The sequence below is a fragment of the Monashia sp. NPDC004114 genome (genome assembly GCF_053603855.1).
On the sequence record NZ_JBSGGK010000003.1, the window covers coordinates 154,012 to 209,950 of the forward strand.

Genomic DNA, 55,939 nt, shown 5'->3' on the forward strand with positions numbered 1-55,939 from the left:
CAGCGTGTTCAGCTCGCTGAAGCGGGCGTCGAGGCTCTTCTGCAGCGCGGGGTCACGCTCGGTGACGACCGGGCGGAGCGTGTCGAGCGCCGACTGCGAGCCCTGGAGGTTGCCGAAGAAGTCCCAGAGGTCGGTGTGCGAGTACCGCTCCTCCTCGCCCGTGATCTTGCCCGTGGCGACCTCGTCGAGCAGCGCCTTGGCGCCGTTGGCGATGGTCAGCGCGGTCGGCTCGACGGTCGTGCTCTTGGCGACGATCTCGTTGACGTCCGCGAGCAGCTGGTCGGCGATCGCGCCCGAGTCCTTCTGCAGGCCAGAGGCCCACAGGTCCTTCTCGAGGCGGTGGTAGCCGGTGAACTTCATGCCGTCGTCGACGACGTCCTCGCGGCCGTCGATCCGCGGGTCGAGGTCACCGAAGCTCTCGGCGACCGGCTCGATCGTCTCCCAGGGCAGCCGGGCGGTCGGGTAGAGCTCCTTGGCCTTGGCGACGTCGCCGGCCTTGACCGCCGCGACGAACGCCTCCGTGCCCTCCTTGAGCTCCTCGCCCTGCGCCGCCACGAACGTCTTGTAGTCGGCGATGGCCTTGGCGACCTTCTGGTCGGCGCTGCCGGCGACCGCCGTGCCGGTGACCGTGAAGGTGCCGCGGATGCCGTCGCCGACCATCCCCGGCTTGCACGCGGTCGTGAACGTGCCCGGCTCGGTGATCTCGACCTTGAGCTCTCGGCTCAGGCCCGGCGTGATGTTCTCCACCTCGCCGACGATGCGGTCGCCCGCGGCATACACGTAGAACTCGTTGACCTTGGACCCGGTGTTCTGGATCTGGAAGGTGACCGTGCCGGCCTTGGCCGAGGTCGCCGAGAGCTGGCAGGCGGTGTCGGTCGCGGTGACCGCGATCGGGCCACCGGCCGTGCCGGTCGAGCCGGCGCTCGGGTCGGCCTTGTCGGTGCAGGCGGCAAGGCCCAGACCGGCCGTCAGGACGAGGCCGGCGGTGAACGCGAGCGGCGCAGCTGCGCGCCGGGCGGGGCGGGACATGGTGCTCCTACGGAGGTGTTCGGCGATGGGATCAGGGGTGTTCAGGGGTTTCGGGCGCCGGAGATATGCCGGACGTATGCCGGCCGGCGCCCTCGCGCGGCTTGCTCGGCTCGCGCGCTCGTGCCTCAGGCGGCCACCCGGTGCTGCCCGCCCTCGGCGGGCGCGACCGACCGGGGTGTCGGCGGCGTCTTGACGGGCCTGAGGAACAGGGTCAGCACGACGGCGACGTACAGCACCCAGGCGATCGCCTGCAGGAGGGTCGTCGCGGGTGTGAAGTTGAAGATGCCCTTGAGGAGGGTCGCATACCAGCTGCCCGGGTCGACCGTGCTGCTCACGTCGAACGCGAGGGTGTTGAGGCCGGGGAGGAACTGGGCCTCCTGCAGGTCGTGGAGGCCGTACGCGAGGATGCCCGCCGCGACGAGGATGAGCAGGATGCCGGTGTAGCGGAAGAACTTGCCGAGGTTGATCTTCACGGCGCCGCGGTAGATGAGCCAGCCGAGCAGCACGGCCGCGCCGAGGCCGATCACCCAGCCGACGAGGGGCTGGTTGTTGCCCTGGCCGGCCGCCTCGGTGGTGGCGTAGAAGAAGATCGCCGTCTCGAGGCCTTCGCGACCCACGCCGAGGAACGCGACGATCGCCACCGCGAGCGGGCCCAGGTCGAGCGCCTTGTCGAGCCGGCCTTTGAGCTCGCCCGAGATGGTGCGTGAGGCCGTGCGCATCCAGAAGACCATGAAGGTGACGAAGACGACGGCCACGATCGAGGCGAGACCGCCGATGAGCTCCTGGGCCTCGAACGTCAGCTGCTTCGTGCCGTAGGTGAGCATCGCGCCGATCGCGACGGACAGCGCCACGGCGACTCCGACGCCGGTCCACACCCAGCGCAGCGCCCAGCGGCGGTCCGTCTTGACCAGGAATGCGACGAGGATGACCACGACGAGCGCGGCCTCGAGCCCTTCTCGCAGTCCGATGAGCGCGTTGCTCGCGATCACGGGGGCCTTCTTTCAGGATGTCCACAGGAATTACGCCATGCTGGCGTGACGGAATTCAGGAAAGCACAGGTAAGCCTTGCCTAACAAGCCGGGTCCAGTGCGAGAGTCCCCACATGAGCACACCCCCCGGCTTCTCCGGCTTCCCACCTGCCGCACTCACGTTCTACTCGGGCCTCGAGGCGGACAACTCCAAGGACTACTGGACCGCGCACAAGGCCGACTACGAGCGCCACGTCCGCGAGCCGATGCTCGCCCTGCTCGACGCCCTCGAGGACGAGTTCGGCGAAGCCACGATGTTCCGGCCCAACCGGGACATCCGGTTCAGCGCGGACAAGTCGCCCTACAAGACCCACCTCGGCGCATTCGCTGCAGCCAGCCCTGGCACGGGCTACTACGTCGAGATCAGCGCGGCCGGGCTCAAGGCCGGTGGCGGCTTCCACGCCCACACACCCGCGCAGACGACGCGGCTGCGGCAGGCCGTCGACGCCGAGTCCACCGGCGCGGAGGTCGAGCGGCTGCTGGATGACTTGCGCCGCAATCATTTCGACGTCCACGGGGAGAAGGTCAAGACCACGCCGAAGGGGTATGCCGCGGACCACCCGCGCATCGAGACGCTGCGCTACAAGGAGCTGATGATCATCCGCGACTTCGGAGACCCGAAGTGGGTCGGCACCAAGCGCGCTCTGACCGAGGTCCGCGACGCGTGGCGCGCGATCAGGCCCCTCACGGAGTGGGTCACCGAGCACGTCGGACCGGCCGAGCCCGGCGAGTCCCGGGCGCGGGGCCGCTGAGAGGCGTCATGGTTGTGGAGGGTCGTCGCCGCCCCAGCGACCTCGAACCTCCACACTTCAGACAGGAGGCGCCATGCACGTGATCCGTGCAGCGCAGGTGTTCGACGGGGAACGGTTCATCGGGGCGGCCGACGTCGTGCTCGGGGCCGGGCGGGTCGTCGACGTCGTGCCGCCGCGCGAGCACGCGTCCGACGTGGCCGTCGAGGACCTCGGTGAGGTGACGGTCCTGCCCGGGCTCGTCGACGCCCATCAGCACCTCAGCTGGGACTGCTCACCCGACCCGGCCGGGTGGCACCGCGACAACGACGACGACGTCCTGCTCGACCGGGCCCGTGCGAACGCGCGACGGGCACTCGCAGCGGGAGTCACGACCGTTCGCGACCTCGGGGGTCGCAGCGCGGTCACGCTCGCCCTCCGTGACGAGCTCGCGCGGCGCGGGTCTGCGGGTCCCGCACTGCTCGTGGCCGGTCCGGCGCTGACGACCCCCGGCGGTCACTGCTGGTTCCTCGGCGGCGAGTGCGCGGATGCCGACGCCCTGAGCCTCAAGGTGGCCGAGCTCGCCGGCTCCGGCGTCGACGTCGTCAAGGTCATGGCGACGGGAGGCAACGTCACCGCCGGTTCCATGCCGCACGAGTCGCAGTTCGGGCTCGCCGAGCTGCGGGTCGTCGTCGAGGCGGCCCACGACGCAGGCCTGCCCGTCGCCGCACACGCGCACGGCACCAGCGGTGTGGCGGACGCGGTGGGGGCAGGCGTCGACACCATCGAGCACTGCAGCTTCATGACCGCAGAGGGCATCGCCGAGGACCCTGCCCTCGTCGACCGCCTCGCGAGCTCGGGCATCCCGGTGTCGCTCACGGGCGGCAGCTCCCCGGGCGGCATCCTGCCGCCGGCCATCGCGGTGCGGATGCCGGCCCTCATGGAGCACATCAGGAGGCTGCTCGACGCGGGCGTCACCTGCATCCTGTCGACCGATGCCGGGATCGGCCCCGCCAAGCCCCACGACATCCTCGTCCACGCGATCATCCAGTCAGGACAGCTCGTCGGCATCCCGATCGAGCAGGCCCTCGTCATGACGACCTCACGCGCGGCGGACACGCTCGCCCTCGGCGACCGGGCCGGGCGGCTCCGCGGCGGACAGCCGGCCGACGTCCTCGTCGTCGCGGGGCGGCTCGACGAGGACCCGGAGGCGCTCCTGCGGCCGGTGCGCGTGCTTCGGGGAGGCGTCGCCGCCGGGTAACAGCCGGGTCCTCGTGACCCTGCCACGCGTCCAGCACTAGATTCCGTCGTGTGACCAGCCCCAACGCGCCCGTCGACGCCTATCTCATCGGCGGCGGCCCCGCCGGCCTCGCCACGGCAGCAGCGATGAAGCGCCGCGGCCTCCGCGGTGTGGTGCTCGACAAGGGCACCACGATCGGCAGCTCGTGGACCGGCCACTACGACCGCCTCCACCTGCACACGCCCCGCGAGCTCTCCGGGCTGCCGGGCCTGCCCATCCCGAAGGAGATGGGCCGCTGGGTCGCCCGAGACGACGTCGTGCGCTACCTCGAGCTGTATGCCGCCCACCACGACCTCGACGTCCGGCTCGGGTCCGAGGTGCGCCGGGTCGACTCCGGGCCGGGCGGGCGAGGATGGACCCTCACGCTCGCCGACGGCAGCAGGGTCGAGGCGCCGTACACCGTCGTCGCCACCGGCTTCAACCACACTCCGCGCGAGCCGGAAGTGCCTGGCCTGCAAAGCTATTCACGCGACGTGATCCTTGCGCGGCACTACCGCAACGGCGCGTCCCTCGCGGGCAAGGACGTCCTCGTCGTCGGCACCGGCAACACCGGCACCGAGCTCGCCGTCGACCTCGTCGAGCACGGCGCGTCGCGGGTTCGCCTCGCCGTCCGGACCGTCCCGCACATCCTGAGACGCTCAGCCGGGCCGTATGCAGCCCAGTACACCGGGATCGCGGTCCGCCGCCTGCCGGTGCCGCTCGTCGACCGCGCGGCAGCGCTCATGGAGCGGGCCACGATGCCCGACCTGACGGCATACGGGATGCCCCGCCCGGACACCGGGCTGCTCTCGCGTGTCGTCAACGACAACGCCATCCCGGTGCAGGACGTCGGGATCGTCGCGGCGATCCGGTCCGGCACGGTCGAGCCGGTGGCGGCCCTCGAGGCGTTCGACGGCGACGAGGTGCTCCTCGCGGACGGCACCCGGATCTCGCCTGACGCCGTGGTCCTGGCGACGGGCTACAGCCAGGGGCTCGGGCCGCTCGTCGGGCACCTGGGGGTCCTCGACCCGTTGGGGCGGCCCGTGGTCACCGGTGGCCGCACGGCGCGAGGGGCGGAGGGTCTCTGGTACACCGGCTTCACCAACCCGATCTCCGGCATGCTTCGCGAGATCGCCATCGACGCGAAGAAGATCGCCCTGTCCATGGCGCTGGCCAAGCGCGCCGCCCTGCGGTAGGCCGCACGGTCAGCTTTCAGGGCGCCAGCACGCGGCCGCCGAGGTTGAGGAAGGCGGATGCGACCGGGTCGGTGTCGGCGATCGCCGTCGCGAGCGCCTCGTCACTGGCTCGGCCCGACGCGAGCAGCGCGTGGTGCCGCGTCATCGCAGCCGCTGCCACGTCGTCGGGCACCGGAGCGACGGCCGCGACCGTCGACCGCGCACCGAGCGAGAGCAGTGACAGGGCGAGGCCGAGCGACTCGTGTCCGGGACGCGACGTGGCCAGTCCGACGTCACACGCGGACAGCACCACGTGATCGGCCCGGACGCCGGGACGCTGGAGCTCGTGCGCGAACACGGGGCCGTCGTGGAGCGCGAGCGAGGAGAAGAGCGGGGACTCGGTCTCGTGATGGCCGTGGGCCGCGACGTGAACCACTCCCGGCCGGCCGAGCGCCGCCAGCAGGGCATCTCGTCGCGACGGCCGGAGGACCTCGGAGCGGTCGCCCCACGTCGTCGCGATCTCGGACGCCTCGCTGCCCGCCCGAGGGACCGCCGGACCCACCGTGATGTGCACCTGCGGCGACTGCGTGCCGTTGCCGGGAACACCAGCGGTGCGGTCGCGGGGAGCGGTCCGCCGCGCGAACGAGGTCAGCGACAGGGCCACCGTGAAGGGCCGGCCGGCCATCGAGGGCAGCAGCGCCCACGGCAGACCGGAGACCTCCGGGCACGTCACCAGGACCAGCCCGCGCGAGGCGCGCCAGCCGCGCAGGATGGCATCGTCGAGCTCGGCAGCGCTGGCTCTCAAGGAGCCCCACACCATCGAGCTCAGCGGTCCGAGATGTCGGGTCGAGGCGGCGCGAAGGTCGACGCGGATGCGCTGCGCGAGCTCGCTCGCCCGCTGGATCGGCATCAGGTCGCGCAGCGACGCGCGCCCGCCGATGACGGCCACGGCGCAGAGACGACTCTCGTAGCGGAAGAACCACACGAGGTCGCGATCCGCCGCGACGAGCTGCTCCTTGGCCTCCCGCACCCGGATCGGAATGGCACCTGCCGCTGGACCGCTGCGCGTGAGCGCCCAGTCGCGGTCCCGGATGTCGCGCTCGAGGCGGGATGCCTCCGCCTGGAGCGCGGCGAGTCGCTCGAGGTCGGTGGCGCTCCTCAGCCGGGCCTGCACCGAGCGGAGGCGTTCGGTGAGCACCGCGAGCTGCTCGTCCTCTGGTCGCCCGAGCGACGGCAGCCGGTCGGTCGCGCTTCGCCAGCGCTCCAGAGCCTCGAGGACCGCGCCACTCCCGCGGGGGAACGCCAGCGACAGGTCGAGGTCCGCGAGGCGCGAGCCGTGGACGGCGCGGGCCGTCCGCAGGTCGAGGCTCGCGCTCGACTGCTGCCCCGCGGCAAGCCGCCGAGCCGCCTGGACGACCACCTGCTTGGCCCGCGTCCCGTTGCCCTGCGCCACGAGTACGGCAGCCAGGATCGCGTCGGAGTCGAGCTCGTCCGAGAGGGTGCCCACCAGCGTGCGGTCGAGCATCCGTCGATGGGCCAGCTCGACGTCGCCCCGAAGGAGCAGACCCTGCGCCGCCACGAGACGCGCGTTGTCGGCGAGCTCGGCGTCCCCGAGGTCCGAGGCGGTTCGCGTCAGCCCGTCTGCGGTCCTGACCGCCCGGTCCGGCACGTCGTCGGGGACGTTGCGCTGGTCGAGGGCTGCGCGCAGCCCGGCCAGGGTCGCGCGCCCGGCCCATGCTGCCGCGCCGAGCCGCTCGAAGGCGGCGCTGGCCTCGTTGGCGGCGGCGAGCGCCTGGTCGACACGACCGGACAGCCGGTAGGCGCGGGCCAGCTCGAGCTCGTGCTGGGCGAACCGCTCCAGGTGCTGCTCCGGGTCGAGCTCGGCGCAGCTGCGCTCGAGCTGGTCGATGGCCTCCGCGACGAGGCCGGCCTCGAGCAGGGCGCGGCCCTTGTCGAGCCGGAAGGTCGGCTCCAGCCCCTGAGCCGACAGGTCAGCGGACAGCCGCTCGGCAGCCCGCATGAGCGTGAGCGCCTGAGGCAGGTCGCCCCGCAGGTATGCCGCATACCCCTCGTTGTGCCGCGCCATGACCTCCTGCTGGGGGTAGCCGTGCTCGTGGGCGACCTCGGCGGCCTGCGCGAAGGCCTCTTCCGCGTCCTTCGTCTCACCGAGCGACAGGGCGAGCATGCCGCGGCTGATGTGCACCGAGCACTGCTCTCGTGCCGTGAACGCCTCGGGCCGCGACACCGCTTGGCGCATGTGCTGCCACGCCACTGCCAGCTCCCCGGCGCGACCGTGGATCTGGGCGCGCTGGAAGGCGATCCGAGCTTTCAGCTCGTCCCGGCCGAGGCGTTCGGCCAGCAGGGACGCGTGGTCGAGCCGCGCTCGCGCGGCGTCGAGCCCGGAGAGCAGGAAGTCGGACAGCGCCAGGGTGATCAGGGTGTTGACCCGCAGGGTGCCGACCTCGACGGCACTCGCACGGGCGGCACCGGGACCGCCGGGTCGCGCGCCGGAGCCTGGCGCGCTCTCGCGGCCGCCGCGCCTGCCGGTCACCTCGACGCCGGGCACCTCGATGCTGTCGGGCACCTCGATGCTGTCGAGCAGGTCGAGGGCCGCCTGAAGCGACCGCGCGGCCTCCGCAGGTCGGCCCGCGCTGTTGTGGACGACCCCGTGCTCCCGGAGGGCGCGGGCTTGTTCAAACGGGTCTATGGCTCGGCTCCGACGTCTCGTCGCCGGCCGACCCCTCAGATCTGGATCGTGGGGGTGATGACCGGTCGAATCTCCTTGTTGCCCGGGTCGGTGAAGATCACGAAGTGCACCGGCCCATGAGGTAGATCATCCAGAACAAACCGGCCATTCGCATCTGAAATCGCGGATGTGGTCGCTTCGGCCGTGACCGCATCGACCGTCGCACCGGGCACGGTGACCCAGCCGTCGACGCGGGCGCGCTCAGGGTTCTCCGCGGCCCCCACACTGACCATGAGGCTGACGTTCGCGGCCGTGAACGTGACGGACTCCACGGGGGTGGGCTCGGCCTGCAGGTCCGACCCGCGGGTCGTCAGCAGCGCGGAGTCCATCAGCTCGGCGACCTCGGCGTGCAGTGCCTGCACGGTCAGGGCGAACTTCATCCGCTCACCGAGGTCCGCCGGCACCGGGTCCGCGTGGTCGAACAGGTCCCGGATCGCGCGGAGGTTGGCGACGTCGCGCTCGTCGATGGCGTCGGTGTGCGAGGTCATGTCAGGCCGCCCATCCGGGGTCCGAGCCGAGGGCGACCCTCAGCTTCTGGAGGCAGCGGCCACGAGTCGGGCCGATGCTGCCCACCGGCATACCCAGCGCCGTGGCAATGGCGGAGTAGTCGGGCCGGTCGGCGAAAGCGATCACGCGGAGCAGTTCCTGGCAGCGCGGGGACAGTGAGGAGATGTGGTTCCAGAGGGCCCGCTGACGCTCGCTGAGGATCGACTCGGCCTCTGGGTCCAGGCTTTGTGCGGGCGCCTCGGGCACCTCCTCGACCCCGATCTCTCGGCGCGACCCACGCGAGAGCCGCCAGACCTCGCGCTTGACGACCACGACCAGCCACCCGAGCACGGCTGCCGGCTCGTGGATCGTCTCTGCGCGGTCCACCAGCTGCAGGAACGCGGTCTGCACGGCGTCCTCGCAGGCCGACGGCGTGGCCCCCTGGGCGCGCGCGGCGTTCCACAGCACCGGCGAGACGATGTCGACGAGCTCGGAGAGCCGCTCGCGCTCCCCGGCGAGGTATGCCGTGAACGCCTTCCCGGCGAGCGTGCCGAGTCCGTCTGACGCGGTCGGTGTCGGACTCATCGCGTCTCCTTGAGGGTGTTGCGAAGGGCGTTCACGGCGCGCCCGGTCATCGCCTCGTCCCCGATGTCGGCCAGGCCGCCCTCCGCGATGAGTGCCGACGCGAGCTCGCCGGCCAGGACCGGCGTGGCAAAGCTCGTGCCGCTCCAGACCGCGAAGCCGCTGCGGTAGTCGTCGGGGTCCATCGTGGCACGCACCTGTCCGGCGCGGCGGGGGAGCGCGACCGAGGCGTTGCCCGCGCCGTCGATGGGTGGGAAGGTGCTGACCAGCGCGACGCCCGGCCGGGACGCGCTGACGACCCGCAGGTCGTTGGAGAAGAGGGCCACGGTGTGGCGGCCGGGATTGTCGGCCCCGACGCTGGACAGCGGGGGCGCCGCACCGGGTCGGGCCGTCCTGCCCAGCCTGGCCGCCAGCGCAGCGGGAACGAAGGGGTTCGTCGTCGCGTCGTTGCCGACGCCGGCGACCACGAGCACGCCACGCTCGGCGAAGCGCGACAGCACCGCAGCGACCGGGCCGGTCGTGAAGGAGTCGTCCTCGGCGTAGTAGCCCAGTGACAGGGACAGGACGTCGACGACGTCCTCGGGGATGTCGTTGTCCTGCGCGTGGGCGTGGCGCCTGAACAGCGCCAGCAGCGCGTTGAGGACGTCGCTCTCTTCGGCGAGGCCGTCGTTGTCCATCACCGGGATCGACAGGATGTCGGCCTCCGGGCAGCCCTGGCGGACGAGCCCGGCGATGAAGGTGCCGTGGCCCTCGAGCTTGGCGCGGGATCCCGTCTGGGCGCTGGGTGCGGTCACCGCCGTCGGGTTGCCGGTCTCGTCCTCGACGAGGTCGGTGCCCTCGACACGGTATCGCCGCAGCCGCGGGGCGGTCGGCGCGGTCCCGGTCGCGCTGGGGCCGGCGTAGGGGAACCACGGGTGGGCCGCCACGGGAGTGTCGAGGATCGCCACCACGGGGCGCCGGTCGAGGGACCGGGCGCGCAGCGCCGGGTCCTCGATGACGACGCTCACCGGCATACGGCCGCCGCGTCCGGGGCGGGCGTACTCACCCGGACCTCCGGAGCCGATGCCGTCCCAGAACCCGATGCCATCCCAGAAGCCGATGCCGTCCCAGAAGCCGATGCCGTCCCAGAAGCCGATGCCGTCCCAGAACGGGCAGGGCCGCAGCACGTGCTCCAGGCTGACGTCGGCGGCGATGCTCTCCCCGCCCGAGCGCAGCTGCTGGAGCACCGTCCACGCGTCCACGGGCGAGGGCGCGACCTGCGCCGAGCGCACCTCGATGCTGCTGACCCAGAGGTCCTCGCGGATGTCCGGGGTGTCAGGGCCATCGGCGCTGCGGGGCCGGCTCTGCAGCACGGACCGCGCACGGGCCTCGCTGGACTCCGTCATGGCCGACGTGTAGCCGATCCGTTCCAGAGCGGCCTCGAGGTCGCTGAGCCGAGTCGACCGAACCCCGAGCGGGAAACCCTTGAGCAGCAGCCGGTCAGCGACGTACAGGGTGGGCCGAGGCGTCGGCGACCCGGTCGGACGCCAGGCCGTGGTGGGGTTCAGGGCACGCACGGGCCGAGGTCCTGCCAGCTGCGAGACCGGGTTCTTCCTCTTCTGACGTCCCCCGTTGCGACTGGTGCCCTGCGACGGCATGACCGACCTCCTCGAAGCAGCAGAGACCCTGCTGGACGACGCTGTTGAACTGGACCACTAACCCTTACATCGCGTCAGTACACCGGGGGCGCTTTTTGATACATCGGGCATTCGAAACTTTTCCGTCCGGGATGTATCAGGCGTGACGATCCCGTCTCTGTCCGGGCAGGGGGAACGTGGTCACCGGGCTGACAGGGGCGCTGCGGAGGGGCAGCAGGCCCGGTGACCTGGCGGGGGCGAAGGCGGTCAAGGGGTCCGCCCAAGGCCCGCGGGGGCGTCGGCAGGCAGCAGCCGACGCCCCTTCCGCCCGCCCGTGGCCGGGGTGCGGTTCAGGCCCTGAGGGAGTCGAGCCAGTCCTTCGCCGAGTCGAAGTCGCGGTCGGACGTGCCGGGCCGCGGGTCCGGACGGCCACCGTCGGCGCGCGGGTAGGACCCGAGGAAGCGCACCTGCGCACACACCCGGCGCAGCCCCATCAGCGTCTCGCCGACCCGGGCGTCCTGCACATGGCCCTCGAAATCGATCGAGAAGCAGTACGACCCCATCGCCGCGCCCGTGGGGCGCGACTCGAGTCGCGTCATGTTGACCCCGCGGACCGCGAACTGCTCGAGCAGCTCGAGCAGGCCGCCCGCGTGGTCCTCCTTCTGGAACAGCACGACCGTGGTCTTGTCGGCGCCGGTCGGCTCGGGCAGGGTGCCCGGGCGCGACACGAGCACGAACCGCGTGACCGCAGACCGGTTGTCTCCGATGTCGTCGGCCAGGACCGCCAGGCCCTCGCTGTATGCCGCGACCGGCGCGCACACGCCGGCGTCGAACATCACGTCGCCGGGGGCGCCGAGCGCCGCCGCGCTCGCCGCGGTCGAGAGCGTGGGGACGTAGACCGCGTCAGGCAGGTTCGTGCCCATCCAGCTGCGGACCTGGGCCCACGCGTGCGAGTGGGTGCCGACGGTGCGGACCTGCGCGAGCTCGGTGCCGGGCCGCGCGCACAGCACGAACGTGATCGGCACGAGGACCTCGCCGATGACCACGAGCGGGTCGCCGGTGGCGAGGGAGTCGAGGGTGGCGGAGACGCCGCCCTCGACGGAGTTCTCGATCGGCACCATGGCGGCGTCGATCTCGCCGACCCGGAGCGCGGCCAGCGCAGCGTCCACGGAGCCGAACGGGATGTGCTCCCGGCCCTCGGCTGCGTCCCAGGCGTCGAGCGCCATCTGGGTGAAGGTGCCTCGTGGTCCGAGGTAGCCGAAGCGGTGGAGCTCGTCAGGGGTGCGGGGCGGCGGTGTCACGACGCGTCCTTCGAACGGTGCTGGTTGCCTGGGAGGCCTGGGTGGTCTGTTGCCGCTGACGTGAGCGCCTGCTGCTCCTCGGGAGTGAGCGTGACGCTCGACTTCCCGCCGACGATGCCCTTGGCGTACGTGCGCGACTCTCCGCGCGCGTGGATCGAGCTGAGCACCAGCCCGTCGCCGAGGTCGTCGACGATCGCCGCCGAGAAGGACAGGCGGCCGCCGATGTCGCTGAAGGCGTCGTAGCGCACGACGGCGACGTTGCGCAGGCTCTGCCGGACGTCCTCGCGCGCCCCGGCGACCTGGTCCTGCAGCGTGGTCACCTCGGCGGTCAGGCGGTCGATCCGGTGGTTCTGGGTGGCCGCCACCCGGGCGATGTCGGTGGTGCCGTCACCGGAGAAGGCGGCGAAGTCGCGGCGCACCCGGGCGAGGCGGATCTGCGCCCCGACGGCCAGGAGCAGGGCGAGCAGCGCGACGGCCGCGGCCGAGATGGCCACGATCCTCAGCGTCGTGTCGTCCACGATCGGCAAGGGTAGCCTCGGGGGGAGCCGAAGGGTTCCTGGATTCCAGCCTGTGACCTCGGCCGATGCATACAGTTCTCATGCGTACTCTGTCCCCCGTGATTCGCCGCCACCCCGTCAAGACGCTCGTCGTCCTCCTCGTGATATTGGTGGCCGCACTGTCACTCGCCTACGTCAAGCGAACCGAGGTTCCGGTGCCGCCGACGACCGAGCCCAAGCCGGGCGACTCGCTGGTGGTCGTCGGCCTGGGAGGACTCTCGTGGGACGACGTGTCGAGCAAGGACACCCCGGTGCTCTGGGGCCTGCTGCGGGACGGGTCGGCCGCGTCGGTGTCGGTCAAGAGCCTGCACCTGACGACGTGCCCGACCGACGGCTGGTCGACGGTGTCTGCGGGCGAGGCGGCCGGACCCGAGTCGGCCTCCGCACGCCCCGTGTGCACCCCGCTGCCTACAGTCACCGGTGACGCGAAGTCCGGCTGGCAGGTGACCGGCTACGGCGACATCCTGCGCGCCTCCCGCGACGCCGAGTACCGCGCTCGCCTCGGCAACCTCGGCGACAGCTTCGCCGCCGACAAGACGTGCATCCAGGCGGTCGGGCCCGGCGCCGGGCTGGCCGCGGCCACCTCCGACGGCAAGGTGGCCAAGTACGCGCCGTTCCAGGCGACCACTCTCGTCGACGACCTGGCTCAGTGCCCGGTGACGATCGTCGACGTCGGTGGGATCGACCAGACCGACCCCAACCCGACCCGGCAGCTCGAGAAGATCAACGGCATCGAGCGCCGCATCCAGCTCGTCATGGACGCGATGCCCAACGGCGCCGACCTCATCGTCACGGGCCTGGCCGACCGGGACCAGCAGGAGCGGCTCCGCCTGCTCACCGCGAGCGGCCCCCACTACGGCCCCGGCCTGCTGGCCTCGGCGTCCACCCGCACCACCGGCGTCGCGCAGCTGTCCGACATCACCGCCACGACACTGCAGCGCGGCGGGGTCACGCCGGTCACGGCCATCGGTGGCCGCGCCCTTTCCGTCGTGCCGTCGCCGAACAACAGCGAGGCGACCGCCGCGAGCAAGCTGACCGTGCTCACGGACATCGACAACAAGGCGGACGCGATGCATCGCGTCGTCGCGCCGTTCCTCATCATCTGGCTCTCCGGCACGGCACTGGCGTTCTTCGTGCTGTGGGTCGTCCTGCGCCGCTCGCGCCCCTGGAACGCCCGGCTCACGCGGCAGCGCGTGCTCCGGATGGTGCGCCTCGTGGGTCTGGTGGCCGCCGGTATGCCGGCCGCGACCTTCCTGGCCAACCTCGTGCCGTGGTGGCGGTGGTCCACCATGACGAGCGTCAATGTGGCGATGTTGCTGGCGCTCGTCTTCGCCATCAGCTGCCTGCTCGCCGCCGTGTGCCTGCACGGGCCGTGGAGCTCGTCCGCACTGGGGCCGCTCGCGACGATGTCGGCGATCACGGCTAGCGTCATAGGTATCGACCTGCTCACCGGCTCACACCTGCAGATCTCGTCGATCTTCGGCCTGCAGCCGCTCGTCGGAGGCCGCTTCTACGGCATGGGGAACGTCGCCTTCGCCCTGTATGCCGCCGCCGTCCTGCTGCTGTGCGCCTCCCTGGCGCATGCCCTCGTCCGCCGCGACGCGCCGCGCCTGGCCGTCGTCGCAGTCATCGTCGTCGGGGGCGTCGCCCTGGCGGTCGACGTGCTGCCGGCCTGGGGCGCCGACTTCGGTGGCCCGATCGCTCTCGTGCCCGCGCTCGGCTTCCTGCTGCTCGGCGTCCTGGGCTGGCGGACGACGCTGCGCAGCGTGGTCCTCGTGCTCCTCGCGGCCGGGCTCGTCGTCGGGCTCGTGTCCTACCTCGACTGGCGCCGCCCGGAGGCGGAGCGGTCGCACCCTGGCCGGTTCCTTCAGACGGTGATCGACGGCGGCGCGTGGGACGTCATGTCACGCAAGCTCCTCGCGAACGTCGACCTCGCCATGCATCTGCCGGTGCTGCTCGCGGTGGTCACGGTGCTGACGGTCATCGCCGTGATCATCGTGGTGCGTCCCGGCATCATGCACACCGACTCACTGCGGCGCCTGCTCGAGGAGGCCCCGCTGCTGCACCGCGGTCTCTACTCGGTCATCATCATGGCTGTCATCGGGTTCCTCACCAACGACTCGGGAGCCGCGATCCCGCCGGTGGCGGCGCTGTTCACGATGCCGCTCGTCGTGTCCGCGGTGATGCACTTCCTGTCGATCGAGGCCCGAAAAGCGCCGGTCCGCCGGCGCCGCGACCGCCACCACTTGTAACTCTGGGCTCGCTCCGCTCGCCCGTGTTCGGCGCCCTGACGTCCCCCGCCTACCCCTCCACTTGGGGGCCGGGGCGCGCTTGTGGGTGGTCACGGGCCGGCATACCCCTCCACTTGGGGGCCGGGGCGCGCTTGTGGGTGTCACGGGCCGGCATACCCCTCCACTTGGGGGCCGGGGCGCGCTTGTAGGCCCCGGAGGTATGCCGCCGCCCACCACAACGGCGCCGCGGCCCGGTCTCGTAACCCGGACTGCCCGTTACAAGGGCTCGCTCCGCGCGCCGAACCCTCGGCTCAGCCGGGGCCGAGGCGGCGTCGCAGCTTGCGCACGCCGATCGCGAGGGCGACGTCGCGGTACTGCCCGGCGCGATGCACCTGCGATCGCCAGTCGGTGCCGGTGACCCGGTGGTGCAGGTCGCACGGCACCTCGATGATGGTCAGGCCTGCGTCGAGGACGTCGATCGTCATGCCGACCTCGACTCCCCAGCCTCGCGCGAAGGGTGTGGCCGCGGCGATCGCGGCCGGCGACAGGCACCGCATCCCGGACAGCGGCTGCGCGGGGCTCCAGCCGGTGAGCTCCTCGATGCCCCGGCGCGCGAGGCCGACGACGAGACCGTGACCGCCACCGGACTCGGCCTGCTCGGGAAGCGTGGCCACCGCGAGGTCGGCCTCGCCGCGCGCCACGGGCGCCACGAGCGCGCCGACGGCCTGCGCGGAGGCCTCGAGGTCGGCATCGACGAACAGGACCGACGCGCGGCCGTCGAGCCGGCCGACTCGGCGCAGGCCGTTGACCCGGCCGAGGCCGCTCATCATGGCGTCGGCCTTGCCGTGGTTGCGCGGGTGACGCACGACCTCTGCGCCCTCGCGAGCCGCGATGTTGCCCGTGCCGTCCGTCGAGCCGTCGTCGACGACCACGACCGTCACGACGCCCGGGATCGTCCGGACGCCGCGGATGGTCTCTGCGATGCGCGCCGACTCGTCCTTCGCCGGGATGATGACGGCGACTGGCAGCGCGGAGGTCGTCGTCATCGAGGGCCGGCCGTCAGCGCAGGGTGACCTGGCGGTTGGTGAGCCCGGCCCGGGCGCCGCGCTCGGCGGCGTTGAGGGGCTCGGTGGAGGCTGCCGCGTCGTCGATGCGCTGCTTCATCTGGGCGAGAGCGTCCTCGAAGTCCGCGGCGTCCGCGTCGGGGCTGACCTCCCAGACGGGGATGAGCAGGCCGCTGGACCGGAAGCAGCCGAGGAGGCGGCCGTCCTCACCGAGGTGGCTCTCGCCGGCCGCGTGCAGCCGGGCGAGCGCGTTGGTCGCGATGTCCTCGTCGAACGGCAGCACCCAGCGGACGTAGGTGCGGTCACCGATGCGGCACCAGAAGGCTGACGGAGCCGAGTCGAGCTTCACGGTCGGGATGGCGGACTCGTTGGCGCGTCGCAGGGACTCCTCGCCGTCGGCGTCGAGCTCGGCCTCAGCGACCCAGAAGTCGAAGCCGTCGTGGACCTGCATGTCCAGGGGGGAGTTGGCGTCGAGCAGGTCCTGCAGGCGCGGGGTGTCCTCGGTGGACACCGGGAGCGTCGCGACGGGCGAGCCGGGCTCGGCGGCGACCGCGAGGCCGATCGCCTGCGCGATGTCCCTGCTGGTGTCGCCGCTGGCGTTGCCGGACTGGATGCCCACGAGCACCTCGCCGTTGTCGCGGTGCAGCCCCGGCCATGCGAGCGGCAGGACCGTGGCGATCGTCACCTCTTCGGGCCCGCCGTCAGGGGCCTTGCCGGACGCGAACCGGACGGTGGCCGTCGCGGCCGGGACGATCTCACGCATCGCGACCCAGTCGGTCTCGTTGGGCAGCCCCTCGAAGGGGCGCGCCACGAACGGAGCCGGGACGGGACGTGTGGTGCGGTCTGCGCGCTGGCCGCGCGGTCGACGTGAAGCCTTACCCATGCGCGCAACCTTAGACGCCCGGGAGACCCTCAGGGACCACGTATGCCGCGGGGCGAGCTGCGGGTCCGCCGCGACCCCGCTCATCCAGTCGCGAAAGCGGCGGCGAGGGGCGCCAGGGCGTGGACGTCGGCGGGTCCGGCGAGGTCGACAGGCGAGACGAACACCGTGGTGACGCCGAGCCTGGCCAGCTCACGCAGCCTCGCGGCGTGCTCGGACGGGGTGCCGGCGTGGTGCCGTTTCGCGAATGTGGCCGCGGACACCCGTCCCCGATGTCTCTCGACCCGCGCCCAGACGTCGTCGCGGTCGTGCCCCACGAGAGGCAGGTCGAGGACGGTGACATGCAGCTCGCCGACATCGCGGTCGGCCTCGTGGGCCAGAGCGAGGTAGCGCTCGACCTTGGCCAGGCCCGCCTCGTCCGACGGGAGGTTGCAGCCGTCGGCGAGCCGGGCCGCGATCCGGAGCGTCCGCTCGCCTCCGCCGCCCACGATGACCGGGATGTCGCCCACCGGCCGCGGGTAGAGGGTCGTCTCGGGCAGCGAGACGCGCCGCCCGGCATACGGCTTGGTGCCCGGCGCCCACAGCGCCTTCATGGTCTCGATCCCCCGCTCGAGCGCGTCGAGGCGCAGCGCGGGGGTGGGGAGCTCCAGCCCGTATGCCGCGTGCTCACGCTCCCACCATCCGGCCCCAAGCCCGACGAAGACCCGGCCACCGGAGAGCGCCGACAGGGTCGCGGCCGCCTTGGCCGTGATCCCCGGGGCGCGGAAGGTCACGGGCGAGACGAGGGTCCCGAGCTGGAGGCGAGTCGTCACGGCGGCCAGCGCACCGAGGGTGACCCAGGGCTCCGGAATCGGGTCCCAGGCCCGGCCGACCTGCGGGATCTGGATCAGGTGGTCCATCAGGGCGAGGCCGGCGAACCCGGCCTCCTCCGCTGCGACAGCGACCGAGCGCAGCCAGGCCATGAGGTCGCCCTCGACCGGGAACCGTGACACCTGGAGCACCACGCCCTCGCGCAGCCCCCCACCCCCGCGCCCCGGCAGCCGGCCCGGCTCGGGGGCGGCGGGGTCGGGGGCGGGGTCACCGGCGGCGGGGCGGACCGTGTGCACCAGGTCCCAGCTTTCGGAGTCGAGCTGGGCGCGGGTCGCAGCCACCGAGGCGAGCTGTGACGTCAACACCCGCGCTGGGACCGGGCGGTCACGGGCGGCGTTGCGGGAGCGGCATACCGCGGCAGGGGTGTCGAGCACGACGACGACCGCGGGCAGGCCCGCAGAGCGAGCGGCGGCCAGCCATCCGGCACGGCGGGCCGCATCGGTCCCGAGCGTGTCGACGACCGTGGTCAGCTCACGGCCCAGACGGGCAGCGACGACCTGCTCGAGCAGCGAGAACGCGTCGACGGAGGCGTCGAGGTCGTGCTCGCCGCTGCCCACCACGCTGCGCAGCGCGTCGGACGAGACGATCTCCGTGGCGCGGTACCGCCCGGCGGCCCAGGTCGACTTGCCGGAGCCGGCCGCGCCGACGAGCACGACGAGCGCGGGGTCGGGCAGCGGCTCGGGCCGTGGGCGGGGCGGTGGCTCGCCGGGCATGGAGGCCTGCGCCGGGCCGGTCAGTGCGAGCGGCGGCGCGACGGACCGCCCAGGGAGGCCCAGACGGTGCGGCCGTTCGGGTCCTCGATGACGCCCCACTCGTGGGCCAGCGAGCGCACGATCCGCAGGCCGCGTCCCCCGGGACCCCACGTGGTCGGCGGCGACGGGCGCGGAACGGTCGACCCACCGCCGTCCGAGACCTCGACCTCGACGACGTTGTTCTTGACCTTCCAATGCACGCGGATCGCGCCGTCGGTCAGCGGCTTGGCATGGCGGATGGCGTTGGCGACGAGCTCGCTCACGACGATCTCGGCCTCATCGATGACCTGGGCCGGCACCTGGCGCGCGAGCAGGTCCGCGACGAGCTCGCGCCGGATCCGCGGCGCCGCGGACGGTGCCCACTGGATGCGAACCGTCCGCTTCTCGCTCATCGGTGCCGTCGGCATGCTGCTCATCGAGGGTCTCCTGCCGATCGCTGCCGCGGCCCGTCCGGCATCGGTGCCCGTCGTGGGCACTAAGCCTCTCCCCTGGTTGGTCGCCACGCGTACAGCCTCCTTCGGGCGAAATGCCACGCCCCCGCGAGCACGGTAGCCAAACCTGGGGCATAGCTCAATGAACGATGTGATAAATCCTCGCGGCCCTGACCTGCACATTCACCAATCTGCTGCCATCTAGGGAATTCACTAGATGTTGCGATAGCAGCCGATCGGCGGCCTGGCGCGCACGGTCATGGACGTACCCAGATACTCCCAGGCTCTTGCAAGCCGAACACTCACGATATATCGTGACCGTATCGCGACTGTTCGTGAGTCGCGCGGAACAAGGAGAAACCCATGTACGGACACAGACACACCAGACACGAGTCAGGCTGGGACCCCAAGTGGGGCGGTGGCTGGGGCGGTGGCTGGGGCGGCGGCTGGGGCGACGCCCGCGGCTGGGGCGGCCCCGGGGGCCGTGGGAAGCCCGGTCCCCCACCGTGGGTGCAGGACATCGTGCGCCACTTCGGCGGCCCGGCCTTCGGGCCCGAGTTCAACCGCCGCGGGCCCCGCGCCCGGCGCGGTGACGTCCGCGCCGCCATCCTCGACGTCCTCGCGGGCGACGAGATGAACGGCTACCAGCTGATCCAGCAGATCTCCGAGCGCACCAAGGGCGCGTGGAAGCCGAGCCCCGGCTCGGTCTACCCGACCGTCCAGCAGCTCGAGGACGAAGGCCTCGTCGAGGGCCGCGACGTCGAGGGCCGGCGGATGCTGCGCCTCACCGATGCCGGGCGCCGTTACGTCGAGGAGAACGCCGAGGAGATGGCTGCCACGTGGCGGGCCTTCGACGAGGCGGACGAGGGCGGCGACGGCCCCTGGGCCCACGCGACCCGCCCGGACGACAGCTCCGAGTCCAACCCGATGCCGATCGTCGGCCAGGTGATGAGCGCCATGTGGCAGATCGTCACCACAGGCACGTCGCAGCAGCGGGCCGAGGCCACGGAGATCCTCACCGAGACCCGGCGCAAGCTCTACCGGCTGCTCGCCGAGGGCGACCCGGAGTGAGCCGGCTCTGCGGGGTCCGGGGGTGATCACCCCCGGACCCGGCAGCTCCTACCGCATCTCCATGGCCGTGGGCGGTGGGTCCCGTCGGCGAGCGATCCGGCAGGATGGCCCGGTGTCCACGACCGCACCCTCCGGCCTGCTCGTCGCGGGGACGTCCTCCGACGCCGGCAAGTCGGTCGTCGTCGCCGGCCTCTGCCGGGCACTCGTGCGCCGCGGGCTGACGGTAGCGCCGTTCAAGGCGCAGAACATGTCGAACAACTCGATGGTCTGCGCCGACGGCGGCGAGATCGGCCGGGCGCAGTACCTCCAGGCCCAGGCCGCCCGCGTCGTGCCGACGACGGCGATGAACCCCGTCCTGCTCAAGCCGGGCACCGACCGGCGCGCCTTCGTCGTCGTCCGCGGGCACCCCGCGGGCACCCTCGAGGCCGGAGAGTATGCCGTCGGGCGGGCTCACCTGGCCGAGGCCGCCTTCGCGGCCTACCGCGAGCTCGAGGCCGGCTATGACCTCGTGGTGTGCGAGGGCGCCGGGTCTCCGGCCGAGATCAACCTGCGGGCCGGGGACTACGTCAACCTCGGCCTGGCCCGCGCGTTCGGGCTGCCGGTCGTCGTCATCGGCGACATCGACCGAGGCGGCATCCTGGCGTCCCTCTACGGCACCTGGGCGCTGCTCGACGAGGCCGACCGGTCGCTGCTCAAGGCGTTCGTCATCAACAAGTTCCGAGGCGACGTCAGCGTGCTGGAGCCGGGTCTCGACGAGATCACCCGGCGGACGGGCGTGCCCTTCCTCGGGGTGGTCCCGTGGCTCCTCGACGTCTGGCTCGACAGCGAGGACACGCTCGAGGTCGGTCACTGGCGGGCCTCGACAGCGCTGTCCGCGACCGCCCGCGACCGGCTCAAGGTGGCCGTCGTGCGGCTGCCCCGGATCTCCAACGCCACCGACGTCGACGCGCTGGCCGTCGAGCCGGGCGTCGACCTGCTCGTGACCGTCGACCCGGCCGTCGTCGAGGCCGCCGACGTGGTCGTGCTGCCCGGATCCCGTTCCACCGCAAGCGATCTCGAATGGCTGCGCGAGCGCGGCCTGGCCGCGGTCGTGAGCCGGCGCGCTGAGGCGGGCCGCCCTGTGCTCGGCATCTGCGGCGGCTACCAGATGCTCGCCCAACGGATCGCAGACGACGTCGAGGGGCGCGTCGGCGAGGTTCCGGGTCTCGGGCTGCTGCCGACGACCGTCGAGTTCGGCGAGTCGAAGGTCCTGGCCCGGCCGAGCGGGGCGTGGCGCGACCACCAGGTCGACGGTGCCTACGAGATCCACCACGGCATCGCCCGCCGTCTGGACGGCCACCACGCCGAGCCCTTCCTCGACGGCTGGCAGTGCGGTCAGGTGTGGGGCACGATGTGGCACGGCGCCTTCGAGAGCGACGGATTCCGCCGCGCCTGGCTGGCCGAGGTGGCGGCCGCCGCTGGTTCGCAGTGGCGGGCCGACCCCACCGCGCCGGGCTTCGCAGCGCGACGGGAGCACATGCTCGACACCCTGGCGGACGCCCTCGATGAGCACGTCGACATCGACGCCCTGGTGTCCCTGACCCGCGCCGGGCGCGCTTCGTGATCAAGCGAGTTCGAGTGATCGGGATCGGGATGGGCGACCCCGACCACCTCACCGGCGAGGCCATCCGGGCCCTGCGCACCGTCGACGTCTTCCTCGTCGCGGACAAGGGCGGCCGGGCATCCGACCTCGTCGCCGCACGCCAGGCCATCTGCGACGCCTTCATCCCACCAGACCACCCCTACCGCGTCGTCGAGGTGCCCGACCCGCGCCGGGGGCCGGACGCCGAGCGTGACGAGACGGCATACGGGCAGGGCGTGCGCGACTGGCACTCAGCGCGCGTCACGGCATACGCGGAGGTCATCGACGGGCTCGCCGACGGCGAGGAGACCGTGGGCTTCCTCGTCTGGGGCGACCCGGCCTTCTACGACTCGACGATCCGCGTCGTCGATGCGCTGCGCGAGCGGTATGCCGTGGAGCACGACGTCATCGCAGGCGTCAGCGCCCCCCAGCTGCTCGCGGCGCGGCACAGAATCCCGCTCAACCGGATCGGCGCCTCCATCCACATCACGACGGGCCGGCGCCTGGTCGAGGAGTACGACCCCGCGCTCGGCGACGTCGTCGTCATGCTCGACGCAGGGCTCGCGTGCGCCGGGCTGGTGGGCACGCACCCGGACCTCGAGCTCTTCTGGGGCGCCTACCTCGGGTCGGCCCATGAGGTGCTCGTCTCGGGCCGGCTCGCCGACGTCATCGACGAGGTCCGGCGGGTGCGCCGGGAGTCACGTGAGCGCCACGGCTGGGTCATGGACACCTACCTGCTCCGGCACCCGGACCAGACTCGCTGAGCGACCGGGTCGACCCCTCCCTGGCCGCCACGGGCATCCAGGATGGCCTAGCATCGCGGCGTGCAGGGAGCGCCGTCGCCGACCGAACCGAACGCCGCCGTCGGCCGGCTCGTCGACCACCCCGTGCCCGACCCGCGCGGCCCGGCACGCTTGGCGTTGTTCTTCGGCGGCCTGTCACTCGTCCCGATAGGGGTGCGCGCCGGCAACGCCGCGGCCCTCGACGCCGAGCGGGCAGCTGCGGCTGACGGCGGGTCCGTCCTCGCCTTGCCCGCCAACGACCTCGAGCGGTGGTGGGCGAACGCAGGCGTGGCGACCTTCGTCGTGGCGGGTGTGTTCGCCTGCATCTGGCTCGTGCGGCTGCAGTACGCGCTCGTGCGCCGCGGCGCTCTGACTCGCGTCGTCCCCGACCTGGGCTTCTGGGTCATGTGGGTCCTGCCGATCGTCGCGTGGATCCTGCCCGTCGTGCGCATCAACCGCCTCGACCGCGCGCTGCGGCCCCGAACTTCCTGGCGGGACCAGCCATTCGCGCTGTGGGCCTGGGCGGCGGTCTGGGTGTTGATGGCCGACACGCGGCTGTGGAGCCCGCGGGGGCTGGGCGAGACAGGGACGCCCCTCCTTCGAGCCGTCGCCGACGTCGATGTGGCCTGGTGGCGCCTCGGGGTCGCGGTTGCGGCCTACGTCCTCTGGTATGCCGTGGTCGTGCGGATCACCGACGCGGCCGACCGCGCCCAGCTCGCCTCACGGGACCGTGTGCAGGTCTCGGGGTCCTGACCCCGAGGCCTGCACACAGCGCTCCTGCCGGCCTGGCTCCCGTCGGGTCAGAGGCTGCTGTAGAAGTCGATGACGTCGCCGACGAGGACCTTGGTGTCGTCGTGGGCGGCGTAGTGGCCGCCGCCCTCCCGGACGTTCCACATCCGGATGTCTGCATGGTCCCGCTCGGCGAACCGGCGGATCGACTGGAAGTCGTTGGAGTAGGACGAGAGCCCGACCGGCAGCGTCGTGGGGCCCTCCGGCCGGTGCTGGGCCAGCTGGTTCTCCCGGTAGAGCCTGATCGCCGACCCAGCGGTGCCCGTGAACCAGTACGTCGCGACGTTCGCGACGACGAAGTCGTCGTCCTGGTCGAGCATCAGCTGGCTGTTCCAGGCGAGCAGTGCGACCGGCGAGTCGGCCAGGGCGTGCGCGATCGTCTGCGGAGACTGGCTGTGGAGCAGGTTGAAGGCGCCCATGGTCTCCCAGAACCACTGGAGCTTGGCCATGGCAGCCTGCTCGTCCGGCGTGAGGTCGACCAGCTCGGCGGGGTCGCCGGTCGGGAACGAGAAGAGCTGGGTCACGTGGATGCCGATGCAGTGCTCCGGGTCCAGCCGACCCACCTCGGGGGAGATCATCGAGCCGGCGTCGTTGCCGACCGCGCCGTAGCGCTCGTAGCCGAGCCGGCGCATGAGCTCGACCCAGGCCCTGGCGATCCGGATGTTGTCCCAGCCGGTCTCGGTCGTGGGGCCGGAGAAACCGTAGCCCGGCATGGACGGGATGACCACGTGGAAACCCGCTGCCGTGAGGGGCTCGATGACGTCGAGATACTCGACCACGGAGCCGGGCCACCCGTGCGTGAGGATCAGCGGCGTGGCGTCGTCCTGCTCGGAACGGACGTGGATGAAGTAGATCGTCTGGCCGTCGATCGTCGTGGTGAACTGCGGGTACGCGTTGAGGCGGGCCTCGAGCGCCCGCCAGTCGAAGGCGGTTCGCCAGTGCTCGGCGAGCTCACGGACGCGCGAGACCGGGACGCCGTACGCATCCTCGGCGCCGGCGATCTCGTCGGTCCAGCGAGCGCGCGCCAGCCGGTCGCCGACGTCGTCGAGGTCGGCCTGCGGGACCTCGACGCGGAAGGGGCGGATCTCGGTGCTCATGATGCTCTCCTGTTCGAACGGAATGAACTGTTCCGTTCCACAGTAGCGGAACGCTTCATTCCGCACAACCCCTAGGATGGGATCCATGGCGACGGCATCAACCGGCCCCTCAGGCCCCTTGGCCCCCTCTGGCCTCTCCGGCCGCAAGGCGCAGGCGGCCCGCAACGACACGGCGATCCTCGACGCTGCCCGCACGGTCTTCCTGCGCGACCCCTCCGCGCCGATCGCCGCCGTGGCTGCCGAGGCGGGCGTCGGCATCAGCGCGCTCTATCGGCGCTACGCCAACAAGGAGGCCCTCGTCGCCAGCCTGTGCGCGGAGGGGCTGGACCGGTATGCCGCTGCAGCCGAGCGGGCGCTCGCCGCCGACGGAGATCCGTGGCAGGCCTTCGCCGGCTTCGTCACCGAGGTCGTCGACGAGGACGTCCACGCCCTCACCGTGCGCCTTGCCGGGACGTTCCGCCCGACGCCGGAGCTCGGCGCCAAGGCGGCCCGCGCCACCGCCCTCGGGGCGGAGGTCTTCCGGCGCGCCGACGAGGCGGGCGCCCTCCGAGCCGGGTTCGTGTTCAACGACGTGGGCATGGTGCTGGAGCAGGCGACCGCCGTGCGGGTGTCCAACCCCGAGCGGACCGTCGTGCTGCGCCGTCGCTACCTCGCCTTGACGCTGGCCGCGATCCGCGCTCGCGGGCTGCAGGGCGAGGCGGCCGCCCCGCGGGACCTCCCCGGGCCCCCGCCGACCGACGCCGAGCTCGGCGAGCGCTGGGCCATGCGGGACTGAGCGGTCGAGCGGCGAGGGAGCCGGGACAGGGAACGCCCGGCCATCGATCCGCCCCGAGCGAGTCCCTCGGTCCTACGTCAGATGTCGGTGACTTCGCCGGAGCTGCTGATGAAGTGGTGCATGTCCAGGTCGCAGAGCCGGTAGCGCTTGGGCAGAATCTCCCCGCCGATGGCATAGCCCGCCCGGCGCTCCCATTCCCCGAGCTCGAAGTCGGGAGTGATCTCAAGCTTTTGGAGGCCCTTGACGCTCTTGTAGGCATAGAGGCCGAAGTCGATCAACCGAAGCGGATAGCCGCGCTCGAGCGGGAGCGGTGCCCCATTGAGGCTGTCGATGAGCAGTGCACGCCGTGCCAGTGCAGGCCGCAGCGGTATGGTCGACTCGTAGACCCCCTTGTCGGGGGAGCCGATGCTTGTCTGCCTCAGGTAGAGCCCCTCTGAATTCCCGTCCCACCCGCATCCGCGAAGAGCGTCCGCGAGCAGGACCCCACTCCAAGCCTCCCGGGTGCTCCAGTTGCAGACACACACATAGCGCCGATTCTCATGCACTCGTGGGAGCTCTTGGAACTCGTCGTAGCTCAACACGGTGCTTGGCATTCCTAGCCCGACGATCCGCAGCCGCCACGCGTTGCGGTCAACGTGCGCTGGTGGCCCGTCCTGGTAGTAGCGGAGCGACGACGGCTTTCGGGACCGTTGGCGTGCAGTCGTTGTCGTCATCCGTGTGCCTCCTGGAGGGGCCGGAGACAGCGGAATCCGATGAGATTGTCTCGCAGACCGGGGTGGTAGTTGTCCCGCGCCGAGCCGCGCAGATAGTCCGCATCATGCAGCCCTGACCCTCCGCGGACCACATGTGGCTGATATTCGTCAACCAGGTGCAAAGGATTCCGATCGGGACGGCCGACATAGCCAACTGCGTAATTGTCAAGGCACCACTCGGCGAGGTTCCCGACCATGTCACGACAACCGCATGGAGAGACGTTGGTGGGGTGGGCATCCGGACGAGTGGGGCGCCGCTCGGTGGGTTCGCAGTCAGGGGCGTAATTGGCGCGATCAAGGGTTGGGAGCTGCTCGCCCCAGGGATATGTTCGACCCGCAGGTCCTCTGCACGCGAACTCCCATTGCGCTTCACTGGGCAGCGTCTTGTCACCCCATCGCGCAAACGCGAGTGCCTCCCACCAGCTGACCCCGGTCACGGGCACATCCGGATCGGTGGCCCATAGCGGATCCTCCCAGTACGTAGGAGCGGTGATCCGGTTGGCCTGGACGAACTCCCAGCCCGCTGGCGTCCATAGCGGTGCGGTCGTGTAGCCGCCATCAGCGATGAACTCGGCGAACTGACGGTTGCTGACCGGGTCGCGATCGATCTGGAATGCATCCAGGTACACCTCGCGAATCGGCTGTTCGTCAGGCGAGTGCATCGAGCCTTGACGGAGAGTCCCGGCCGGGACAAGGCACATGTGCACGTCGTGAGCCGACGCCGTCGTCATCGCAGAAGCCGGAGGGTGCCTGTGAGACTGACCACCTTCTTGCGTGGTCCGTACAGCGCCGCCCCGAGGTACGTGAGCTCCTCACTGCTGGACGACTCGAGCGCCTCGGCGTAGTCGTCGTATGTGCGCGTGCGTTGTGCGCAGTCAGAGAAGCCGACGACCAAAAGGTCATGCAAGTCCTCCCTGGCTAGCCCGCAGATTGCCTTCAGGTGTTCGGTGGATGCCGTGAGGATCGGGATGGGCGTGGTCGTGATTCCGAGATGAGTGCACCCATCCGCGTCCTTGAGATCCGGGCCGACAAGCTCCGGGACACGATGTCCCACAGTCAACGTCAGGACGGCCGCCGTGTTGGCGGCCAGTCCACTGGGCAGCGACGAGTCGACGACGACGGCTAGTTTCATGGGTGGCTTCATGATGGTGTTCTGGCTCCTTGCGGATCATCCAACGAGTGGTCGTTTCGCGTGCTCTGCGTCACACCTGCGATGACGATGAGCCCACCGAGAACCTGTGCGGCGCTTGGACGCTCGTGAAGGACGAGCAATGCAATGCCAAGCCCGAAGACTGGGACCAGGTTGAGCAGGTTCACAGCGGTACTGGGCTGTAGCCGTCGTAGGCCCCGCGCGTAGAGAACGAGCCCGACCAGCGAGCAGCCCAGAGCCAGGGCTGCGAGCGATGTGAGTGTCGCGCCGGGGCCGGCTGGGACCCGCCACCGAGGAATCTCGAGCGCCGCCAGCGGCACGAACCCGAGCGCTCCGGCAGTGGTCTGGTGATAGATGACAGTGGATGTGGTGTAGCGGCTGGCGACATCGCGGGTGCAGAAGCTGTACAACGCCCACACGAGCCCACTGAGGATCAGCATGACATCGCCGACGAGTCTGGCGGAGTGAGTGCCGGGGCTGTATCCGACGATGATGGTGACACCGACCAGTGCCAGGCCGATGCCGAAGACGGTGCCGCGACGAGGAAGCCGTCGGTGGACCAGGGATTCCACGCACACCGTCAGTGCGGGATAGCACGCGACGAGCAGCGCAGCATCGGTCGGTGTGGCCAGGTCGACGCCGACATTCTCGATGCTGAAGTAGCAGGTGATCCCGAGCAATCCACCCAGGGCCAGGCGGAGACGGTCAGCCCGCGTGGGCGCCTCGTGTCCGCGAGTCAGACGTACCCAGACGGCCAGAACTGCGGCCGCGACGGTGAAGCGAACGAGTCCCACGGTCAAAGGCGGGACTTCCCGGAGCGCCACCTTGGTGAGCGTGTACGAACTGGAAAGGACCGCCGCGGCAGCCACGACACTGGCCACGGGTCCCGCGGCGCCGGCCCGTATCGTGCGCGCGGTCGGGAACGGCGCCGCGGTGTCGATCGCGGGACTCATCTCGGGTCCGCGCCCGTCGCCGCGGCACGACCGAAGACCGACCAGAGCATCCGTATCGGTCGAGTGCGTGAGATGAAGCACAACTCGTGTCGACGCGCTGCTGGCGCCGTGGTGAGCGCGAGGTCGAACTCCCCGGCCGCGGCCCGCGCCGCCGCGGCGCTGGTCGAGGTCGCAAGGATGACCTCGGACACCTGGTATCCCGGAGGCAACAACTGCCCGATAAGTGCGCGCGGCGCCGGGTGGGTCGCGATACGGCATGACAGCGGGAGCGGAGCATCCGAACGTGCCGCGAGCCCGTACACCGGGGTCTCGAACACGAATGCCTGCTCCAGGTCAAGGCGGGAATCCATGTAGAAGGTATTCACTTCCGAGTAGGCGTTGGCCACCAGCAGACGCTCAGCCTCCCCGGAGAGCACGGCCGCGCTGGCCAGTTCATAGCTGGGGAAGAGCCGAATCGGGTTCGCCCCCGGGTCTCCTGTCGACTCGGCAAAGAAGCGCGCGGCTGCCTCGCTACTGGTTCCCGTCGGGCCGAGCGTTGCGGTGGCACCGACAGGCGGCCGTGGAACGTGAGCTCCCGAGCGAAAATGCGCAACAGCCGCCGGGCCGTCCCCGCGAGCATCAACGGTAGGCATCGGACACGGACCCCGCCCTCTTGACGCTACCCGATAGGTAGCGGATGATAGTCACTACTTAGGTGGTTACGTTCTACTGTGCCAACACGGCACCCGCCACGTCAACCCACTCACCGGCGCGCGGACGCTCCTGAGCACAAACAGACGTCAGCAAATGAAGGGAAACATGATGGAAGCAGACGTCGTGCGGCACCTCCAGGCGGTCGGGCTCACCGAATGGGAGGCTCGCGCCTACCTGGCCCTGCTGGAAGAAGCCCCCGTCTCGGGGTATGCCGTGTCCAAGAGATCCGGGGTGCCACGCTCGAAGATCTACGAGGTCCTCGACTCGCTGCTCAGTAAAGGTGCCGTCCACGTCGCTCGGGGCGACAAGAACCTGTACGGCGCCATCCCGCCCCAGGAGCTTGTCCAACGTCTGAGGGCCCGAGCGTCACAACAGCTCGATGCCGCCGAGTCCGCCATGAGCAGCTACGCCCAGCAGGTCGGCGGCAACTCCGCAATCTGGGACCTGCAGGGCCGGGTAGAGATCCTTGAACGCACCAAGCAGCTCATCCGCGCGGCGACGACCCGCATCATGGTCGAGATCTGGGCACCCGACTCGGGAGAGCTTCAAGACGACCTGCTCGCCGCATCGGAGCGCGGGGTCGAAGTCATCGCAGTCACGTACGGCGAGGTTCGCTACCCGTTCGCCGAGGTACACCCTCATCCGTCAACTGACGAAGTCACCACCGGCCTCGGCGGACGCTGGCTGGTGGTCAGCGCCGACAACCGGGAGATCATCGCCGGCATCATCTCCAGCGGCGCGCAGAGCCGGGCCGCCTGGACGAGCCATCAAGGCCTGGTCGTACCCATCACCGAGCTCATCGCCCACGACCTGTACAAGCTGGAGATGCTCCGAGCGCGGGGGGAGGAGCTGGAGGCCGACTTCGGTCCGGGCCTGGCCCGCCTTCGCGAAAGGTACTCGTGGACGGCGCAACAGTCCCGATGGCGTTGAGCCGATGCCAGGCCTCTCGGCATGCTTGGGTCTCCGACCGACAGCGGTCTCGACGCCTTGCGACCAGCTCGGCGAGTGCTGGACGCCGCGCGACTGAGAACGGTCAGCCCTCGAGCTCGCCTTCGACATCGAGGTACACCTGCTGGAGATCGGCGAGCAGCTGGGCGCCCGGCTCGGCCCAGAGGCCGCGGTCGACCGCCTCGTGAAGCCGCTCGACCATGCCCTGCAGCGCCCACGGGTTGGCGTGCTGGAGGAAGTCGCGGTTCTCCTTGTCGAGCACGTAGGTCTGTGCGATCTGCTCGTACATCCAGTCGGTGACGACCCCGGCGGTCGCGTCGAAGCCGAAGAGGTAGTCGACGGTGGCCGCCAGCTCGAAGGCACCCTTGTACCCGTGCCGGCGCATCGCCGCGACCCATCGCGGGTTCACGACGCGAGACCGAAAGACGCGAGCGGTCTCCTCCGTGAGGCTGCGGGTGCGCACGGCATCGGGCATCGTGGAGTCGCCGACGTACGCCCGCGGCTCGCGTCCGGTCAGTGCTCGGACGGTGGCGACCATTCCGCCGTGGTACTGGAAGTAGTCGTCGCTGTCGGCGATGTCGTGCTCTCGAGTGTCGACGTTCTTGGCGGCGACGTCGATGCGCCGGTAGGCGCGCTCCATGTCCCCGCGAGCGGGTATGCCGTCCAGTCCCCGCCCGTAGGCGAAGCCACCCCACGTCGCGTACACCTCCGCAAGATCCTGGTCGGAGCGCCAGGTCCCTGCCTCGACGAGCGGGAGGATGCCGGCGCCGTACGACCCGGGCTTGGAGCCGAAGATCCTCGTGGTGGCCCGTCGTCCGTCACCGTGGTCGGCCAGGTCGGACTGGACGTTGGCCCGGACGAAGTTGTCCTCGGCGCTCTCGTCGAGGTCGGCGACGAGGGCCACGGCGTCGTCGAGCATGGCGATGACATGCGGGAAGGCGTCTCGGAAGAAGCCGGAGATGCGCACGGTCACGTCGATACGCGGGCGACCGAGCTCGGCCAGCGGGACAGGATCGAGCCCGACGACCCTGCGGGACATCTCGTCCCAGCGCGGACGGACGCCGATGAGGGCCAGCACCTCGGCGATGTCGTCGCCGGACGTCCGCATGGCAGAGGTGCCCCACACGGACAGGCCGACCGACCGAGGCCACTCGCCCGTGTCGGCACGGTGGCGCTCCAAGAGCGACTCGGCCATGGACTGCCCTGTCTCCCAGGCAAGCCGGGACGGGATGGCCTTCGGGTCGACCGAATAGAAGTTGCGTCCGGTCGGCAGCACGTTGACGAGCCCACGCAACGGCGAGCCGGACGGTCCGGCCGGGACGTACCCGCCGTCCAGGGCGTGCAGCACCGCGTCGATCTCGCCGCTCGTGGCCCTCAGACGTGGGACGACCTCCTCGCACGCGAAGGTGAGCGAGCGGCATACGCCGTCGTCGGGGTCACCCAGCACGTCCCGCACGACTGACGGCACCGCGGCAGCGTCCCACCCCCTGGCCGCAAGAGCGGCGACGAGCGCGCTCGCCTGCGCCTCGATCCGATCCGCGGTCGTGCGTCCGGCCTCCCCCTCACTGAGGCCGAGCGCGGTCCGTAGCCCGGGCACGGCGCCGGCAGTGCCGGCGAAGACCTGGCTGGCTCGCAGGACCGTGAGCACGAGGTTGTCCAAGGTCTCCCCGGTGGGCGCCTCTCCGAGGATGTGCAGGCCGTCGCGGATCTGGACGTCCTTGACCTCGCACAGCCAGCCGTCGACGTGCATGACGAACTCGTCGAAGGCATCGTCGTCCGGCCGATCGGTGAGCCCCAGGTCGTGGTGGAGCGCTGCCGCGTGCACGAGTGCCCAGATCTCGGCGCGAAGGGCAGGCGCCTTCGCGGGGTCCATCACCGAGACATTGCCGTACTCGTCGAGCAGCTGTTCGAGCCGCGCGATGTCGCCGTAGGACTCGGCACGGGCCATGGGTGGCACCAGGTGGTCGACGATCGTCGCGTGAGCACGCCGCTTGGCCTGGCTCCCCTCCCCGGGGTCGTTGACGAGGAACGGGTAGACGAGCGGGACCGAGCCGCCCGTCGCGTCGGGACCGCACGACGGGGACAGGGCGAGGGTCTTACCCGGCAGCCACTCGAGGTTGCCGTGCTTGCCCATGTGGACGATCGCGTGTGCCCCGAAATCCCTTGCCAGCCAGTCATATACGGCGAGGTAGTGATGCGTGGGCGGGAGGTCCGGGTCGTGGTAGATGGCGATCGGGTTCTCGCCGAAACCGCGAGGCGGCTGGATGAGGATCACGACGTTGCCCGCGCGCAGGCTCGCCGCGACGATCTCGCCGTCCGGGTCGCCGTGACGGTCGACGAAGACGTCGCCGGGAGCCTCGCCCCAGTGGTGGACGACCGCCTCCCGCAGCCGCTCGGGGAGAGTCTCGAAGTGCTCGCGGTAGCGGTCGGCGCGGATGCGCACGGGCTGGCCGGAGAGCTGCTCCTGGGTGAGCCAGTCCTCGTCCTGGCCCCCCGCCTCGATGAGCGCGTGGATGAGCGCGTTGCCGGCGGTCGTGTCGGCCGACTCTCCGTCGACCGGGTCGAGCGGACCGGTGCCCGGGATCTCGCCAGGTGCGCCGAGGTCGTATCCCGCGTCACGCATGGCGCGCAGCAGCCGGATCACGGAGACGGGCGTATCGAGCCCGACGGCGTTGCCGATCCGCGAGTGCTTCGAGGGGTAGGCCGACAGGACGATCGCGACACGTCGCTCGCTGGACGGGGTGCGGCGCAGGCGGGCGTGGTTGACCGCGAGCGTCGCGAGACGACCGCACCGCTCCGGGTCGGGCACGTAGTGCGGGAGGCCGTCGGCGTCGGTCTCCTTGAAGGAGAAGGCGGTTCCGATGATCCTGCCGTCGAACTCGGGCACCGCCACCTGAGTCGCGACGTCGAGCGGGCTCATGCCCTCGTCGCTCGACTCCCACCGCTCCCTGCTCCACGTGAGGCACAGGCCCTGGATGATCGGCACGTCGAGCGCTGCGAGCGCCTGAACGTCCCAGGCGTCGTCGTCGCCCCCGGCACCGGCCTCCGCGGGCCGCGTTCCGCCCGCCGCCAGGACGGTCGTCACCAGGGCGTCGTATGCCGTCAGGTGAGCAAGGAGTTCGGCCGGCGCGTCGCGCAGCGACGTGACGTGGATCGGGGTCCCGATCCCTCCCGCGGCATCGACCGCGTCAGCGAGAGCCTCGACGTAGGCGGTGTTCCCGGCGGTGTGCTGGGCGCGGTAGTAAAGGATCCCGACCTTGGGAGCCCCTGGGTCCGCCGGGGCCGGGCGGGCGAGCAGGCCCCAGAGCGGTTGCGGCTCGGGCGGTTCGAAGACATCTCCGGTGAGCAGGACGGTGTCGGCGAGGAAGGCATGCAGGCCGCGGACGTTGGCGGGCCCGCCTTCGGCGAGGTAGCGATGAGCTTCGGCGGCCACGCCCTGCGGGACGGTGGAGTGGGCCATCAGCGCGGCGTCCGGGGCCCGCTCCCCTCCGAGCACGACGAGCGGGAGGCCGCTCTCGCGCGCCTGGTCGAAGGCGGGTGGCAGAGCCTGCGCCGAGCCGAGGAACCGGAACACCACGAGGTCGCTCGCGGCAAGCAGGTCTGCGAGCGCCAAGCCGTCGACTCGGGTGGGGTTGGCCCACGAGTAGGGGGCACCGCTGGCCCGAGCTCCGAGCAGGTCGGTGTCGGACGTGCTGAGCAGCAGAATGCGCGCCACGGGTCTCCTCGGCGGGGTGTCCACGCCCCGCGGTCGGTCGGATACGAGACGTCGCCGGCAGTTCCTGACTCACCCTTCCCCGTGCTGCGGGTCGGGCTCACAGTGGCGGGACCGTCCCGGACTCGCACCGGGTTCCTGGTCGACAACGCTGGCCGCAGCCTAGCGGGTGGCGCTGCCTGCCGCGCCCGAGGCTGGGATGCGCCTGGTCACATGGCGAACGGGTCGGCGCCCGAGGCGAGCGCCGGAAGCATGACCGAAGCGAGCCGGGCATAGAGATGCCGCTGCAGCCTCGGGCCGAAGCTGACGCGGGCAACGCCGAACGCCGCCAGCTCGGCAAGGGTCAGCCGGCCCGAGCCGAAGCCGATGTTCACCGGACCAGGGATCCCCTCGACGAGGGCTCGGATCGCTTTCGGGTCGTCGGTGGCGATCGGGTAGACACAGTCGGCACCGGCCTCGAGGTAGCGCCGTCCCCGGTCGATCGACGCCCGGACCTGCTCGTCGAGCGTGCCCTGGCCGCGGATGAAGGAGTCGGTGCGCGCGTTGACCACGAGGTCGGCACCCTGTGCCTCGGCCGCGGCGCGGACCGCGGCCAGGAACCCGGCCTGCACATCGGCGTCGACCAGCTCGCCCGTCGCGGGGTCCGAGTCCTCGAGGTTGACGCCGACCACACCGGTCCCGGTGAGGCGCTCGACGAGCTCGTCGGGCGGGAGCCGGTACCCGCGCTCGAAGTCGACTGTCACGGGGACGTCCACGGCACGGGCGAGGCGAGCGCTCGCGGCGAGCACCTCCTCGACCGGTGTCGCCTCGCCGTCGGCCCACCCGAGGACTGCCGAGGTCGCGACGCTGCTCGTGGCCACCGCTCGGAAGCCGGCCTCCTGCACCAGTCGCGCCGACGCGGCATCCCACGCGTTGGGCAGCACGAGCGGCGTGCCCGGGACATGAAGGGCTCGGAGGGTTGCGGCCTTCTCGCGCGAGGCCGACGGAGACGTTGGGTCAGTCATGCAGCCCACGGTAGGCCGGCCCACTGACACCCGCCCGGCCCAGCGGTGGATCGGGGTTGTCTACTATCCCCGCGTGAGTGCCGCAGCCCGCGAGAGGCAGACCCCGGACGCCTGCCCTGCCGTGTCGCGACCCTTCGCGGCCGCTGACGGGTCGATCGTCCGCCTTCGTCCCGCGGCTCAGCCGGTGCCGGTCACGGTGCTGGCCGAGCTGCTGGATATTGTTGCGACACAAGATGATCCGTCGATCCAGCTCACCTCGCGTGGAGCCCTGCAGCTGCGCGGCCTGCCGTCCCCCCTCGACCCGAGGCTGCGTGACCGACTCCGCGCCACCGGGCTCGTCCCGTCGCCGACCCACGAGCTGGTCCGCAACGTCGTCGCGTCACCGCTGTCGGGTCTCGACGACCTCGGGCACTGTGACCTTCGTCCCGTCGCCCGCGCGCTGGACGCCGCGCTGTGCGCCGACCCGCGGCTCGCCACCCTGCCGGGCCGGTTCCTGTTCGTGCTCGACGACGGCAGAGGCGACGTCATCGGTGAGCCCTTCGACCTCGGCGTGCTGGCCACCGGACCGGGGCGATGCATCGTCCTGGCCGGCGGCCGGTCGCCCGGCTGGGACTCGTCCATGGCCAGCGCCGTGCCGCGCATCGTCGCCCTCGCCCATGAGTTCCTCGACCGCGTGCCGGGCCAAAGCGTGTGGCACGTGTCCGAGCTGGCTGGTCCGATCGGCCCGCCGCCGACGGCCGGTCCGGTCGTGCTGCCCGACCCCGCCCCGAGGCCGATCGGACCGGTCGGGGACCACATCGTCGTCGGGGTCCCGCTCGGGCTGCTGACCCGCCGCCACGTCGACGCGCTGTATGCCGTCACCGAACGGGTCGTGGTCACCCCTTGGCGTTCGCTCGTGGTCGAGAATGCCGCGACGTCGGCGACCGCGCTCGCGGAGGCAGGCCTCGTCACCAGGCCGGGTTCGCCATGGCAGCGCCTGCACGCCTGCACCGGCCTGCCCGGCTGTGCACGGTCCTCTCTGGACACGCACTCCTTCGCCGCCGAGCTCGCCTCCGTGCTGCCTGCCGGGCAGGTGCCGGTCCACGTGAGCGGGTGCGAGCGGCGATGCGGGACGCCGCGAACGGCATACGTCGACCTGCTGTCGCCGACGAGCCTCGAGGCGGCCCTCACCCTGATGGACCAGGAGGCCCCATGACCGCGCCGACGCGGCCCCGCAAGCGGTACGACTACGAGGACGACGGCCAGGAGATCTACCGCCGGTCGTTCGCGACGATCCGGGCGGAGGCGCGCCTGGACCACCTGCCCGACGATGCCCGGGTCGTCGCGGTGCGGATGGTGCACGCCAGCGGCGACGTCGACCTCCCGGACCACATCGCCGTCCACCCCTCCCTGGTCTCGGCGGCTCGGACCGCCCTCGCGGCGGGCGCGCCCATCTTCACCGACGCGCACATGATCGCGTCGGGCATCACCCGCGCTCGCCTGCCGCGCGACAACAACGTCGTCTGCATGCTGCGCGACGAGAGCGTCCCCGCACTGGCAAAGCTCTGGGGCACAACGCGATCCGCTGCAGCCGTGTCCCTGTGGGGTGACCGGATCGACGGTGCTGTCGTCGCGATCGGCAACGCGCCGACCGCCCTCTTCCACCTCCTCGAGCTGGTCGCCGACGGCGGCCCGCGACCCGCCGCGGTCATCGGGATCCCCGTCGGGTTCGTCGGATCGGCCGAGTCGAAGGTCGCGCTGACCGAGAACCCCTTCGGCATTCCCTGGCTCGTCGTCCACGGTCGCCGCGGCGGGTCCGCGCTGGCGGCGTCCGCGGTGAACGCGCTCGCGCGCGAGGAGGAGCTGTGAACAGGATGCCTTCTGCCACAGTCCGTCCCGGCTGGCTTCGCGGGGTCGGTGTCGGGCCCGGCGACCCGGAGCTGGTGACCGTCAAGGCGGCTCGCCTCATCGGCGAGGCCGACGTCGTGGCCTTCCACAGCGGCCCCCGCGGTGACTCCATCGCTAGGCGCATCGCCTCGTCGTACCTCCGGGAAGGCGTCGTCGAGGAGCTGCTCGCCTACCCGGTCACCACCGGTGAGACCAACCACCCCCTCGGCTACCACGGGCTCATGTCGGACTTCTACGACGAGTCCGCCGATCGCCTTGCGGCCCATCTGAACTCAGGTCGCAACGTGGTCGTCCTCGCCGAAGGCGACCCACTCTTCTACGGCACCTTCATGTACCTTCACGACCGGCTCGCGGACCGCTACGACACCGCGGTCGTGCCCGGCGTGACATCGGTCAGCGGGTCGGCCGCGGCCGTTGCGACGGGGCTGTGCCGTCACGAGGATGTCCTGACGATCCTGCCCGGGACCCTGCCCGTCCCGGAGCTCGCGCGACGGCTCGCGGACACCCAGGCCGCTGTCGTCATGAAGCTCGGTCGCACGTTCGAGGGAGTGCGCGAGGCGCTGCGTCAGGCAGGACGGCTCGACGACGCGCGCTACGTCGAGCGGGCGAGCTCGGAGGCCGAACGCGTCCTGCCTGTCGCGGAGGTCGACGCTGCGACCGTGCCGTACATGTCGATGGTCGTCGTGCCGGGTCGCGACCTGCGGGCCGATGCGGCGGGTCGTGCGGCCGGGTCCGCCCGGGCGTCCGACCCGCCCGGCCCCGCCACACGGCATACGGTCCTCGACCACCGGCCCACCTCCTCGGAGGTCGTCGTGGTGGGGCTGGGCCCAGGCCCCGACCGGTGGCTCACGCCGGAGGTGTCTGCCGCTCTTGCGGACGTCGACCACGTGGTCGGCTACGCGCCCTACGTCAACCGGGTGCCTCAGCGGACCGGGCTGACGCGGCACGCGTCGGGCAACACGGTGGAGGTGGACCGGGCGCTGTTCGCGCTCGAGCTCGCTCGCACGGGCGAGCGCGTCGCCGTCGTCTCCGGCGGCGACGCCGGGGTCTTCGGGATGGCCTCCGCGGTGTTCGAGGCCGCAGAGACGCGCGGCTACTCCGACGTGCGGGTGCGCGTCCTGCCGGGCCTCACGGCGGCGCAGGCCGTCGCCGCCCGCGCGGGTGCGCCACTAGGCGCCGACTACGCGGTCATGTCGCTGTCCGACCGGCTCAAGCCCTGGGACGTCATCGAGCGACGGCTCCGGGCCGCGGCGGCTTCGGACCTGGTCATCGCGCTCTACAACCCGGCCTCACGCAGCCGCACCCACCAGGTCGCGCGTGCCCGCGAGGCGCTCCTCGAGGTCCGCCGTGCAGACACCGTCGTCGTGGTCGGCCGGGACGTCGGACGCCCGGAGGAGTCCGTCACGGTGACGACCCTGGGCGACCTCGACCCTGGGAGCATCGACATGAAGTGCCTGGTCATCGTCGGAGCGACCAGCACCCGGGTCACCCGGTCGGGTCAGGTCTGGACGCCCCGCTTCGTGACGCCGGCCGGTTCAGACGCTCCCGGCCGCCAGCGCCGTCACCTGCCGGGCGACGAGGTCGAACGGCTCTAGGCTGCGCTCTGCGCGGGCGAGTGCCACTGCCCCCTCTGCCGACGAGATCGCCAGTGCGGCAAGGGCCGTGGCGCGCTCGGCAGTCAGTCCGCCTTCTGCCAGCAGGGACTCCAGGTGCCGGCGCCACGCGCTGAAGACCACGCCCGCGTGGGTGACCGTCTCATCGTCATCGCCTCCGACGGCGACCGCGAGCACGGCACATCCGGCACGCAGGTCGGTGGCGGTGAGGAGGCTGCGCCACATGGCGAAGAACCGGCTGACGACCGCCTCCGCGGGCTGCCCCCGCACCTCCTCGAGCACGTCGCGTGCACGGTCGCTCGCGAGGTCGAGGGCCGCGACGTACAGCTCCCGCTTCCCGCCGGGGAAGTGATGGTAGGTCGAGCCGCGCGGCGCGCCGGTGGCCTCCAGGACGTCACCGAAGGACGCGCCCGCCGGGCCATGCTCGGCGAGCAGTCGCACCGCCCCCGAGACCATCCGCGCCCTGACCTCGCCCTTCGCCATGTCCGCACCTCCCGGGACGAACTATGTACATCACCATAGTTCCTTGTCTACTATGCAGACCACCATAGTTCACTGAAGGAGCGCATCATGCCGATGATCGACGTCTACGCCAGGCCAGGTCGCTTCGGCGACCCGACCGCCCTGGCCAGCAAGCTCGCCGCGACCCTGATGGAGGTCGAAGGGGTGCCGCCGATCGCCCTGTTCAAGGAGAACACCGCTGCGTTCGTGCACGAGGTGACCCTGGCGAACGTCGACGGCCACGACGACTACGTCCGGGTCCAGGTGCTCACCAACGCGGGCGCGCTCGACCGCGACAAGCAGCTCGCCGCGGTGCGACGCCTGACCGACGTCGTGTCAGAGGCGGCCGGCGACCCCACGCTCGCGGACCGCACCTGGGTGCTGCTGACCGAGACCTACGACGGAGCATGGGGCATCGCAGGACACGCGAACACCAACGACGAGCTCGTGGCGCTCGCCCGCGCCCAGCTCGCGAGCTGACCGTCAGCCGACGTGCGCGTAGGTGAGCGAGAGCCCGCTGGGCGCGAAGGCTCGGCCCTCGAGGCGGGGTGGTAGCGGCGAGACGCCTGGGCCGCCGGAGCGCACCCAGGCCACCACGTCGTCGACGGCCGCGTCGTCGAGCACACCACCGACCCAGACCGGCCGGGCGCCGCGCCGCCTGCCCTCCGGCGACGGCGTCACCACGACGACGTTCGACTGGTCACAGGCGAGCAGGCACGCGCTTCGCAGCACCCGCGCGGTGCCCCGGGTGCCGACCTCGAGCCCCGCCAGGAGGCGGTCGTGGTCGACACCCGGGTGCTTGCGCGCGGTGCCGCAACAGCAGTCGCGGCAGACCCGGATGATGCAGCCCGCCGGGGCCGGCTCGCCCTGCCGGTATGCCGTCACGCCGGCGCCGGTGCGACCGCGCTCCGGGTGACCGCGGCCCGCTCCATGAGGAGCCCGAAGCTCACGCCGAGGACCAGCCACATGACCGCGAGCTGCGCCAGCGAGGCGAGGCGGAACTCCCAGATCAGCGCCGCGGGGACGTCGCTCGGGATCGCGTCGGGCGAGCCCGGCACGAGCGCGAAGACCAGTGCGACAGCGACGACGCCGGCTGCGATGTCGGCCGCCCAGCGGAGTGACGGCGCGACCTCATGCGCTGCCAGCCACCGGTCGAGCGCTGCCACGAGCAGGACGGCGGCGACTCCGAGCAGGAGGACGACGGCATACAGCATCGTGCGGCGGCCGACGGTGGCCGGGTCGCCGACGGCCGGTGGGTTTGCGGGCATCTTCAGCGCGGGCAACAGGCTCACGGCGCCGAAGCCCACCCCAGCGAGGACGACCGACTTTGCGAAGTCCGTTGTGCCGCCGAGGCGCTCACGCACCTTGACGAAGACGATCGCGAAGATCACTCCGAAGGCGATGCCGACGATGACGGACGTCAGCGCGCCCCCGACGACCTGGGCGGAACGTGAGACCAGCGGCTCGCCACCGGTATGGACCGGCAGCGCGAGCGGCGCCGACCGCCCCCCTCCGAGGTGGTTGGTCTCTCGGGCGTCCTCGATCGCGAGCGCCTTGCGGATGACTGGCTCGACGACGAGCCAAATGACGAGTGCCGCGGCCAGACCGGCTGCAGCACCTGCGGCGACCCCGCGCCGCAGGATCGCTCCGAAGCCGACCACGACGTCAGTGGCAGGGCACGCCGAGGGCGTGACGGGCGTCGTGGGTCAGCTCGTGGAGCATCTGCGCAGCAGGTGCGCTGAGCAGCGCCCCGTTCTCCTGCGAGAGGAAGTACAGCGTGAACACCGCGAACGCGAGCAGCGCCCACGCCCACAGGGGGACGCGGACGCGCGCGGTGGCGACGGTGGCGACGGGGGCGACAGCGGACGACGAAACGTTGGCCATGGCGGACTGACCCTTTCTTTCCATGCCTCGTGGACAGATCACGCCGCAGCCGGTCTCCTGGCTTCCAGATCGCCGCGCCTCCCCAGCCTTCCCAGCGACCCGGCTACGAACCTGCGGTCACCAGTGGCGATGGTGGGGACTTGCTCCCTGGTCACAGTGGCGAGGACCACGTCGGACTCACACCGACTTCCCGTGCACTGCGGCAGCCGCATCCTGACACAGGTCATGGCCGCCCGGCCACCCGGGTGCCGTAGAGGTGAGACTCGACGAAGTCGTCCGACTCCCTCGCGCCGAGCGCCCGGCCGACGAGGATCACCGCCGCCTGCCGGAGCCGCGCGGCCTCGACCTGATCGGCGATGTCCGCCAGCGTGCCGTGCAGGACGAGCTGGCCAGGCTGCTCCGCGTTCGCGACGACGACCACGGGGCAGTCGGCGCCGTAGTCGCTGACGAGCTCGCCCGCGAGCCGCCGGGTATGCCGGATGGCGAGGTGGAGCACGAGCGTGGCTCTCGTGCGGGCGAACTCGGCGAGTGCCTCGGTCGCGGGCATCTGTGTCGAGTCACGGTGCGCGCGGGTGAGAACCACCGACTGGGCGACCTCAGGGACGGTCAGCTCACGGCCCACGAGGGCTGCCGCGGCCGCATACGCGGGCACGCCTGGGGTCACGTCCCACGGCACCCCGGCCCGGTCCAGCCGCCGGGTCTGTTCCGCGATCGCGGAGTAGATGGAGGGGTCTCCGGAGCAGAGTCGAGCCACGTCGTGCCCCATCTCGTGGGCCCGGATGCAGTGCTCGACGATCGCGTCGAGGTGGAGGTGCTGCGTGTCGACGAGCGTCGCGCCTGGGCCGCAGTGAGCGAGCACCTCGGGCCCGATGTAGGTCCCGGCATAGAGACACACCTCGGACCGTTCCATGAGACCGACCGCCCGCAGGGTGAGCAGGTCGGCGGCGCCAGGGCCTGCTCCGATGAAGTGGATCGTCACGAGAGCTCCTGCCGAATCGCTTGTGGCACAGTCTTTTCCACGGACCACTGGGTCACCGCCCGGGCGGGTCGCCAGCCGTTGAGCGAGCCCAGGGGCTCCAGGTCCTCGATCGCGACCCGGGACATTCGACCGCCGAGCCTCGCACGCGCGTCGTGCACCACCCGCTCCGTCTCGACCGTCACTGCGTGCACGACGAGGCGTCCGCCGGGGACCAGCGCTGCCCAGCAGCGGTCGATCAGGTCCGCGGTCGCGCCCCCGCCGACGAAGACGGCGTCCGGCGCCGGGAGTCCGCTCACCAGGTCCACCGATGCTCCCTCGTGGACGACGAGCCCGGGCACGCCGAGTCGCCTGGCATTGCGCCGGATCCGCTCCGCGCGCTCGGGATCGCGCTCCACCGAGTGCACGACGCTGCGCGGGTGCAGACGGGCGAACTCGATGCCGACCGAGCCGGAGCCCGCGCCCAGGTCCCACATGAGGTCCCCCGGCTGCGGTGCGAGGTGTGCGAGGGCTGCGGCGCGTACGAGCCGTTTCGTCAGCTGCCCGTCGTTCTCGTATGCCGTGTCGTCGAGACCCGGCGCCAGGGACCGCGGTGACGATGCGGGGTCCGGGCGGCACTCGATGCACACGACGTGCAGCCGAGGGACGGGACGGTCGTCCCACGACGCGGCCACGCACTCGGTTCGTGACTCATCCGCAGCGCCGAGGTCGCCGAGGACCGTGAGGCGGCTGGCGGCATACCCCTCCTCGACGAGGAGCCGGGCGATGCGGGAAGGACTGTCGTCGCCCGAGGTGAGCACCACGACCTTCGCCCGCGGAGACAGGTCTCGACGGAGCCGGTCCACGTCGCGTCCCACCAGGCTCACGGCGTCCGACTCCTCTGCCGCCCAACCCATTCGGGCGCGCGCCAGCGCGACCGAGGAGACGTTGGGATGGATGCGGACAAGCTCAGCACCCCACGCCTCGAGCAGGGTCGCCCCCACACCGGACACCAGAGGGTCGCCGCTCGCGAGCACGACCGCGCGCCGCCCGAGCAGCCGGGGCAGCAGCGAGTCGAGCCCCGCACGAAGCGGGGACGGCCACACGATGCGCTCGACCAGAGGCGTCCCGTCGAGCATCGCCAGATGCCGCTCGCCGCCCACGACGACCTCGGCCCCGTCCACGAGCCGACGCTCGTCGGGGCCGAGAGAACCCAGACCGGACGCGCCGACCCCGACCACCTCGATCACGTCCGCGACCCTAGCGGGGTGTCCGGGTCGAGGGGTCTGGCAGACTGCGCTGTGGCGACGGGGAGAGGAATCCGGTGAGAGTCCGGAGCGGTCCCGCCACTGTGATGCACGCCCGACAGCACGCCCGTCGGCCCGTGCCAGCCAGGGCATCTCCCGCCGTTGGTCCCGTCCGCCGGACGGGACCGGTCAACCACGCGGGCGAGGCACCCGCAGGAGGCACTCGACGATGTACGACGGCTCGACCGACCCCATGTCCTTCCCGTTCACCGCCGTCGTCGGGTCGGACGACCTGGCGCTCGCGCTCGTGCTCACTGCGGTGTCACCCGAGGTCGGCGGGGTGCTCGTCCGCGGCGAGAAGGGCACCGCGAAGTCGACGATGGTGCGGGGCCTCGCCGCGGTGCTGCCCCCACAGACCGTCGTGGCCGGATGCCGGTTCGGCTGCGCGCCCGCCGCGGTGCCCGAAGGCGAGGCGTATGCCGTCGGCGGCCTCCCTGGGCGCGCTGACCACTGCCCCGACGGGCCGCACGACCCGCTCGGCGAGGTCAGTGCCCGGCCCGCCCGGCTCGTGGAGCTGCCCATCGGGGCGACGGAGGACCGGGTGGTCGGGTCGCTCGACCTCGAACGGGCGCTGACGCACCGTGAGACGGCGTACCAGCCCGGCCTGCTCGCCGCCGCCAACCGCGGCATGCTCTACGTCGACGAGGTCAACCTGCTGCACGACCACCTCGTCGACCTGCTCCTTGACGCGGCCGCGATGGGCCGCAACACCGTCGAGCGCGACGGCGTCTCGGTGTCCCACGCCGCCAGGATCGTGCTCGTCGGCACGATGAACCCCGAGGAGGGTGAGCTCCGTCCACAGCTGCTCGACCGCTTCGGGCTGACGGTCGAGGTCGTGGCCCCGCGAGATCCGGACCTGCGGGCGGAGGTCGTGCGCCGGCGCCTGGCCTTCGACGCCGATCCGGCGGGGTTCGCGTTGCGGTATGGCTCCGCCCAGTCCGAGCTGCGCGAGCGGATCGTCCGAGCGCGCAGCAGCCTGGCCGAGGTTGTCCTCCCGGACGCCGAGCTGACCCGGATCGCCCGGGTGTGCGCGGCCTTCGAGGTTGACGGGCTCCGGGCGGACATCGTCACGGCGCGTGCTGCGGTCGCCCATGCCGCCTGGTCCGGCCGCCTGGCCGTGACCCGTGCGGATGTCCGCGCGGCCGCGCGGCTCGCGCTGCCCCATCGCCGGCGGCGCAACCCGTTCGACTCTCCCGGCCTCGACGAAGACCTCCTGGACGCGGTGCTGGGCGACGACGGGCCGGAACCCGATCCCGACCCCCAGCCCGACCCCGGTCGAGACGACGGTCCGGACAGCGAGACGGGCCCAGCCCTCGACACGCCCCGCGGCACGCCGCGCGACACGCCCCCCGAGCGGCCCGCTCATGACGGGGCCGAGTCGCCGGTCGACACACCCACCGACGAGGCCCGTGCCCACGCAGGTCCGGAGCGAGGGTCAGCGCGCGACCCCAAGGCCTCTGACCGCGCGGCCCCTGCGACCAGGGTCAGCCCACCCGAAGAGCCTTATGGCGCAAGGCTGCTCACCATCAAGGGCCTGGGCGCAGGTGATCCCGGACGGCGGTCGGCCGCCGTGACGAGAGTCGGCCGCCGCCTCGGCGCCTCGGCCAGGACCGATGGGCCCGTGCACCTCCCCGCCACGATCCGCGCAGCCGCTCCCGACCAACCGGTGCGAGCCGACCGGCTGGTGATCCGGCCGGAGCACCTGAGGCGATCCGTTCTGCAGGGCCGGGAGTCGAACCTCGTCCTGCTCTGCGTCGACGCGTCCGGCTCGATGGCCGCTCGCCGACGCATGGAGGCCGTCAAGGGGGCGGCACTCTCGCTGCTGCTCGATGCCTACCAGCGCCGAGACAAGGTCGGCCTGGTGACCTTCCGTGGAGACTCCGCCGACCTCGTCCTGCCGCCGACGAGCTCGGTCGACGTCGCCGCCAGGCGGCTGGAGAACCTGGCCCACGGCGGACGGACGCCGCTCGCGGAAGGGTTGCTCACGGCATACGACACGCTGCGCATCGAGCGGCTGCGCGACCCGAGGCGGCGCGCGCTGCTCGTCGTGGTCACGGACGGCCGCGCGACCGCGGGTTCTGACGCGCTGCCACGGGCCCTTCGGGTGGCCGTCCAGCTGCGCCACGAGGGCGTCGACTCGGTGGTCGTCGACTGCGAGTCGGGACGGTTCCGTCTCGCCCTGGCGACCCGGCTCGCACAAGAGCTCGGGGCCGAGTACGTTCCGGTTGGCGAGCTGGCTGCGTCGGCGATCGTCGACGTCGCGAGGGCCCGCCGAGACACGGCCACAGCCACGAGGAAAGCCACGAGGAAGGTCGCCTGATGCGCGGGCAGCCCACCGCCGTCCCAGAGGACGGACTGACCACTCGACAGCGCCGAAACCGGCCCCTCGTGATCGTCCACACGGGCGACGGCAAGGGCAAGTCGACCGCGGCCTTCGGTCTCGCGCTGCGTGGGTGGAACCAGGGCTGGTCGGTCGGGGTGTTCCAGTTCGTCAAGAGCGCGAAGTGGCGGATCGGCGAGCAGAGCGCGGTCGAAGCCCTCGCCGACCTGCACAGCGACACCGGCCGTGGCGGCCCGATGGAGTGGCACAAGATGGGCTCCGGCTGGTCCTGGTCGCGCAAGGACGGCACCGACGACGACCACGCCGACGCCGCCCGCGAGGGCTGGGCGGAGATCAAGCGGCGCCTCCACGCGGAGACCCACACGCTCTACGTGCTGGACGAGTTCACCTACCCGATGGCATGGGGGTGGGTGGACGTCGACGACGTGGTGCAGACTCTCACCGACCGGCCGGGTCACCAGCATGTCGTCATCACCGGGCGGCGATGCCCCGACGGTGTGCTCGAGGCCGCCGACCTCGTGACCGAGATGACCAAGGTGAAGCATCCCTTCGACGCCGGCCAAAAGGGCCAGCGAGGGATCGAATGGTGAACCAACCAATGAGCACCAAGCTTCCGAGAGTCGTCATTTCCGCACCCGCGTCGGGCCACGGAAAGACCACTGTCGCAACCGGACTCATGGCCGCCCTGCGCGACCGAGGGCTCGGGGTGTCCGGCTTCAAGGTCGGGCCAGACTTCATCGACCCCGGCTACCACTCGCTGGCCACCGGGCGTCCCGGACGCAACCTCGACCCCTTCCTCACCTCCGAGAGCCTCGTCGGGCCGCTCCTGCTGCACGGAGCGAGCGCTCACGGGCACACGGACGTCGCCGTCATCGAGGGCGTCATGGGTCTGTTCGACGGGAGGATCGGCGGAGACGGCTTCGCCTCGACGGCCCACGTAGCGACGCTGACCCGCAGCCCTGTCGTCGTGGTCCTCGACGTCAGCCAGATGGCCCGCACCGCCGCGGCCATCGTGCACGGGTTGGCGACGTTCGACCCGACCACCCGGGTCAGCGGAGTCATCCTCAACAAGGCGGCCTCCGGCCGGCACATGCGCGAGGTGTGGTCGGCGCTCGACGCGACGGGCGTGCCGGTGCTCGGAGTGCTCCCGCGCGACGCGGAGATCGAGGCGCCGTCGCGGCACCTCGGGCTGGTCCCAGCGGCTGAGCGCGACGAGTCCGCCCAGGCCCTCGAGGTGCTCGCCGCACGAGTGGCAACGCACATCGACCTCGATGGTGTGCTGGCGATCGCGCGGTCCGCGCCGGACCTCGCCGGCGAGCCCTGGGACCCGTCGGCCGCACTCGGCCGCGCCGCCCGGCCCGACAGCATACGGCCGGTCGTCGCGGTCGCCGGCGGGCGCGCTTTCACCTTCCGCTACGCGGAGACCGAGGAGCTGATGTATGCCGCCGGGCTGGCTCCCACGGTCTTCGACCCCCTGCGTGACCCGCGCCTCCCGGAGGGCACTGCGGGCATCTATCTCGGCGGCGGCTTCCCCGAGGTCCACGCCGAGGATCTGGCCGCGAACCACTCCCTGCGCCAGTCGATCCGGCGCGCCATCCAAGCGGGGGTGCCGACCGTCGCCGAGTGCGCCGGGATGCTCTACCTCTGCGACTCCGTCGACGGGTCGGCGATGGTGGGCGCCATCCCCGCGGCCGCAGCCATGGGTTCGCGTCTCACCCTCGGCTACCGCACCGCCGTCGCTCCCGGAAACTCCATCCTGGCTGCCGCAGGGACCCGTGTGACCGGCCACGAGTTCCACCGCACCGCGGTGACGTTCGACGACGGGGAGCACTCGGCGTCCGCGTGGCTGCTCGACGGCCACGCGGACGGGTTTGCCCTCGACCCCGCCTTCACCGGCTGGCCGACCCTGCACGCCTCGTACCTGCACACCCACTGGGCGGGGCATCCGCAGCTCGCAGCACGGTTCGCGGCGGCGGTGCACGAGCACGAGGTTCTCTCGCGCTCTCCGGAGGTCGCAGCCCTCGCTGCTGCCGGTGCGGACGGCCCGGACTGATGGACGTCGACCTGCTCCACCACGGCGACCGCGACATCGCGCCTGGGCTCGTCGACCTCGCCGTCAACGTCCGGCTCGCTGCGCCCCCTCCGTGGCTCGCCGAGGTGGTCCGCAGGTCGGTCGCCGACCTGGCCAGATACCCGGACGCTGCCGCGGCGACGGAGGCCATCGCCCGCCGCCACGGCGTCGCGACGGAGCAGGTCCTGCCGACATCCGGCGCCGCGGAGGCGTTCACCCTGATCGCCCGGGGGGTGCCCGGCGACCGCTCGACCGTGGTCCACCCGCAGTTCACCGAGCCAGAGGCCTCGTTGCGGGCCGCCGGTCGGGCCGTTCAGCGGCACATCCTCACGCCGGGCTCCGGCTTCGCACTGGACGCGTGGGCCTTCGGGCCCGGCGGGGCCGACGAGGACGCTGACCTTGTCGTCGTCGGCAACCCGACGAACCCCACCGGGGTCCTGCACGAGGCCGACACCATCGAGTCGCTGCGGCGGCCGGGTCGGGTCGTCGTCGTCGACGAGGCGTTCATGGACTCCGTGCCGGGCGAGCCTGAGTCGGTCATGGGCAGGGACCTGTCGGGGATGCTCGTGGTCAGGTCGCTGACCAAGACGTGGGGCCTGGCCGGGCTGCGGGCGGGCTACGTCGTGGGGGACGCCTCCCTCGTGGCACGGCTGCGCGCAGTTCAGCCCCCCTGGTCGGTCTCCACGCCCGCACTGGCCGCGACGGTCGCCTGCCTCGGCGAGGCGGCTCTGGCCGAGGCGGCTGCCGCGGCCCGCGAGCTGGCGGCCGACCGGGAGGTCCTCGTCGCCGAGCTCGAGGCCATCGGACTCCGACCGGTTGCTTCGTCTCGGGCGCCTTTCGTCCTGGTCGACACCTCCGCCTTGGGACCTGGCTCGGTGCGTGAGGCACTGGGACGCCGCGGGTTCGCGGTCCGGCGCGGGGAGACCTTTCCGGGCCTCGGGCCCGCGTGGATCCGCCTCGCCGTGCGGGACCGCGTCACGTCACGTGCCGTCGCCGGCGCGTTGGCGGACCTCGGGAGGTCGCAGCATGTCGCTTGACCTGACCTTCTCCGGACGGTCGGTCCTGCTGACCGGCGCGGACACCCGCACCGTCGCGACGATCGACGCCCTGGTGCGGGACGGCGCTGCCGTCACCGTCTCGCTCCCCGACGGAGCCGACGTCAGCGACCTGCCCACCTCCGTGCGCGACCTCGCCGACCGGGGCATCGTCGCGTTCGCCACCGACGTGGACGAGACCGCGTTCGACGTCGTCATCCGCGCTGGCGCCAGGGGATCCGAATCCCCAAGGCACCATGCGGCATTCGCGCCGGTGGCGACGCCTCCCGGCGACGGGCGCGACGAGGCGGTCGCGACGGGGACGGTCACCCTCGTCGGTGGCGGGCTCGGCGACCCGGGTCTGCTCACGGTCGCGGGTCGCGAGGCGATCCGCGCGGCCGACGTTATCGTCCACGACCGGCTCGCCCCGGTGAGCGCGCTCCACGAGGCACGGCGCGACGCCTCCATCATCGACGTGGGCAAGATCCCACGCGGTGACTTCACTCCGCAGGAGCGGATCAACGCGGTGCTGGTCGAGCAGGCCCTCGCGGGCCGCAATGTGGTGCGGCTCAAGGGTGGCGACAGCTTCGTGTTCGGCCGCGGAGGTGAAGAGGCCGAGGCATGTGCTGCCGAGGGCATCCCCGTGGTCGTCATCCCCGGGGTGTCTTCCAGCATCGCGGGGCCGGCCCTGGCCGGCATCCCCGTGACGCACCGCGCGCTGTCCCAGGGCTTCACCGTGGTCAGTGGCCATGTGCCGCCGGGAGACCCTCGCGGCACGGTCGACTGGGGCTCCGTCGCCCGAAGCAACACAACGATAGTCGTGCTGATGGGCGTCGCGACCCTCACAATGCTTGCGGACACCCTTGTCCGAGAAGGGCTTTCGCCTGACACCCCAGCGGCGGTCATCGCGGATGCGGGTCTGCCGAGCATGCGCAGCGTGCGAGCCAGGCTTGCGGACATCGCGGAGATGGCGCAGCGCGAGGGTCTGGGAGCTCCAGCAGTGGTAGTCGTCGGCGCGGTGGCCGCGCTCGACCTGCTCGCATGAGTCGGGCCCTCGGGCTGGCTCTCGGCTGGGCTGCCGACCAGGTGGTCGGTGACCCGCGTCGCTGGCATCCCGTGGCCGGGTTCGGCTCCGCCGCAACGACGCTCGAGAGACGCACCTATGCCGCTCGACGCGCCCCCGGCGTCGCGCACGTCGCGCTGCTGGTCGGTGCGGCCTCCGGACTCGGGGTGCTCGCCGAGCGGGCGACGCGCCGCCACGGCGTTGCTCACACTCTGCTGACCGCGGCGGCGACCTGGGCGGTGCTGGGTGGTCGTTCGCTGACCCGCGAGGCCGAGGCGGTCGACGCGCAGCTGGCTGCGGGCGACCTCGCGGCCGCGCGGGTGCAGGTGCGCAACCTGGTGGGCCGAGACACCGGCTCCCTGGACGCCGACGGCGTGGCCCGCGCCTGCATCGAGTCGGTCGCAGAGAACACCTCCGACGCGGTCGTCGCACCTCTGCTGTGGGGCGGTCTCCTGGGGATCCCAGGGCTTCTCGGCTATCGGGCCGTCAACACGTTGGACGCGATGGTCGGCCACCGTTCGCCGCGCTACGCCGAGTTCGGCTGGGCCGCCGCACGACTCGACGACGTCGCGAACTGGGTGCCGGCCCGCGTCACAGCTGGGTTGGCACTGGCTGCAGGGTGGACGCGAGGACCGAGCCGGACACGCGAGGGGTGGAACGCAGTTCGTCGCGACGCGCCTGCGCATCCCAGCCCCAACGGCGGTGTGGTCGAGTCCGCATTCGCCGGCGTGCTGGGCGTGACCCTCGGCGGCACGAACGTCTATGACGGTAGGTCCGAAGACCGCGGGACGCTCGGTACGGGCCCTGCGGCGACGAGCGCGGACATCCGCGCCGCCACGCGTCTGGCACGATTCGTGTCTACGGGGGCCCTCGTCTGCGCGGTCGGCGGCGCCGCACTGGTCCGCCGCGCTGCACGACCTGTCTGACCCCGCCACCCCGGGTCCGCAATGTGGACACCTTGTCCATTGTGTGGACAGGGTCGTCTCCCGTGAGGCGAAGCAGTGCGGAGTAGGGCATGCTGTGGGCTCGTGCCCGCAACCACCGGAGACTCACCTGCCGCCACGGCTTCCGCTGCCACCACAGCGACCGCCGCAACGGCAGCCAGCGCCGTCACCACCGCTCCCGCCAACCGCGCCGCGGCCGGCCCGAGGAACGTGTTCATCCTCCTCGTGCTCGCGGGAGTGCTGTTGCCGTTCCCGGCCGGACCGGTCAGCATCCTCGGCGCCGCCTTCCTGGCGCTCCGGAGCCGGATGCGGCCCTGGATCCCCGCCGTGCTCGTGGCCGGAGCCATCGCCCTGACAGCGCCCGCGCTCACCCGCTGACCAGCGGGCCCCTGCCCCCCAGCGGCACTGCCTCTCCCTGGTCGAGTGGGCGCCCCGTCACTCCCGCCACACAGGCCACCCACCCGTCACGTGACAGGAGGGACCACGCGGCCACTCGACGGAGCGAGACGGCATACCGACGCGTCCCGGTCGCCCCCAGCGGCACTGCCTCTCCCCTGGTCGAGTGGGCGCCCCGTCACTCCCGCCACACAGGCCACCCACCCGTCATGTGACAGGTGGGACCACGCGGCCACTCGACGAAGCGAGACGGCATACCGACGCGTCCTGGTCGCGCCCAGCGGCACTGCCTCTCTCCTGGTCGAGTGGGCGCCCCGTCACTCCCGCCACACAGGCCACGTGACAGGTGGGACCACGCGGCCACTCGACGAAGCGAGACGGCATACCGACGCGTCCCGGTCGCGCCCAGCGGCACTGCCTCTCTCCTGGTCGAGTGGGCGCCCCGTCACTCCCGCCACACAGGCCACGTGACAGGAGGGACCACGCGGCCACTCGACGGAGCGAGACGGCATATCGACGCGTCCTGGTCGCGCCCAGCGGCACTGCCTCTCCCCTGGTCGAGTGGGCGCCCCGTCACTCCCGCCACACCGGCCACCCACCCGTCATGTGACAGGTGGGACCACGCGGCCACTCGACGGTGAGGACGGACGGTGACCACGCGGCATACACCCGGCACGATGTCCCATCTAGCGCACCACGCGGTAGTCCACGAGAAGGTGGCCACTCGGCGAGGCGGTGCACCGGATCGTCTCGAGCCGGATGGCAGGCAAGCCGTCGAACAGTCTCTTTCCACTCCCGACGATCGTCGGCGCGACAACGAGCCTGAGCTCGTCGACGATGTCGGCAGCAAGCAGCGCCTGCGTGACGGAGATACTGGCGTGGATGCCGATGTCGCCGCCCGGCTGAGCCTTGAGGTGCCGCACGAAGTCGACCAGCTCGCCGTCGATCACGTGCGAGTTGGCCCACTCGACGTCGAGCGGTCTCGACGTTGCGACATATTTCGGGACGGCGTTGATGAAGGACGCGAAGGGCTGGATCTCGCTGCTCGGCCAGAACCCAGCCCATTCGTCGTAGCTGCGGCGGCCGAGGATGACGGCGTCCTGGGTGGCGATGAGATCGGCGCCGCTGGCATCCGTCTCGTCATCCCAGGCGGTGAGGAACGTGTCGGGAGCCTCTGCCACCCCATCGAGAGACAGGAAGTAGCCTGCGACGACCTTGCGGGCCGCCGCGCCGTCCTCGGCAGTGGTGTCCGAGCGGGCCTCGAAAGACATGGCTGGGCTCCCTCCGTGCATTGACGTTGCTGCACACAGTACGTGGAACCGCGGCGCGCAATCGGCCTCTCGCTGTATGCCGTTCGGCTGCGTGGCTCAGCCCAGCGCAGCGACGCGCACGTGCAAGCCGGCGTGGAGGAGTCCAAGCGGCAGCCAGAGGACGGGCCGGCGCCTCGGCCAGGCTGTGCGGTCGGTCACCTACCCGCGCTCACCCGCTGACCGGCGGGACCTGGAGTCCGGGCGGAGGGGCGCCGTGCTCACGGCGGTACCACGCGGCGTATGCGGCAACGGCTGTCGGCAGGGTCGGGAAGATCAGGTCCGCCCCCACCTTGTCGATGAAGCCGGCGGCGTCCAGCGGCACCCTCATGTCTTCTTTGACTCGCGCCATCGCGAACCGAATCCCCCTGTCCGCCAGAGCGTTCCGCAGCGTGCCCAGCGCATCGACCGCGGTCAGGTCGACCTCCGTGTTCGCCTCGGCGTTGAGCAGGAACCACTCCACCGCGCCTCGCCCCTGCGCGGCGTCGGCAGCTCGGAGGGCGCGCGTGACGAAGTCGTCGGAGTTCGCGAAGAACAGCGGCGAGTCGTACCGGTAGACGATGAGGCCGGGCACCTGCACGGCATCCGGGTAGTCGTCGATGTCGTGCATCCCTGCGACGTTCGGCACGTACCCGAGCACGCCGTCGTGCGGGTGGACGATCCGACGCAGCAGGTCGAGCAGCGACAGGCCGATCGCGACGCCGATGCCGGGGAGCACCCCGACGAGGAGCACCGAAGCCGTGGTGGCAACGGAGAGCACCAGCTCGCTCCGCCGGAAGCGCGCGATCCGCCGCAGCTCGGCGACGTCGACCAGACGCAGCGCCGCGAACACGACGACACCGCCGAGGGCGGCCGCGGGGAACAGGGCGATGAGGGGCCCGAGCCAGAGCAGCGTCGCGATCACCAGCACGAGCGACACGAGCGAGTGCAGCTGGGTCCGGCTGCCCAGGCTGTCGGCGATGACCGTGCGGCTACCGCTCGAGCTGATCGGGAAGCCCTGCACCAGTCCGGCGCCGACGTTCGCCGCGCCGAGTGCGAGGAACTCCTGGTCGCTGTCGATGGCCTCGTGACGTCGGGCCCCGAACGCCCGGCCGGTCAGGACGTTGTCGGAGTATGCGACGACGGCGACACCAAGTGCAGCGGGGAGCAGCTGCCACACGTCGACGCCCTCGAGATGCGGGACGTGGATGCTCGGCAGCCCCTGCGGGACGGGCCCGACGACGTCGATCCCTTCGGACTCGTCGAGCCCGAGGACGTGCACGACGAGCGTGGCCGCCAGCATCACGATGAGCGGTCCTGGCCAGTGCGGAGCCGCGCGTTGGAACACGAGCAACGCTGCCACGACGGCGAGTCCGAGCACCAGGGTCGGCACCTCGACATATTCCAGGTGCGTGAGGAAGTACCGCACCTCCTGGACGAACGACTCTCCTTGGACCGTGAGCCCGGTGACCTTGCCGAGCTGACTGACGATCATGAGGGCCGCGATGCCGGCCATGTAGCCCACGAGGACGGGCTTGGAGAGCAGGTCGGCAAGGAAGCCGAGACGGAGCAGGAAGCCGGCGAGGCATACGAGCCCGACGGCGATGGCGAGCAGGGCGGCGACCTCTTGCCGCATGGCCATGCCCCCGGCCGCGGTGACGAGAGCGCCGACGCCCGCTGCGGTCATCAGGGCGGTGGTCGACTCGGGCCCGACCGACAGGAGCCGCGACGAACCGAGGAAGGCGTACACGAGCAGGCCCGGCCCGACCGCCCACAGGCCCGCGACGGCAGGAAGCCCCGCGACCTCCGCGTAGGCCAGCACCTGCGGGACGAGGTAGGCCGACACGGTGATGCCGCCGAGCACGTCGCCGCGGAGCCAGGACCGCTCATAACGCCGGAGCACGGCGACCCCGGGCAGCAGCCGCTCCCAGCGGGTGGGTCCCGCTGGGCCGCCCGTCGGCGGGCCTGTCGACTGCGGTGTCGTCACGCGACGAAGGTACTGTCGCCGTCCCGCTGCGCGCTGCTCAAACGTCGCCGATGGCCGCGACCGCGTCCGCAACGGACTCGACCACACGCACACCGCTCGGCACCGGAGGACGCCGGACGACGACGACCGTGACATCGAGGTCTGTGGCAGCGGCGAGCTTCGCCTCGGTGAGGGCGCCGCCGGAGTCCTTGGTGAGCAGCACGTCGACACGCCGGCTCATGAGCAGCTCGCGCTCAGCGACGTACTCGTAGGGCCCGCGGGCGCGCAGCACCTCCCAGGTTGCCGGGACGGTCCACTCCGGCGGGTCGACCACGCGGGCCAGCACGTACCGGTCGTCCCACCCCGCGAACGCCTCGAGCTGCTGGCGGCCGGTCGTGAGGAAGGGCCGTATGCCGTGTGCCTCGGCCGCTTCGCGGGCGCGGTCGACGTCGTCGACCCACACGAACGAGCCCGCTCGTGGATGACGCTCCCAGCCGGGCCGCTGGAGCCGGACCAAGGGCACTCTTGCGAGCGCGCTGGCACTGACCGCGTTGGCTGTGATGCGCGCAGCGAACGGGTGTGTCGCGTCGATGATCGCCGAAAAGCCTTCGCGCCCAATGTATTCCGCGAGCGCTTCGACACCGCCGAACCCTCCGGTGCGGACCTCGCCCACCGGAAGCGCCGGGGCGCTCACGCGGCCCGCGAGGCTCGACACGACATGGTCACCTCGCGCGTCGAGGGCGGCAGCGACCGCTCGCGCCTCGCCGGTGCCGCCGAGGACGAGGACCCTCACGCGGGCACCCGCAGTCGTCGCGACATCTCGCCGACCGCGACGGCGATCGAGTGTCCGAGGTGGATGCCGGGGTCGACGGCGCTCTGCTGGCTGCCCCCGAGCCCGATGACGATCTCGGGATGGCTGGTGGCGATGGCCCCGACGATCGCGCGGGCCCCGGGGACGTCGCTCTCGCGTGGCACGGCCATGACGACCCCTGCGGCGTGGCGCCGCTCGACCGCTCGGATCCAGTCGGTGGCCGGCAGGTCGGCGCCGACGTAGACAGTGGTGAAGCCGGCTCGGCGGGCGGCCACTGCGAAGGCTAGCAGCCCCAGCTCGTGACGCGCTCCAGGCGGGAGTCCGATGAGCAGCGTGGGCCCGTCGGTGCGGCCGGAAGCCGCCTCGTACGCGGCTGCGAGACGGCGCTGGACGGCATACGACACGAGGTGCTCGCCCGCGACGGTGAGGCGCCCGCGCGCCCACTCCTCGCCGACGAGCTTGAGGGTCGGCAGCAGCCAGTCGTCGACGACGTGCTCGAACGTCCCGAGCGCGAAGCGAGCATCGAGAACCGCTGTGGCAGAAGCGGCGTCGAGCCGTTCGGCCGCCCGGACAAACGCCTCCGCGTCCTCTGAGCGATGCACGAGCGGCGTGGGGTGACGCGTCGACGGGCGTCCACCAAGCGAGCGATCCGTGGCCCGGCGGCGGGCCGCCTCGAGACCACCATCCTGATGCTCGTGCACCGAAAGCTGCCGCAGGGTCTCGGTCGCGGCCTCGCGCGCCGACCAGCCTTCATTGACAAGGGAGTTCATGATCGCAAGGGCTCGCACATCCTCGGTGGCGTAGAGGCGGTACCCGCCCTCGGAGCGCTGCGGGTGGACGATGCCGTAGCGGCGCTCCCACGCCCGCAGCGTGGGCACGCTGATGCCCGTCAGCTCCGCGGCGCGCTTGATGGTGTACACCCGCTCGACCCGCTCCTCACGGTAGGCATTCGGCCTCAGGTCATCGTGTCACGCGCAGGCCCCGGCGGGCGGCCAAACCCTTGACGCAACCTTTGACAGACATTAGACACGCTCCTAGCGTTGGACAAAGGTTGGACACGCACAGTACGACGCCATGGATGGGAGGCCCGGGTGACACGCCAGACCCGAACGCGGTACGGCCGGCGCCCGACCGCGGCTGTCGTCGGCGGCGGGATCTCGGGGCTCACCGCCGCCTACGTCCTCGCCCCGAGCCACGACGTCACGCTCTTCGAGGCGGAGCCGCGCCTCGGTGGCCACGCCCACACTCACACGGTCGCCGGCGCCGGCGGCCCGCTGCGCATCGACAGCGGGTTCATCGTCCACAACGAGCGCACCTACCCACACCTGCTCCGGTTGTTCCGGGAGCTGGACGTGCCGACCCAGCCCACCGAGATGAGCATGAGCATCACCTGCGACGGCTGCGGCCTGTCGTATGCCGGTGGGCGCGGTCTCGGCGGGATCCTCGCCCAGCCCCGCCGGCTGGCCGACCCGCGCTTCGCTCGGCTCCTCCGGGAGGTGCCACGCTTCCACCGGGTGGCTCGCCGCCTCCTGAAGGACCACGACGGCGCTGATCCGAGTTGGGGCGATTTCCTTGCGGAACAGGGCTTCTCGCGCTTCTTCGTACGACACTTCGCAATCCCGCTGGTGTCATGCGTATGGTCGTGCGGCGAGCTCGACGCGTCCGCCTACCCGGCGCGGCACCTGTTCACCTTCCTGGCCCACCACGGCATGCTCTCGGTCGGCGGGTCGCCTCAGTGGCGCACGGTCACGGGGGGCTCCGCGACATACGTCGATCGC

The 55,939-nt window shown here is 71.6% G+C and carries 52 protein-coding genes and 3 riboswitches (2 of these 55 running past the window's edge); of the genes, 22 read left to right on the forward strand and 30 right to left on the reverse strand.

All coding sequences use genetic code 11. From position 1 onward, the window contains the following. Together efeO and efeU are read right to left on the reverse strand one after the other, a co-directional pair. Positions 1-1,029: the 5' portion of an iron uptake system protein EfeO gene (gene efeO, locus ACWEOW_RS05570; RefSeq protein ID WP_452268172.1), read on the reverse strand. Its footprint begins 138 nt before the window's first position; only the first 1,029 of its 1,167 coding nucleotides appear in the window; its start codon is at positions 1,027-1,029; the stop codon falls past the left edge of the window. 125 nt (positions 1,030-1,154) lie between these two features. Further along, a complete protein-coding gene (gene efeU / locus ACWEOW_RS05575) occupies positions 1,155-2,018 on the reverse strand; it encodes an iron uptake transporter permease EfeU (RefSeq protein WP_452268173.1) in 864 nt (287 codons plus the stop codon). Positions 2,019-2,131: 113 nt separating this feature from the next. Here efeU and ACWEOW_RS05580 point away from each other — a divergent pair, with 113 nt between their 5' ends. From ACWEOW_RS05580 to ACWEOW_RS05590, 3 genes are all read left to right on the forward strand, one after another. Then, the gene (locus ACWEOW_RS05580; protein WP_452268174.1) at positions 2,132-2,809 is read left to right on the forward strand and encodes a DUF2461 domain-containing protein; all 678 of its coding nucleotides are present in this window, start codon (positions 2,132-2,134) and stop codon (positions 2,807-2,809) included. 73 nt (positions 2,810-2,882) lie between these two features. Then, the gene (locus ACWEOW_RS05585) at positions 2,883-4,046 is read left to right on the forward strand and encodes an amidohydrolase family protein (protein ID WP_452268175.1); all 1,164 of its coding nucleotides are present in this window, start codon (positions 2,883-2,885) and stop codon (positions 4,044-4,046) included. Between the two features lie 50 nt (positions 4,047-4,096). Then, the gene (locus ACWEOW_RS05590; protein WP_452268176.1) at positions 4,097-5,260 is read left to right on the forward strand and encodes a flavin-containing monooxygenase; all 1,164 of its coding nucleotides are present in this window, start codon (positions 4,097-4,099) and stop codon (positions 5,258-5,260) included. Between the two features lie 16 nt (positions 5,261-5,276). On the opposite strand, the gene ACWEOW_RS05595 is transcribed toward ACWEOW_RS05590, so the two are convergent. The 6 genes from ACWEOW_RS05595 to ACWEOW_RS05620 all read right to left on the reverse strand — a co-directional run bounded on the left by ACWEOW_RS05595 (position 5,277) and on the right by ACWEOW_RS05620 (position 12,488). After that, on the reverse strand, positions 5,277-7,823 hold the full coding sequence (locus tag ACWEOW_RS05595; protein WP_452268177.1) for a CHAT domain-containing protein: 2,547 nt from the start codon (positions 7,821-7,823) through the stop codon (positions 5,277-5,279). A gap of 158 nt (positions 7,824-7,981) precedes the next feature. Further along, positions 7,982-8,473 carry a hypothetical protein gene (locus ACWEOW_RS05600; protein ID WP_452268178.1) on the reverse strand — a complete coding sequence of 164 codons (492 nt, stop codon included), beginning with the start codon at positions 8,471-8,473 and terminating at the stop codon, positions 7,982-7,984. Between the two features lies 1 nt (position 8,474). Next, entirely contained in the window at positions 8,475-9,056 is a 582-nt protein-coding gene (locus ACWEOW_RS05605; protein ID WP_452268179.1) for an RNA polymerase sigma factor, read from the reverse strand. Beyond that, positions 9,053-10,609: a S8 family serine peptidase gene (locus tag ACWEOW_RS05610; protein ID WP_452268180.1), complete on the reverse strand. Its 1,557-nt coding sequence runs from the start codon at positions 10,607-10,609 to the stop codon at positions 9,053-9,055. The genes ACWEOW_RS05605 and ACWEOW_RS05610 overlap by 4 nt, the downstream gene beginning before the upstream one ends. A 410-nt stretch (positions 10,610-11,019) precedes the next feature. After that, on the reverse strand, positions 11,020-11,970 hold the full coding sequence (gene pheA, locus ACWEOW_RS05615) for a prephenate dehydratase (RefSeq protein WP_452268181.1): 951 nt from the start codon (positions 11,968-11,970) through the stop codon (positions 11,020-11,022). Beyond that, positions 11,967-12,488, reverse strand: a complete 522-nt coding sequence (locus ACWEOW_RS05620) for a DUF4446 family protein (protein WP_452268182.1) — start codon at positions 12,486-12,488, stop codon at positions 11,967-11,969. Before ACWEOW_RS05620 ends, pheA begins: the two co-directional genes overlap by 4 nt. A gap of 80 nt (positions 12,489-12,568) precedes the next feature. On the opposite strand from ACWEOW_RS05620, the gene ACWEOW_RS05625 reads away from it, so the two are divergent. Further along, a complete protein-coding gene (locus ACWEOW_RS05625; RefSeq protein WP_452268183.1) occupies positions 12,569-14,779 on the forward strand; it encodes a hypothetical protein in 2,211 nt (736 codons plus the stop codon). Between the two features lie 290 nt (positions 14,780-15,069). Here ACWEOW_RS05625 and ACWEOW_RS05630 read toward each other — a convergent pair whose 3' ends face one another. The 4 genes from ACWEOW_RS05630 to ACWEOW_RS05645 form a co-directional block, all read right to left on the reverse strand. Further along, complete coding sequence (locus ACWEOW_RS05630; protein ID WP_452268184.1) at positions 15,070-15,804, reverse strand: glycosyltransferase; 735 nt, start codon at positions 15,802-15,804, stop codon at positions 15,070-15,072. Between the two features lie 13 nt (positions 15,805-15,817). Next, the gene (locus tag ACWEOW_RS05635; RefSeq protein WP_452268185.1) at positions 15,818-16,705 is read right to left on the reverse strand and encodes a DUF5926 family protein; all 888 of its coding nucleotides are present in this window, start codon (positions 16,703-16,705) and stop codon (positions 15,818-15,820) included. An 80-nt stretch (positions 16,706-16,785) separates the two neighbouring features. Next, positions 16,786-18,285, reverse strand: a complete 1,500-nt coding sequence (locus ACWEOW_RS05640; protein WP_452268186.1) for an LLM class flavin-dependent oxidoreductase — start codon at positions 18,283-18,285, stop codon at positions 16,786-16,788. Positions 18,286-18,305: 20 nt separating this feature from the next. After that, the gene (locus ACWEOW_RS05645) at positions 18,306-18,740 is read right to left on the reverse strand and encodes an ATP-binding protein (protein ID WP_452268187.1); all 435 of its coding nucleotides are present in this window, start codon (positions 18,738-18,740) and stop codon (positions 18,306-18,308) included. 378 nt (positions 18,741-19,118) lie between these two features. Between ACWEOW_RS05645 and ACWEOW_RS05650 the strand changes: the two genes are divergently transcribed. The 4 genes from ACWEOW_RS05650 (at position 19,119) to ACWEOW_RS05665 (ending at position 22,982) form a co-directional block, all read left to right on the forward strand. After that, complete coding sequence (locus ACWEOW_RS05650; protein ID WP_452268188.1) at positions 19,119-19,826, forward strand: PadR family transcriptional regulator; 708 nt, start codon at positions 19,119-19,121, stop codon at positions 19,824-19,826. Between the two features lie 112 nt (positions 19,827-19,938). Continuing rightward, a complete protein-coding gene (locus ACWEOW_RS05655; protein ID WP_452268189.1) occupies positions 19,939-21,429 on the forward strand; it encodes a cobyric acid synthase in 1,491 nt (496 codons plus the stop codon). Between the two features lie 14 nt (positions 21,430-21,443). Further along, positions 21,444-22,211, forward strand: coding sequence for a precorrin-6A synthase (deacetylating) (gene cobF / locus ACWEOW_RS05660; RefSeq protein ID WP_452268190.1), 768 nt, complete (start codon positions 21,444-21,446; stop codon positions 22,209-22,211). Between the two features lie 60 nt (positions 22,212-22,271). Next, positions 22,272-22,982, forward strand: a complete 711-nt coding sequence (locus ACWEOW_RS05665; RefSeq protein ID WP_452268191.1) for a hypothetical protein — start codon at positions 22,272-22,274, stop codon at positions 22,980-22,982. A 47-nt stretch (positions 22,983-23,029) separates the two neighbouring features. Here ACWEOW_RS05665 and ACWEOW_RS05670 read toward each other — a convergent pair whose 3' ends face one another. After that, a complete protein-coding gene (locus tag ACWEOW_RS05670; protein ID WP_452268192.1) occupies positions 23,030-24,115 on the reverse strand; it encodes an epoxide hydrolase family protein in 1,086 nt (361 codons plus the stop codon). 85 nt (positions 24,116-24,200) lie between these two features. Here ACWEOW_RS05670 and ACWEOW_RS05675 point away from each other — a divergent pair, with 85 nt between their 5' ends. Further along, on the forward strand, positions 24,201-24,890 hold the full coding sequence (locus tag ACWEOW_RS05675; RefSeq protein ID WP_452268193.1) for a TetR family transcriptional regulator: 690 nt from the start codon (positions 24,201-24,203) through the stop codon (positions 24,888-24,890). A 77-nt stretch (positions 24,891-24,967) separates the two neighbouring features. On the opposite strand, the gene ACWEOW_RS05680 is transcribed toward ACWEOW_RS05675, so the two are convergent. From ACWEOW_RS05680 to ACWEOW_RS05700, 5 genes are read right to left on the reverse strand one after another with little or no spacing between them, the layout of a single operon-like run. Beyond that, a complete protein-coding gene (locus ACWEOW_RS05680; RefSeq protein WP_452268194.1) occupies positions 24,968-25,603 on the reverse strand; it encodes a molybdopterin-dependent oxidoreductase in 636 nt (211 codons plus the stop codon). Beyond that, a complete protein-coding gene (locus ACWEOW_RS05685) occupies positions 25,600-26,373 on the reverse strand; it encodes a formylglycine-generating enzyme family protein (protein ID WP_452268195.1) in 774 nt (257 codons plus the stop codon). The genes ACWEOW_RS05680 and ACWEOW_RS05685 overlap by 4 nt, the downstream gene beginning before the upstream one ends. Continuing rightward, entirely contained in the window at positions 26,370-26,786 is a 417-nt protein-coding gene (locus ACWEOW_RS05690; protein ID WP_452268196.1) for a DUF2000 domain-containing protein, read from the reverse strand. The genes ACWEOW_RS05685 and ACWEOW_RS05690 overlap by 4 nt, the downstream gene beginning before the upstream one ends. After that, positions 26,783-27,745 (reverse strand): DMT family transporter, encoded by a 963-nt coding sequence (locus ACWEOW_RS05695; RefSeq protein WP_452268197.1) that lies wholly within the window; start codon positions 27,743-27,745, stop codon positions 26,783-26,785. Before ACWEOW_RS05695 ends, ACWEOW_RS05690 begins: the two co-directional genes overlap by 4 nt. Then, a complete protein-coding gene (locus ACWEOW_RS05700) occupies positions 27,742-28,131 on the reverse strand; it encodes a hypothetical protein (RefSeq protein ID WP_452268198.1) in 390 nt (129 codons plus the stop codon). The genes ACWEOW_RS05695 and ACWEOW_RS05700 overlap by 4 nt, the downstream gene beginning before the upstream one ends. Positions 28,132-28,543: 412 nt before the next feature. On the opposite strand from ACWEOW_RS05700, the gene ACWEOW_RS05705 reads away from it, so the two are divergent. Further along, positions 28,544-29,368, forward strand: coding sequence for a TrmB family transcriptional regulator (locus ACWEOW_RS05705; RefSeq protein ID WP_452268199.1), 825 nt, complete (start codon positions 28,544-28,546; stop codon positions 29,366-29,368). Between the two features lie 103 nt (positions 29,369-29,471). On the opposite strand, the gene cobN is transcribed toward ACWEOW_RS05705, so the two are convergent. Beyond that, positions 29,472-33,101 (reverse strand): cobaltochelatase subunit CobN, encoded by a 3,630-nt coding sequence (gene cobN, locus ACWEOW_RS05710; protein WP_452268200.1) that lies wholly within the window; start codon positions 33,099-33,101, stop codon positions 29,472-29,474. Between the two features lie 58 nt (positions 33,102-33,159). After that, positions 33,160-33,239: riboswitch (cobalamin riboswitch) on the reverse strand. 68 nt (positions 33,240-33,307) lie between these two features. Then, a complete protein-coding gene (locus ACWEOW_RS05715) occupies positions 33,308-34,102 on the reverse strand; it encodes an isocitrate lyase/PEP mutase family protein (RefSeq protein ID WP_452268201.1) in 795 nt (264 codons plus the stop codon). A 73-nt stretch (positions 34,103-34,175) separates the two neighbouring features. On the opposite strand from ACWEOW_RS05715, the gene ACWEOW_RS05720 reads away from it, so the two are divergent. From ACWEOW_RS05720 to ACWEOW_RS05730, 3 genes are read left to right on the forward strand one after another with little or no spacing between them, the layout of a single operon-like run. Then, positions 34,176-35,297 (forward strand): precorrin-3B synthase, encoded by a 1,122-nt coding sequence (locus tag ACWEOW_RS05720; RefSeq protein ID WP_452268202.1) that lies wholly within the window; start codon positions 34,176-34,178, stop codon positions 35,295-35,297. Then, entirely contained in the window at positions 35,294-35,950 is a 657-nt protein-coding gene (locus ACWEOW_RS05725) for a precorrin-8X methylmutase (protein WP_452268203.1), read from the forward strand. The genes ACWEOW_RS05720 and ACWEOW_RS05725 overlap by 4 nt, the downstream gene beginning before the upstream one ends. A gap of 5 nt (positions 35,951-35,955) precedes the next feature. Beyond that, positions 35,956-37,584, forward strand: a complete 1,629-nt coding sequence (locus ACWEOW_RS05730) for a precorrin-2 C(20)-methyltransferase (protein ID WP_452268204.1) — start codon at positions 35,956-35,958, stop codon at positions 37,582-37,584. On the opposite strand, the gene ACWEOW_RS05735 is transcribed toward ACWEOW_RS05730, so the two are convergent. Beyond that, entirely contained in the window at positions 37,525-38,085 is a 561-nt protein-coding gene (locus ACWEOW_RS05735) for a TetR/AcrR family transcriptional regulator (protein WP_452268205.1), read from the reverse strand. The two genes, ACWEOW_RS05730 and ACWEOW_RS05735, sit on opposite strands and share 60 nt — an antisense overlap. 87 nt (positions 38,086-38,172) lie before the next feature. Here ACWEOW_RS05735 and ACWEOW_RS05740 point away from each other — a divergent pair, with 87 nt between their 5' ends. Next, positions 38,173-38,583, forward strand: coding sequence for a tautomerase family protein (locus tag ACWEOW_RS05740; RefSeq protein WP_452268206.1), 411 nt, complete (start codon positions 38,173-38,175; stop codon positions 38,581-38,583). Between the two features lie 3 nt (positions 38,584-38,586). Here ACWEOW_RS05740 and ACWEOW_RS05745 read toward each other — a convergent pair whose 3' ends face one another. The 5 genes from ACWEOW_RS05745 to cbiE form a co-directional block, all read right to left on the reverse strand. Continuing rightward, positions 38,587-38,988: a hypothetical protein gene (locus ACWEOW_RS05745; RefSeq protein WP_452268207.1), complete on the reverse strand. Its 402-nt coding sequence runs from the start codon at positions 38,986-38,988 to the stop codon at positions 38,587-38,589. Further along, positions 38,985-39,764 carry a CbtA family protein gene (locus ACWEOW_RS05750; protein ID WP_452268208.1) on the reverse strand — a complete coding sequence of 260 codons (780 nt, stop codon included), beginning with the start codon at positions 39,762-39,764 and terminating at the stop codon, positions 38,985-38,987. The genes ACWEOW_RS05745 and ACWEOW_RS05750 overlap by 4 nt, the downstream gene beginning before the upstream one ends. Positions 39,765-39,768: 4 nt before the next feature. Then, a complete protein-coding gene (locus tag ACWEOW_RS05755; RefSeq protein WP_452268209.1) occupies positions 39,769-39,987 on the reverse strand; it encodes a CbtB domain-containing protein in 219 nt (72 codons plus the stop codon). Positions 39,988-40,017: 30 nt separating this feature from the next. Continuing rightward, positions 40,018-40,213, reverse strand: a riboswitch (cobalamin riboswitch). Beyond that, the gene (locus tag ACWEOW_RS05760; protein WP_452268210.1) at positions 40,211-40,966 is read right to left on the reverse strand and encodes a cobalt-precorrin-4/precorrin-4 C(11)-methyltransferase; all 756 of its coding nucleotides are present in this window, start codon (positions 40,964-40,966) and stop codon (positions 40,211-40,213) included. (Overlaps the previous riboswitch by 3 nt.) After that, positions 40,963-42,192 carry a precorrin-6y C5,15-methyltransferase (decarboxylating) subunit CbiE gene (gene cbiE / locus ACWEOW_RS05765; protein ID WP_452268211.1) on the reverse strand — a complete coding sequence of 410 codons (1,230 nt, stop codon included), beginning with the start codon at positions 42,190-42,192 and terminating at the stop codon, positions 40,963-40,965. The genes ACWEOW_RS05760 and cbiE overlap by 4 nt, the downstream gene beginning before the upstream one ends. A gap of 67 nt (positions 42,193-42,259) precedes the next feature. After that, positions 42,260-42,341, forward strand: a riboswitch (cobalamin riboswitch). A 77-nt stretch (positions 42,342-42,418) separates the two neighbouring features. On the opposite strand from cbiE, the gene ACWEOW_RS05770 reads away from it, so the two are divergent. The 7 genes from ACWEOW_RS05770 (at position 42,419) to ACWEOW_RS05800 (ending at position 50,080) form a co-directional block, all read left to right on the forward strand. Next, a complete protein-coding gene (locus ACWEOW_RS05770; RefSeq protein WP_452268212.1) occupies positions 42,419-44,569 on the forward strand; it encodes a magnesium chelatase subunit D family protein in 2,151 nt (716 codons plus the stop codon). Next, positions 44,569-45,180 (forward strand): cob(I)yrinic acid a,c-diamide adenosyltransferase, encoded by a 612-nt coding sequence (gene cobO, locus ACWEOW_RS05775; RefSeq protein WP_452268213.1) that lies wholly within the window; start codon positions 44,569-44,571, stop codon positions 45,178-45,180. The genes ACWEOW_RS05770 and cobO overlap by 1 nt, the downstream gene beginning before the upstream one ends. A gap of 8 nt (positions 45,181-45,188) precedes the next feature. Continuing rightward, a complete protein-coding gene (locus tag ACWEOW_RS05780; RefSeq protein ID WP_452268214.1) occupies positions 45,189-46,643 on the forward strand; it encodes a cobyrinate a,c-diamide synthase in 1,455 nt (484 codons plus the stop codon). Continuing rightward, positions 46,643-47,698 (forward strand): Rv2231c family pyridoxal phosphate-dependent protein CobC, encoded by a 1,056-nt coding sequence (gene cobC, locus ACWEOW_RS05785; RefSeq protein WP_452268215.1) that lies wholly within the window; start codon positions 46,643-46,645, stop codon positions 47,696-47,698. Before ACWEOW_RS05780 ends, cobC begins: the two co-directional genes overlap by 1 nt. Then, the gene (gene cobA, locus ACWEOW_RS05790; RefSeq protein WP_452268216.1) at positions 47,688-48,740 is read left to right on the forward strand and encodes a uroporphyrinogen-III C-methyltransferase; all 1,053 of its coding nucleotides are present in this window, start codon (positions 47,688-47,690) and stop codon (positions 48,738-48,740) included. Before cobC ends, cobA begins: the two co-directional genes overlap by 11 nt. Beyond that, entirely contained in the window at positions 48,737-49,684 is a 948-nt protein-coding gene (locus tag ACWEOW_RS05795) for a cobalamin biosynthesis protein (RefSeq protein WP_452268217.1), read from the forward strand. Before cobA ends, ACWEOW_RS05795 begins: the two co-directional genes overlap by 4 nt. A gap of 102 nt (positions 49,685-49,786) precedes the next feature. Continuing rightward, positions 49,787-50,080, forward strand: a complete 294-nt coding sequence (locus ACWEOW_RS05800) for a hypothetical protein (RefSeq protein ID WP_452268218.1) — start codon at positions 49,787-49,789, stop codon at positions 50,078-50,080. A 704-nt stretch (positions 50,081-50,784) separates the two neighbouring features. Here the strand turns inward: ACWEOW_RS05800 and ACWEOW_RS05805 are convergent. The 4 genes from ACWEOW_RS05805 to ACWEOW_RS05820 all read right to left on the reverse strand — a co-directional run bounded on the left by ACWEOW_RS05805 (position 50,785) and on the right by ACWEOW_RS05820 (position 55,081). Then, entirely contained in the window at positions 50,785-51,369 is a 585-nt protein-coding gene (locus ACWEOW_RS05805; RefSeq protein ID WP_452268219.1) for a dihydrofolate reductase family protein, read from the reverse strand. Positions 51,370-51,577: 208 nt separating this feature from the next. Next, positions 51,578-53,371 (reverse strand): SulP family inorganic anion transporter, encoded by a 1,794-nt coding sequence (locus tag ACWEOW_RS05810; RefSeq protein ID WP_452268220.1) that lies wholly within the window; start codon positions 53,369-53,371, stop codon positions 51,578-51,580. Positions 53,372-53,408: 37 nt separating this feature from the next. Beyond that, entirely contained in the window at positions 53,409-54,143 is a 735-nt protein-coding gene (locus ACWEOW_RS05815; RefSeq protein WP_452268221.1) for a cobalt-precorrin-6A reductase, read from the reverse strand. Beyond that, a complete protein-coding gene (locus ACWEOW_RS05820; protein WP_452268222.1) occupies positions 54,140-55,081 on the reverse strand; it encodes a MerR family transcriptional regulator in 942 nt (313 codons plus the stop codon). Before ACWEOW_RS05820 ends, ACWEOW_RS05815 begins: the two co-directional genes overlap by 4 nt. A 171-nt stretch (positions 55,082-55,252) precedes the next feature. On the opposite strand from ACWEOW_RS05820, the gene ACWEOW_RS05825 reads away from it, so the two are divergent. After that, positions 55,253-55,939, forward strand: partial view of an NAD(P)/FAD-dependent oxidoreductase gene (locus ACWEOW_RS05825; RefSeq protein ID WP_452268223.1) — the 5' portion only. It continues 612 nt past the right edge of the window; 687 of the gene's 1,299 nt are visible here — the first part of the coding sequence; its start codon is at positions 55,253-55,255; its stop codon lies off the right edge, out of view.

What these genes read in the sequence shown, in the direction of transcription:
- ACWEOW_RS05580 (WP_452268174.1), top strand. Translation starts at nt 2,132, where the DNA reads ATGAGCACACCCCCCGGCTTCTCCGGCTTCCCACCTGCCGCACTCACG.
- ACWEOW_RS05585 (WP_452268175.1), top strand. Translation starts at nt 2,883, where the DNA reads ATGCACGTGATCCGTGCAGCGCAGGTGTTCGACGGGGAACGGTTCATC.
- ACWEOW_RS05600 (WP_452268178.1), bottom strand. Translation starts at nt 8,473, where the DNA reads ATGACCTCGCACACCGACGCCATCGACGAGCGCGACGTCGCCAACCTC.
- ACWEOW_RS05605 (WP_452268179.1), bottom strand. Translation starts at nt 9,056, where the DNA reads ATGAGTCCGACACCGACCGCGTCAGACGGACTCGGCACGCTCGCCGGG.
- ACWEOW_RS05625 (WP_452268183.1), top strand. Translation starts at nt 12,569, where the DNA reads ATGCGTACTCTGTCCCCCGTGATTCGCCGCCACCCCGTCAAGACGCTC.
- ACWEOW_RS05630 (WP_452268184.1), bottom strand. Translation starts at nt 15,804, where the DNA reads ATGACGACGACCTCCGCGCTGCCAGTCGCCGTCATCATCCCGGCGAAG.
- ACWEOW_RS05635 (WP_452268185.1), bottom strand. Translation starts at nt 16,705, where the DNA reads ATGGGTAAGGCTTCACGTCGACCGCGCGGCCAGCGCGCAGACCGCACC.
- ACWEOW_RS05640 (WP_452268186.1), bottom strand. Translation starts at nt 18,285, where the DNA reads ATGCCCGGCGAGCCACCGCCCCGCCCACGGCCCGAGCCGCTGCCCGAC.
- ACWEOW_RS05645 (WP_452268187.1), bottom strand. Translation starts at nt 18,740, where the DNA reads ATGAGCAGCATGCCGACGGCACCGATGAGCGAGAAGCGGACGGTTCGC.
- ACWEOW_RS05650 (WP_452268188.1), top strand. Translation starts at nt 19,119, where the DNA reads ATGTACGGACACAGACACACCAGACACGAGTCAGGCTGGGACCCCAAG.
- ACWEOW_RS05670 (WP_452268192.1), bottom strand. Translation starts at nt 24,115, where the DNA reads ATGAGCACCGAGATCCGCCCCTTCCGCGTCGAGGTCCCGCAGGCCGAC.
- ACWEOW_RS05675 (WP_452268193.1), top strand. Translation starts at nt 24,201, where the DNA reads ATGGCGACGGCATCAACCGGCCCCTCAGGCCCCTTGGCCCCCTCTGGC.
- ACWEOW_RS05680 (WP_452268194.1), bottom strand. Translation starts at nt 25,603, where the DNA reads ATGACGACAACGACTGCACGCCAACGGTCCCGAAAGCCGTCGTCGCTC.
- ACWEOW_RS05685 (WP_452268195.1), bottom strand. Translation starts at nt 26,373, where the DNA reads ATGACGACGGCGTCGGCTCACGACGTGCACATGTGCCTTGTCCCGGCC.
- ACWEOW_RS05690 (WP_452268196.1), bottom strand. Translation starts at nt 26,786, where the DNA reads ATGAAGCCACCCATGAAACTAGCCGTCGTCGTCGACTCGTCGCTGCCC.
- ACWEOW_RS05695 (WP_452268197.1), bottom strand. Translation starts at nt 27,745, where the DNA reads ATGAGTCCCGCGATCGACACCGCGGCGCCGTTCCCGACCGCGCGCACG.
- ACWEOW_RS05705 (WP_452268199.1), top strand. Translation starts at nt 28,544, where the DNA reads ATGATGGAAGCAGACGTCGTGCGGCACCTCCAGGCGGTCGGGCTCACC.
- ACWEOW_RS05715 (WP_452268201.1), bottom strand. Translation starts at nt 34,102, where the DNA reads ATGACTGACCCAACGTCTCCGTCGGCCTCGCGCGAGAAGGCCGCAACC.
- ACWEOW_RS05725 (WP_452268203.1), top strand. Translation starts at nt 35,294, where the DNA reads ATGACCGCGCCGACGCGGCCCCGCAAGCGGTACGACTACGAGGACGAC.
- ACWEOW_RS05730 (WP_452268204.1), top strand. Translation starts at nt 35,956, where the DNA reads ATGCCTTCTGCCACAGTCCGTCCCGGCTGGCTTCGCGGGGTCGGTGTC.
- ACWEOW_RS05735 (WP_452268205.1), bottom strand. Translation starts at nt 38,085, where the DNA reads ATGGCGAAGGGCGAGGTCAGGGCGCGGATGGTCTCGGGGGCGGTGCGA.
- ACWEOW_RS05740 (WP_452268206.1), top strand. Translation starts at nt 38,173, where the DNA reads ATGCCGATGATCGACGTCTACGCCAGGCCAGGTCGCTTCGGCGACCCG.
- ACWEOW_RS05755 (WP_452268209.1), bottom strand. Translation starts at nt 39,987, where the DNA reads ATGGCCAACGTTTCGTCGTCCGCTGTCGCCCCCGTCGCCACCGTCGCC.
- ACWEOW_RS05770 (WP_452268212.1), top strand. Translation starts at nt 42,419, where the DNA reads ATGTACGACGGCTCGACCGACCCCATGTCCTTCCCGTTCACCGCCGTC.
- cobO (WP_452268213.1), top strand. Translation starts at nt 44,569, where the DNA reads ATGCGCGGGCAGCCCACCGCCGTCCCAGAGGACGGACTGACCACTCGA.
- ACWEOW_RS05780 (WP_452268214.1), top strand. Translation starts at nt 45,189, where the DNA reads ATGAGCACCAAGCTTCCGAGAGTCGTCATTTCCGCACCCGCGTCGGGC.
- cobC (WP_452268215.1), top strand. Translation starts at nt 46,643, where the DNA reads ATGGACGTCGACCTGCTCCACCACGGCGACCGCGACATCGCGCCTGGG.
- cobA (WP_452268216.1), top strand. Translation starts at nt 47,688, where the DNA reads ATGTCGCTTGACCTGACCTTCTCCGGACGGTCGGTCCTGCTGACCGGC.
- ACWEOW_RS05795 (WP_452268217.1), top strand. Translation starts at nt 48,737, where the DNA reads ATGAGTCGGGCCCTCGGGCTGGCTCTCGGCTGGGCTGCCGACCAGGTG.
- ACWEOW_RS05805 (WP_452268219.1), bottom strand. Translation starts at nt 51,369, where the DNA reads ATGTCTTTCGAGGCCCGCTCGGACACCACTGCCGAGGACGGCGCGGCG.